Here is a 57671-nt window from a genome sequence, read left to right on the forward strand (position 1 = left end):
TGTCCTGAATGCGCCCAGAGCAGTGGCAGTCTGCAATCTGGTGGCACAGACTATCAGCCTGGCAGCAATGGTTTTGATGCCAGCGGTGGTAATTTTGTCGCTTATCTTGAGGGGGCAGAGGGGACTGACTTTGATATTTATTTAGAAAAGCTCACTGGGTTTTTGTTTCAGTCTTGGGGTGTGGTTGCCCGAGCAGAAACCGAGAGCAGTATTGAGAGCATTAGTTACAATGGCTCGGCGGGCCGTTATCGCTGGCGGGTAAAGTCTTTTAATGGTGCTGGTGAATACCTGCTTTACACCAATAGCCCAAATTAATGGCTATTCGCAAAGGCAGGACTTGATTTGTTGTTATTGATAGTCTGAAATCGACGCAGCAGAGGATTGATTATTTAGCGTTAGCCAACAAGGACCGGATTGTGAGTGAAGCAAAAGATGTGGAGGAAGCGAAGCCTTTAGTTAGGCACAGTCCACATCCGCTGCTTCGATACAGCATGCGGTGGTTGATTTTTTTGTTGCTTATGCCGATATTGGCGGCAGCTGGGTATTGGCTATCGGCCTGGCTGGGGTATTTGTTTGGGCTTTGGCAGCAAGCGGTGGCGGCGGTGGTGCTGCCACTATTACTTATGTCATCCAGCTATATGCTTGCGCCTCATATCAAACGCCTCACCTGCTTGGTCACCGCGCTGTTGGTGTTTTTTTTGGCTTTTCACTACGCATATCCGAGTTATTACCCCGAGTGGCACAGTCGGGCGTATCAAGTAAGCTATCTCCCCATGCGCCTGTTTTGTATTACTGAAATTGTTGTGCTGATGCCGATTATTTGGCCAAGTTTTATTGCTTTTACTCACTGGCTATCGAAGTCATTTCAGCAACTATCGAAGGCCGGCTTGGGTCGCCGGCTGTGGCTGTTATTCAAGCGCTGGACTGATCTCTGAGACGATTTCGTAACTTCTTAAGCGCGCCTCATGGTCGTAAATTTGCGATGCAATAATCAGCTCATCAACCTGAGTGCGGGCGATTAACTCACGCAGTGATTGGCTTACGGTGTCTGGGTTGCCTATAGCGGCACAAGACATGGCGTTGTCCAGCATAAAGCGATCTGGTGCGGCCAAATTTTCTAAATAATCTTTTATTGGCGGTTGCAGCGGGCCAGGATTGCCTCGGCGCAGAGAGACAAAGGTTTGCTGCATGGAGCTGGCTAGTAACTTACCTTCTTCATCACTGTCTGCCGCAAATACGCTCACCCCTGCCATCACATAGGGTTTATTTAAATAGTTGGAGGGGCGAAAACGTTCCCGATAAAGTTTGATGGCTTCTTCTAACTGCGCTGGTGCAAAGTGGGAGGCGAAGGCATAGGGCAGGCCCAATGCTGCGGCAAGCTGAGCACCAAATAAACTGGAACCGAGGATCCACACCGGTACATCCAGTCCGGCACCGGGAATGGCTTGCACCGTTTGCCCTTCAGGAGCACGAAAATAATCCAGTATTTCAACAACGTCGTTGGGAAACTGGTCGACATCGGCGTGCAGGTTTCGGCGCAGGGCGTGGGCAGTTGTCTGGTCGGTGCCGGGGGCCCGGCCCAAGCCCAAATCGATCCGTTCCGGGTAGAGGCTTTCTAGCGTGCCAAACTGTTCCGCGACAATAAGCGGGGCATGGTTAGGCAGCATTACCCCACCGGCGCCTACTCGAATTTTAGAGGTCGCTTCGGCGATATAGCCAATGGCAACGGCGGTGGCCGCGCTGGCGATACCGCGCATATTGTGGTGTTCGGCCAGCCAGTAGCGATGGTAGCCCCAGTTTTCACAGTGCTGAGCTAAATCTCTAGAGCGTTGTAGCGACTCTCGGGCATTGCTGCCTTCGGTGATAGGAGAAAGGTCGAGTACGGATAAAATCGTCATAAAAATAAGCCTGACCGAATAAATGTGAATGATTGTGCCGGGGGGAATGCAAAACAATCAAATGGTATTGGCACGGGTTGACTGCTTGCGTTGGTCTTGTTGCTTGTGAACTTGTGGTTATGAACGTGCTTAATCCGATCCGTTGAGCATGTGTAAAAGACGCTGGGATTGACTGCGGGTGTTTTCACGGTGGCTTTGAAACTGTACATGTTGTTCGGGCTTGGCTGGGTTTAATTCAATGCTCCACAATGCATCAATTTCATTGGGTAGCAAAGAGTAGCGGATATCAATGACTCGGTTCGGTCGTAGTGGGTCCAGTGCGACATAGCCGTTGGAAAACCACCGAAATCGCTCGACGTCCTCTGCTTGCACCGAAGTTGGCGGTAGCCAGGGCAGGTCCCGAGAAATATTGAGTGCTGCCAGGCTTTCGCCGGGGTAAATTTTGGTGCTGCTCCCCACTCTGACAGCATCGACATAGAATCGGTCCTTATAGCGGTAAATGGTTTTCCATAACAAAATATTGGCAAAAGAAGGTTTTGCCTCGATCTGCTCGACGTGGTGTCCTCGGCTCTGTGCTAATGCTAGCCCTGCCGATTCGGCCCGCTCCCGTTGTAGCCATCCCAAACCGGGGTAGGCCAGAGCCCAGCATAGCGCAAGCCTTGCCGCCCAGCTGCGTTTTGGTGACAGCGCAAGGGCACACAAAATACAAAGGGGCAGGGTGTAAAGAGGGTCGATGATGGAAAGAATGTTCCATGCCACCCGGGCATTGTTAAAGGGCCAAAGCAATTGAGTGCCATAAGTAGTGCAGGCGTCTAATAGGCCGTGAGTGGCGTAGCCTAGGGTGGCGAACAGCATGGATTGCCGCAAGGTGAGGGAACGTCGAGCAAATAGCCCGTAGAGAACCACCCCTAGGAGGATGCCCGCGAACGGGATGAAGATTAGCGAATGGGTGAACTGTCGATGGTATTCAAGAAATAGCAGTGGATCGTTGTTAGCACGAATAAACACATCAAGGTCGGCAGCCATACCGGCAAGCAGGCCAATGCCAGCAATGCTGGCTTTATATTGCGTTGATTTGCCGGTGTTTTGGGCGGCGGTGATGCCCAAAACACCTTGGGTTAATGGATCCATGCTTATCCGGCTAACTATTTATGTGGGCCGTTTTATACCACGTTTGCTTATTCAGGGTGCTCGGATAATTCATCGTCTATGGGTTTGGCGGCTTTGGGGTTAGGTTTGAGGGTGTTGTCGTCACTACCGGCCTCGTCGTCGCTTGTCCCAGTCTGATCATTTGAGGCACTGTTTTTTTCCGCAGCGTCAGCTTTATCTTCAACTATCTTCGGGGTACTTTGGGCTGCGGCTTTCACTGCTTTGCGAACGGCGGCATTAACCTCTTTAGGGTCATTGGTCTGTTTGGCGGCAGATTGGGCGGCTTCTCTGGCGGCTTCTTTAAGTTCTTCTGCTACTGGTTCTAGTGCTTCGGCGACGACGGAGTCCGCCACTTTTTCTGCTGCGATCTGACGCTCGTCGGTGTTGATACCAACATGGTATGCAGCAAAGCCGGGCATCACCATTTGGTTGAGGGCAATACCAATAATTTGACCATCCACATTGCTACGTATAACCGAGCTGCGGTTGGTAATGGGGTCGGTGACGTTGCCGAGAATGTCGCCTTTTTTGACTTTCTGGCCCAATTTAGCTTCGGTGAGAAAAACGCCGCTTTGGTCGGCCCGGAGCCAAGTGGATTTGTAATAAACATTTTGCTTGGGAGAGCGCTGGGGCTTGTCATTGATCATATTCATATGATGCATTACGGCCCGAATACCATTAACACTTTGGGTCACTTCCCGTAGTTGCAGCCGTAGTGGTTCGCCTGCTTCCAGGGTCACGGCAGGGATACCAGCGTCCACAGAGGCTTTACGCAATGTGCCGGTGGCGCCGGCACCGTCCAGTACCGTCACGTCATGAAACATTTTGCTGAATTCTTTTACGCTTTCTTTACCCAGATCAGAGCGGAGTTGGGTGAGGTTGGTGCGGTGGAATGAGCCGGTATGGATATCAATCAAGCGATCGCAGTGGGCGATAATTTCATTAAAAAAGCTATGGGCAATCCGCCCGGCAGAGCTGCCTTTTGGGTCGCCGGGAAAGTAGCGGTTGAGATCCCGGCGGTCTGGCAGGTATCGTGAGCTGCGACGAAAACCATGCATATTCACAATAGGAACACCAATGACGATGCCCTTTAGTTGATCGCTTTCCAAGCTGAACATGACCCGACGAATCGTTTCTACACCATTGAGTTCGTCACCGTGAACGGCGGCAGTAAGACAGAGAGTAGGACCGGCCTCAACCCCGGCCGCGACCAGGACGGGGGTCGGCATGGCCAGGCCAGCCACAGCTTGACCTGCTGTCCAGTAAAGCCGCTCAAAACGTCCCCGTAAAATGTCTTGCCCAAGTAAGGTAATGGCGATGTCGGGAGTGGTCTGGCTATCTTGTTCAAACTCGGTATGAAGCTGCGCCGATTTTTTTTGATTAGGCGTAAACAACTCGCTGTCTCTTTTATCGGCAGCCTTTTTTTCCTCGCCACCGGGTGATTCTTCGATGGATTTGGGCGTCTGTTCATCGGCCTGCGTCATAGGGCTTAGGATGCAAAATAGTAACGACGCGATTAATAATATGCCTCGCATAATGGGGGCGATCACTCCATATCGGTGGTGTCAAATTTTGAATATTTGGGGCCAGCAACCAAGCATTATCATAAACCCATTGTCCATGCTTGAAATCTGCACGCTAGTGGCAATTTTGCCAAGTACTACAAACTCGTGCTGCATTTGACGTATTTTCCTTGCCAAGTTCCCGTGGCATGGAGGTTAGGGTCTTTTACGGGATTGGTCGCGCTAAAGATGAGCAGTTCAGGCATAATGCGGTTTTCTGCGGGTTTAGCAAAGGTCAGTAAGGTGTCGGGCGATTTTGGAATACGAACATATGCATGAACAACGCCGCCAAGCCTATCTTCAGGCGATGGGCATAAATCACTATGTTCCTCGCTTTGTGTTGCCAAATGCTTTGGCGTCACCGCGTTGCGAAACATTTGTTGCTGACATGTCGGCAATGGTTGTTGAGTCGGTAGCAGCGCAAGAGCCTCAAACGGCTCCGCCATCACCGGCCAGTCCCGCTGCCCGTGCACCCAAAATTGAAGTGGAGTTTGCGGCTAAAAAGCCTGTTCCGCCTCGTCCTGTTAAGGACGAAGTCATTACAGAACCTCGTTTTACCGCAGAGTTGGTGCTCAGTGATCTTGGTATCCTGTTTATTGCCTCGGGCAATCTTTCTGGTGCCCAAAAGCGCTTGGTTGCGAATATTGCCCAAGCGTATTCTACATTTGCCTTAGAGGGACGGGACCCCGCATTACAAGCTGGACGTTTTCAATGGCCGGTGAGTCAGGGCCGCAGTTTACCCCGGGGGGAAGCGGCGGCAAAAGATGCATTGAGTGCCAATGTACTCGCGCGCTCAGAACGACAGAAACTGAATAAAATCGTCATTTTTGGCGATACCTTACAGCCCTATTTGGACGAGGCGATGCTCACAACAGAGGGGCTGAAAATAATAAAATCAGCAAGCCTTGAGGAACTGATGAGTGACGGCAATGCCAAAGCGGCCTTGTGGCAGGCGCTTCGGACTGCAGCCCAGTCATGACGCTGCTAGAGTTGAATCGGGCTCACTTGCAAGATTGCATTGCCATTGATGCCGACTCACCACATCCGTGGGGGGAATCTCATTGGGCACGCAGCTTGAGAGATGACCATTGTTTGGGACTGTGCTTAGATAGCCACTTGCTCGCCGTCAGTGCCTATAGCTTGGTTTTTGATGAGTTGAGTTTATTGAATATTGTTGTTGCCGATAATCAGAAAGGCCGTGGTTACGGACAGGCTTTGCTGGAGCAAGGCTTAGAATGGATGCAACAATTTGGCCCTGCGCGCTGTATCTTAGAAGTTAGGGTTTCAAATCTCGCGGCTCGGCGTTTATATAAGCGCTTGGGTTTTGGGGAAGACGGTCTTCGTAAAAATTATTATCCGCTGGGAACAGGTCGTGAAGACGCGATGCTAATGTCGGTAAATTTGCCCTTAGAATACTGAAATAAATGAGAGGTAGTTCACATTTTGCGTGAAATAGAAACAGATTGGTGGTTTCTCGTATTGCCCGATGAGTGGGGCAGTGAGCAAGATGACGACACGATCCTGGTGTTTGATCAAGATGAGCTGGGTTGTATCAGTTTATCGACCTTGGAATCGGAGTCTGGCACGGCTGCCGACGAGGGTGACCTTAAAGCTTTACTCAATGAGATCGCCTACCGGGAATCCGACGGAAAAGTTTGCCAAATAGCCGAGGATTGGCGGGGGTGGGTGTTTGATACCCTTGAAGATGGCGACTTTATTCGGGAATGGTTTTTGCTTGGCGGTGGTCATATTTTGCTAATTAGTTATTCCTGCGCGGAAGACGATAAAGATATGGATATCTCGGTGGTGGAGCAAATTTTGGATAGCTTGCGGCTTAAGGATGAGGACCAGTGATGGTAATGTGGCCATAGTTATATGGAGCCACGATCATAAACAGGCCAAATTTATACATGCGTGCAGCCGGACGTTGCCAATAACAGGTTTTATTATGAAAAAAATAATGTCTTTGGTTTTTTTGAGTTTTTCATTACTTGCTATCTCATTACAAACCAGTGCTGACAGTAAAAAAGCAGATTTCTCTAGCCTTAAATTGGCTTCGGTCAGTGCGATGGCAATCGATGCCAATACCGGCGAAGTATTGTTTCAACGTAATCCGTCTATCGTTATGCCTATTGCCTCACTGACAAAGGTCATGACCGCAATGGTAGTTTTGGACGGTAAGCAGTCGTTGCGGGAAAAAATTCGCTTTAACCAAGATGATCGCAAAGCTATTAATAACTATTTTTCACGGATTCGTATGGGGTCTGAGATCTCACGAGGGGAAACACTTCAACTGGCGTTAATGTCTTCTGAGAATTTGGCCGCAGCGGCACTTGCCAGAAGCTACCCCGGCGGCACCCCGGCATTTGTCAAAGCAATGAATGCTAAAGCAAAAGCATTGGGAATGCGTAATACTCGCTTTGTGGACAGCAGTGGCTTGTCTACCAATAACGTGTCTACCGCAGCTGATTTATCGCTGATGCTTGGCGCGGCATCAAAGTATTCTGAAATCCGCCGTTTCAGTACGACCTCTGTGCATACCGCTAATTTTTCCCGTCCTCGTTATCGACTGGCTTACGTCAATACCAATGTGCTTGTGCGTTATAACCGCTGGGATGTGGATGTGAGCAAGACCGGATACTTGAATGAGGCTGGACGTTGTTTGGTGATGAAAACCACGGCCAATAAACGCCCCGTGCTGATGGTAATGCTGGATTCGTACGGTAAACGCAGCCCGGTGGGTGATGCCGGTCGTATTAAGACGTGGCTTGAAACGGGTAAAAGCGGAAATGTGGCTGGTTCAGCAATGGCTTACCAAAAGCGTAAAACCAAGGAATACCTTTCTAAACAACTCGCTTCAAGCGCGCACTAGCGTGAGTTAAACCCACCAGTGGCATTCTCCAAAAGGCTTGCTTCCGCAAGCCTTTTTTAATTGCGCTCTCTCCTTGTGCATGCCCTCATAAGCCGTATGGATAAATCCATTTCAGGACGGAAGGGTATAAAAAAGGAGCCATAAGAGCCCCTTTGCAGATCTAGCTTGTTTTGATGGTTATCAGCAAGCTTCAAATAGCCCAGCCGCGCCCATGCCCTTGCCGATACACATGGAAACAATACCGTATTTTTTATTGCGGCGTTGCAGTTCCCGAATCACTACCCCCGTCATCCGTGAACCTGTCATGCCGTAGGGATGGCCAATGGCAATAGCGCCACCGTTGACGTTATAGATATCGTTGTCGATTTCCAAAGCATCACGGCAGTATAGACACTGGGAAGCGAAGGCTTCGTTCAGTTCTACCAGGTCAATGTCAGCCATGCTCAGGCCGTTCATTTTCAGAAGCTTGGGAATGGCAAAGACGGGGCCTATGCCCATTTCATCGGGCTCACAGCCTGCTACCGTAAAGCCGCGGAAATATGCCTTGGGTGTCAGGCCCAATTCAATGGCTTTTTTCTCGGTCATCAGCAGTGTCATCGACGCGCCGTCAGACAGTTGGGACGCATTACCGGCGGTGATCGTGCCTGTCTCTTCGTTAAATACTGGTTTCAAACCAGCCAATGCGTCTAGTGTGGTTTGAGGACGGTTGCATTCGTCTTTGTCTACAGTGCCCTGCAGGGTTTCTTTAGTGCCGGCCTTGCGGTCTTCTTTTAGCCAGTTTACGGTCATCGGCGCGATTTCATCTGCGACGAGGCCTGCTTCTACGGCGGCAGCGTAACGCTGTTGGCTTTGTAGGGCGTAGGCGTCTTGTTGTTCACGAGTGACGTTGTAACGTTCCGCGACAATCTCGGCAGTGAGGCCCATGGGCATTAGAAACTGGGGCAGATCGTTGACCAGACGGGGGTTTTCTTCAAATTCGGATGTGCCTCGTTCTAAGCCAGTAATGGATTCTACGCCACCGGCAATGCAAATATCACCTGCGCCGCTGGCAATGTGCTGGGCGGCAATGGCAATGGCATTTAGGCCAGATGAGCAGGCACGACTAATGGTTAGCCCCGAGGTTGCTACCGTTAGGTTTGATAACGCCACGGCGTAGCGAGCCAGGTTAGCTGATTGCTCACCCGTCTGACGGGCAGAGCCGACAACAACATCGTCGACCAATGCGGGGTCGAGCTTTGGGTTTCTTTCGAGCAGTGAATCAATACAGTGCGCCACCATGTCGTCGGCACGTGTCAGGTTAAAAGTGCCGCGAAAGGATTTGGCGAGACCTGTTCTAATATTGTCGACGATAACGACCTGGTTCATTGCAGATGCTCTCCGAATTGGGGGGAAATTGGTAACCTTGCGAATTATATGGTGGCGAACAGGATATGGCAAATTGGCTTTTGTTGCTTAGCCAACATTGCCGGTTACCCTTACCCGGCGACTTTCCTTGGGGTGATCGCTGAGTTTGGCCGCCTGACGTTTTTCTATTTGGGCGTCGATAATATTTTTTAAGGCGATGATTAAGCCGGTAAAAATAAAGGCCCCAGGTGGTAATACGGCAACGAGAACCGAGGTGTAGTCTTCAAACAATACGATCTTCCACTGTTTTGCACCCTCACCAAATAGCAGGTCCATATTGGCGAAAATAGCGCCAGTGCCAATAATTTCGCGCATGGCTCCCAGTGCAATCAAGACGGCGGCAAAGCCCAGGCCCATTAAAAAACCATCAGCAGCGGAGGGCAGTAGTTTGTTTTTGCAGGCAAAGGCATCGGCTCGGCCGAGAATGGCGCAGTTGGTGGTAATCAGCGGCAGAAAAATACCCAGAATAGTGAACAGCTCATAGGCAAAGGCCTGCATCAATAGCTCGATACAGGTAACCGCGGCGGCAATAATCATCACAAAGGCGGGAAGCCGAATGGCGTCGGTGGCAAAGTGACGGATCATTGATACGCAGCTATTGGAGATCACCAGGACCATCATGGTCGCGAGTCCCATGCCGATGGCATTGATCACTGAACCGGTGACGGCTAACAGCGGGCATAGTCCGAGCAGCTGGACAATGGCGGGGTTGTTTTTCCATAGTCCGTTGAGTGATATTTCGCGATAACTGATGTCACTCATGTGTTTGCTCCTGATGTCGGGGCTAAGTCGAGAAGCGTTTGCCGGTTAGCTTCAAAGTATTTCAACGCCCGGTAAACACTGTGGCTGACGGCTCTAGGGGTAATTGTGGCGCCGGTAAACTGATCAAACACACCGCCGTCTTTTTTTACTGTCCAGCGAGACTCAGTTGGATTGCCAAGGGATTTATTTGCAAAGCCGTCTACCCACTGGCTTTTTTGGTAATCGACCTGATCGCCCAAGCCTGGCGTTTCACGGTGGGATAATACCCGCACACCGGCAACGCTGCCGTCGCGGTTAATTCCCACAATCAGATCAATATCGCCGGTATAGCCATCTCTGGCGGTCGCGGGAAGAATCACCGCCACGACCTTGTTCTGCTGTTTGGCTTGGTAATATCGCTTGGCTTCTCTCAGCCCCAAAAACTCTTGATCTGAAATGAAGCGGGCATTGTCGAGCATGTCGTTGTCGTGACGGTCTTCGGGAATGATGGCCAACAAGGCTTTGGCTTCGGCATGGCGGATGTTGTCGCGGATTTTTTCTCGGGTGCCTAAGTAGGTGCTGGCGATGACGGCAGTGGTTACCACGGCGAACAGGGCCAGTAAAATGCTGTTTTTACTAATCGATTTCCCCAACATTATTGATCCCCTCCGGTGGCCTTTTTACTTTTGTGACCATAGGTTCTGGGTTGGGTGTAGTGATCAATAAACGGTGCGGCAAAATTCATTAGCAATACGGCGAAGGCTACCGCGTCGGGGTAATTTCCCCAATGGCGGATCAAATAAATCAGTACCCCGATCAGCGCGCCATAGATAATCCGGCCTTTGTTAGACACGGCGGAACTGACCGGATCGGTGACAATAAAGAAGGCCCCAAACATGGTGGCACCACTAAATAGATGAAACAGGGGGGAGCCACCCGAGGCGGAGCTGCCGCCATCAAAGAACAACAGGGACATCAGGCTAAGGGCAAGTAACATGCTAATGGGGGCATGCCACGTAAAGACCCGACGGTACATCAGGTATAAGCCGCCTGCCAGAAATGCGCCGTTAACCCACTCCCAGCCAATGCCCGCCCAACGACCAAATTGGGGTGTTTGAGCCCAAAGGTCGCTCAGTATCAAACTGTTGTTTTGTTTAAGAACATCTAGTGGTGTCGCTGCGGTAAGGCCATCAATATTGCCGTTGAACATGCCCAAGCTACGAAGTAAGGCGTCTAGGGGCCCTAGTAATTCGCCACTAATACCCTGCGGGGCAAGCCATGTGGTCATGGCCACCGGGAAAGAAATTAGCAAAAAGACATAGGCGGCCATGGCCGGGTTAAAGGGGTTATACCCCATGCCGCCATACAGCTGTTTGGCGATGAGAATGGCAAAGCCAGTGCCGACAATAATCATCCACAATGGCGAGGCGGGGGGCAGGGCAATGCCCAGCAAAAAAGCCGTGACCAAGGCACTGCCGTCATTGAGATAAAAGCCAATGGGTCGTTTACGTAGCTTTAATGCAAGGGCTTCAAAACCCAGTGCCGATAAGCTGGCCCACAGAACGTTGATTAATGTGCCAAAACCAAAAAACCAGGTCAGGGTGAACAAGCCGGGCACGGTCGCCAGCAAGACTAAGCGCATGACTTTGGGCGTGCTCATGGGGCCGTGGGCGTGGGGTGAGCTGACTTTCATTAACGGCATCTTATCGTCTCACCTCAGGCGTCCTGCTCGGCCAGTTGTTGTTTGGCGTCGGCTAGCTTAGTTTCCATTTTCTTTAAGGCATCTTCTAATATGGCGGCGTTGTCGTCGTTGTTTTGCTGGGCGGCATTGAGCTTTTCTCGACTCTTGGCTATACGCTTTTCTAATGACTCGACCGTTTGCTTAAGCTTATCTGCAGGACTGAGATTGGCTTGGGACTCGCGCGCGGCCATGGCGCGTTTAATGGCCGCTTGAGCCGGGTCGTCTGCTATTTCTTGAGGTTTTTCCGCAGTATCGGGCTTGGCTTGGGTGCTTTGGTGTTCGGCTAATTCTTGCCGTGCGGCTTCTAGTTTGGCAGCCGTTTTCTCGACTGCAGTCTGAAATGCAGCGGCGTTGTCATCGCCTTGTTGTTTGGCCTGCGCCAGTTTTGTTTCCGCTGCGGCGAGTTTTTTCTCGCTGCTGGCAATGAGTTTTTCCAAGCGTTGGGTTTTCTGCTCTGGACTTTCTTCTTCGGTGTTGCCGGCGCGCTTGGCTAAAGCCCGTTGAATAGCCGCTTGAGCTGGATCTTCATTTTCTTCAGGTGTTGCTGAGGCAGACTTGTCAGTTTGATGGGCCTGTAATTCTTGCTGGGCGTTTTGTAATTTCTTTTCGGTATTTGCCACCGCTTTGGCAAAGGCCTCGGCGTTATCGTCGCCTTGTTCCTGGGCTAAGGCGAGTTTTTCTTTTGCGGCTGCTAGACGTTTTTCTGCGCTGGCGATGTGTTTTTCGAGGCGAGCGGTTTTGTCTTCTGCTGATTCTGGTGATGACTCACCAGAACGGGCGGCCTGTGCTCTGGCAATAGCTGCTTTGGCGGGATCGGCATCCTGAGCCTGAGTTTGGCTTTGGGCTTTTTTGGCTTTGCTGCGCTCAATTGCAGCTTGAATCACATCGCCTTTACTATCAGACGTTGTTGCGCTCGCGGTTTTTTGTTTGGCGGCTTCTAAACGCGCTTTGCGCTTGGCTTCTTTTGCGGCGGCTTCCCGCTCGATACGAATTTGTCTGGCTTCAAAGCGTTCTTTGCTGCGCTCGGCTTTAATTTTATCTTGCTGGGCTTGGCGGATTTCACCCTTGGATGCCCGGTAGTATTGCACCAGTGGAATATTACTGGGGCAGACATAGGAACAGGCGCCGCATTCTATGCAGTCGAATAGATTGTGGGCTTCGAGCTTGTCGTGTTCTTGGGCCCGAGCAAACCAATACATTTGTTGGGGTAGCAATGATACCGGGCAGGCCTCGGAGCACATGCCACAACGAATACAGGCTTGAGCCGGTGGTGGTGGCGGCAATTCTTTAGCTGTGGGGGCCAATACACAGTTAGACGTTTTGACGATGGGTACAGAAGGGTCTAGCAGGGTGTAACCCATCATAGGGCCACCCATAATTAAGCGTATGCAGTGCTCTGCCTGAAAGCCGCTTTTGTCGAGCAGGTATTGTATGGGCGTACCGAGGAGGGTGTCATAATTGCACTGCTGCTCACAGGCTTCGCCGGTGACAGTGGTGATACGAGAGATCAGTGGCTCACCAAATTCAATGGCCCGGTGGATGGCCACCGCGGTGCCGATATTCTGGCAGACCACGCCGATATCCGCAGGAAGCCCGCTACTGGGCACTTCTTTGCCGGTGAGGATTTCAATCAGCTGTTTTTCGCCACCGGAAGGGTATTTCGTTGGAAACACGACGATTTCAATATCGGTGCCCTCTGCCGCTTTTTGCAGGGCGGCGATGCCATCGGGCTTATTGTCTTCTACCCCAATGAGGGTTTCTTTGGCGGGTTGTACCAAATGGCGCAGGATTTCTGCACCGGCAATAATTTGCTCGGCGCGCTCTTGCATTAAGGCATCATCGGCGGTGATGTAGGGTTCGCACTCGGTGCCATTTAAGATCAAGGTCTCAATGGGTTTTTCGTCCCGGGTGGTGAGTTTGACCGCAGAAGGAAAACCGGCGCCCCCCATGCCTGCAATGCCTGCATTACGAATTTTATTAAGCAACGCGGTTTTGTCGAGCTGTCGATAATCCTGAGTCGCCTCAAGTTTAAACCATTCATCATTACCGTCGGTGTCGATAACAATACAGGGGGCGGTCATGCCAGATGGATGGGGGATTACACGGTTTTCTATCGCCGCCACGATGCCAGAACTTGACGCGTGAACCGGCGCGCTGACAAAACCCTTTGCCTCGGCAATCAGCTGGCCTTTTAGCACCTTGTCGCCCACCTTGACCACTGGGCTTGCCGGCGCACCGATATGCTGGGCCAGTGGCAAAATCAATTGGGGTGGAATGCCCGCAGCGCGGATGGGCGCGGTTAAAGACTGATGTTTGTTTTCTGGTGGATGGATGCCGCCGTGAATATCCCAAATTTTTCTCATGCTGCCGCTCCACTCGAACGTTCATTGGATCGGTCTGAGGCAATCATATCCTTGCCGGGAACGGGTTTATCCCAGTGCCAGCTTTGCAAGGTGGTTTCGATGGGCAGCATATCGATACAGTCTACGGGACAAGGGTCGACGCACAGATCGCAGCCGGTGCATTCGCTGGCGATAACGGTGTGCATATGTTTTGCCGAACCAAGGATGGCGTCGACCGGACAAGCCTGAATGCATTTAGTGCAGCCTATGCATTCGTCTTCACGGATATATGCTACCGACGGCACCGATTCTTCTGCGGCATCCAGCGGTTTGGCTTCGACACCCAGTAAGTCGGCGAGGGAGCTAATGGTGGCTTCGCCGCCGGGAGGGCATTTATTGATATCGTCGCCATTGGCGATGGCTTCGGCGTAGGGGCGGCAACCGGGATAGCCACACTGACCGCACTGGGTTTGGGGCAGAAGTTCTTCTACCTGATCGGCGATCGGGTCGCCTTCGGTTTTGAATTTGACCGAGGCATAACCTAGCAGGGCGCCAAATACCAAGCCTAGACTGACCAGGGCCAATAGCGAGGCAAAGAGTGGGTTTTGGGAAATCATCTCAATCATGCTGTTCCCCTAAACCAGACCCGCAAAGCCCATAAAGGCCAGGGACATGAGGCCGGCGGTGATCATACCCAACGCGGCGCCTTTAAAGGGAGTGGGTACATCGGCAACCGCCAAGCGTTCGCGCATGGCGGCAAATAACACCAGTACCATCGAAAAACCTGCCGCGGCGCCAAAGCCATATAAGGCCGCTTCAGAAAAACTGTGGTCTTTATTTATGTTGAGCAAGGCGACACCCAGTACCGCACAGTTGGTGGTAATCAGCGGTAGGAACACGCCCAGCACTTTGTAGAGCAGCGGACTGGTTTTGCGTACCACCATTTCGGTGAATTGCACGACGACAGCGATCACCAAAATAAAGCTGATGGTGCGGAGGTATTCTAAACCTAACGGCACCAGCAACCATTGGTAGGTGAGCCAGCTGCAGATGGATGCCAGTGTAAGCACAAAAGTGGTGGCGCTGGACATGCCAATAGCAGTTTCCAATTTGTTGGAAACCCCCATAAACGGGCATAAGCCCAAAAACTGGACCAACACAAAGTTGTTTACCAGTATCGCGCTGACCAGCAATATTGAATAATCGGCTAACACCGTCTTGTCTCTCCCCGCTGCGCTAAAATGCCCTCTGGCGCAGCGAAATAGTATAAGTAATTTTTTGTTTGGCTACTGGATCTTCATGCCGGGTTTGGCGCCACTGTCGGGGCTGAGCAACCAAATATCGCCACCGCCGGGGCCTGCCGCTAAAACCATGCCTTCAGATACACCAAAGCGCATTTTACGGGGGGATAGGTTAGCGACCATCACGGTCATCTTACCCACTAGCTCCTCGGCTTGGTACGCACTTTTTATTCCGGCAAAAACATTGCGCTCACCGAGTTCGCCTAAGCTGAGGGTTAGCTGCAGCAGTTTGTCTGCGCCCTCTACGGCATTGGCGGCGATGATTTCGGCGACGCGTAAATCAACCTTGGCAAAATCCGGGAACTCAATGGTGTCGGCAATCCCGCTGTCTTCTTTTTTCTTGGTGGCGTTTTTTGCTGGCGCTTTTGCATTTTCAATTTGGGCATTCGGTGCCGGTGTGCTGGCAGCGCTGGCGTCAACCATGGCGGCCACTTTATCGGGATCCACCCGTGAAATCATGGCTTTAAATGGCGTGATAGGATGATTGAGCAGCGGTTTGAAACTGCCCGACCACGCGATATCGCAATTCAAAAAGGCCGCCGCTTGTTTGCTGAGTTCGGGCAGCACAGGTGTCAGGTAGGTGACCAATACGCGGAATATATTCAGACATTGTGAGGCTACGGCGGCAGCTTCTGCGGCGCCACCTTCCTGCTTGGCCAGTTTCCAGGGTTCGCGCTGATCAAAGTATTCGTTGCAGGCATCGGCCTGGGACATGATCTCCCGAACGGCTTTGCCGTATTCGCGGTTTTCAAAATAACCGGCAAGGGTGTCGCTGAGTGCAATGGTTTCTTCCCATAGCGCGGGGTTATCTAATGCCGAACTGGTTTTGCCATCATTGCCTTTGTGGACAAATTTGGCGCTACGACTGGCGATATTCACCAGCTTGCCCACCAGGTCGGAATTGACGCGCTTGGTGAAATCTTCAAGATTCAGGTCGATATCATCGACGGCGCCAGAGAGCTTGGCAGCAAAGTAGTAGCGCAGATATTCAGCGGGCAGGTGCTGGAGGTAGGTTTCTGCCTTAATAAAGGTGCCCCGTGATTTGGACATCTTCTTGCCGTTGACGGTGAGAAAGCCGTGGGCATAAATCGCGGTGGGTTGGCGGAAACCTGCGCTGTCGAGCATCGCGGGCCAAAACAGACCATGGAAATTGATGATGTCTTTACCGATAAAGTGATAGAGCTCGGCGCTGGAGTCTTTGCCCCAGTAATCGTCAAAGTTGCGGTCGGTTTTTGCGCACCAGTTGGCGCAGCTGGCCATGTAACCGATGGGCGCGTCTAGCCAAACATAAAAATATTTGCCGGGAGCGTTGGGAATTTCAAATCCAAAATAGGGGGCGTCTCGGGAAATATCCCAGCTGTGTAATCCGGCATCGAGCCATTCATTGAGTTTGTTGGCAATTTGCGGCTGCAGGCTGTCGCTGCGGGTCCAGCTGCGGAGCATCTCGGTGAATTCGGCCAGTTTGAAAAAGTAGTGGGTCGATTCTTTCTCGATGGGCGTAGCGCCGGAAATCGCCGACCGGGGGTTGATGAGTTCGGCGGGGGTGTAAGTGGCACCACAGGCTTCGCAGTTATCGCCGTACTGATCTTCGGCTTTACATTTTGGGCAGCTGCCTTTGATGTAGCGGTCGGCCAGAAACAATTCCCGTTCGGGATCAAACAGCTGGGTAATGTCCCGGCGCTCGATATGACCGTTGGCATCTAAGCGATTATAAATCAGCTCAGATAATTCCCGGTTTTCAGGGGAATGGGTGGAGTAATAATTATCGAACTGAACTAAAAAGCCCGCCAAGTCCCGCTCGTGTTCGGCTTTGACCCGGGCAATTTGTTCTTCTGGAGTGATGCCGAGTTTTTCTGCGGTGAGCATAATCGCGGTGCCGTGGGCATCATCAGCGCAGAGATAAGCGCAGTCGTTGCCACGCAATTTCTGGTAGCGAACCCAGATATCGGTTTGAATCGATTCCAGCAAGTGCCCCAAATGAAGGGGGCCGTTGGCATAGGGCAGGGCGCTGGTGACCAGAATCTTCCGCGACATGATAATCCTTGTTTGCTAAAAGCGAATTTCGATAGGGTTAAGGCAGCGCGCTATACGCGGGCTGGCTAAGTTTCGAGGCGCGATACTATAGCGTTTTTGGCGTGCTTCTGCACCTTCTGGCGCGTTGTTTGGCTGGCATCTGGCGCGTATACTCGCGGGTTCGTTTATTATCCAATTCCCAACGGAGTATTCATGTCTGCTGAGCTGGAAGGCGCAGTCCGCCAAAGTCTGCAAGGGTTTATATTGCCTGGTTTGAGTTTGCCTTTGTCGGCGGTGGCCGATATTGCTGACATTCAGTGTTCTGGCGGTGATGTGTCAGTCTCTGTTGTGTTGGGGTTTGCGGCTAAAAGCCGTCAACAGCTATTCCAGCAAGCCGTTGTTGATGCGGTGCAAGCTGTGCCGGGTGTTAATCATGCCGTGGCCAATGTTAGCTGGCAGATTATGGCGTATGCGCCCCAGCAAAATCTGCAAAATATGGAGAATGTCCGCAATATTATTGCGGTAGCATCAGGTAAGGGTGGGGTTGGCAAGTCAACCACGACGGTTAATCTGGCCCTGGCTTTGGCTGCAGAAGGCGCCAAAGTGGGTATTTTAGATGCCGATATTTACGGGCCGAGTTTGCAGATGCTGCTGGGAGTTGCTGAGGGCGTTCGACCAAAACAGTATGGCACCCACTATCTACTGCCAGTAGAAGCGCACGGGCTTCAAACCATGTCGATGGCTTACTTGGTAACGGATAAAACGCCGATGGTCTGGCGTGGGCCGATGGCCACCGGTGCGCTTCAGCAGCTGCTTTATCAGACGTATTGGCAAGATCTGGATTATCTGCTGATTGATATGCCGCCGGGTACGGGTGATATTCATTTAACTCTGTCTCAAAAGGTGCCGATATCAGGCTCGGTTGTCGTTACGACGCCGCAAGATATTGCGCTGCTGGATGCCCGTAAGGGTATTGAGATGTTTCAGAAAGTGTCGGTGCCGGTGCTGGGGGTGATTGAAAACATGGCTGTGCATATTTGCAGTCAGTGTGGGCATCACGAGCATATCTTTGGCGAGGGTGGCGGCCAGAGTATTGCGGCTGATTACGGTGTAAAGATGCTGGGTTCGCTGCCGCTGTCGATGCAAATTCGCGAGCAAGCGGATTGTGGTCAGCCCGTGATGGTGGCGGATGCTGCAGGTGAGGCGGCGGCAAGTTACCGGCAAGCGGCCCTGGCGATGGCGGCAACCTTAGCCGAGCGTCAGCGGTCCGCCAGTGCGGCGGCATTCCCCAATATTAATATTAGCGATGATTAAATTGGACTGATTGTTTTTGCAAAGGCAGCGGGTCAGTTAAAGAGTGGATTTAACAGGTATTGGTAGTGTCATTGGCGCGGCAAGTAGTGCAGGCCAATTGGCTATTTGAGGAAAATAAATGAGTATCAAAGCAGATAAATGGATTCGCCGAATGGCTGAGCAAGAGGGCATGATTGAGCCTTTTGAGCCCGGCCAGGTCCGAGAAAACGACAGTGGCAAAATTATTTCTTATGGCACCTCAAGTTATGGCTACGACGTGCGCTGTGCCAATGAGTTTCGGGTATTTACCAATACGTATTCGGCGACGGTTGATCCGAAGGCCTTTGATGATAAGAGCTTTGTCAGCATTACTGGTGATTATTGTATTATTCCGCCCAATTCCTTTGCCCTTGCCAGAACGGTCGAGTATTTCCGCATTCCTCGCAGTGTGCTGACGATATGTTTGGGTAAATCCACTTATGCTCGCTGCGGTATTATCGTCAACGTGACGCCGTTAGAACCCGAGTGGGAAGGACATGTAACACTGGAGTTTTCCAACACGACAACCTTACCAGCAAAAATTTACGCCAATGAAGGCGTGGCACAAATGCTGTTTTTTGAGTCAGATGAAATTTGCGAAGTGAGCTATAAAGATCGGGGTGGCAAGTATCAGGGCCAGCGCGGTGTGACCCTGCCTAAAACCTAATTGACTTTTATCGGGCAGCCCGCATTGGGCTGCCGTCAATCGTTGCCGAAATCAGTTCAAGAGAAAGACTGTCATCGTCTTCGGTCTGCACTAATTTCACAATCATGTAGTTCCACTCTTTTGCCAGCCAGATAAAGGTTTCTGCGCTGCTGCCTTCGCGTTTGCGACGAAGTTTTACGGTGTCTATCGGACCAAGCTCGGTGTCGATGGTTTCTTCTGTGAGCTTTTCAATTTGATAGGTTTTGATCTTACCGTTTTTAACAATGGTTTGTTGCCAGCGTCTGTCCTGGGCTTGACCGTTGAGTAACTGCTGTCGTAACTGAAGCTGGGCGCTAAGCTGGTCGGAGTAGTCTTCTTTTAATGGCAATGTATAAGGTTTGCGGTAGGTTTCATCGCTGGCTTTGTTCGCCTCCCAATCAAATACGATGCGCTGATCGCGTTTGCTACTCAGGCTGTTTTCATAGCGATATTGTAGAGGGCGAAGGTTTTGGTTCTCGGTCACTTCAATCAAACTTTCTTCGCCAATGGTGATAAACCATTTGCTGGCAGTTTGCGAAAGGCGCCAGTGGGGGCCGACTTTGGCAAGCTTGCGCGACGCATCTGCACTCAGGTTATTTTGAGTAATGCGATATTTGGCTTGGTAAGGCTTGAGCAGAGATTCGCTTGTCATCTCGGCTTGGGTGACCGTGCAGAACAATAGCGCACAAAGACTGAATGCGAGTAATTTAGTCTTCTTGGTAATGCAAGCCGTTTTCGGGAAGAGTTTTATCATCTAGCACCGCCTTTTTGCCTTCAAGTTTCAATCGTCCTTCGGCCAGCCAGCGGGCTGCCAATGGGTAGATTGTATGCTCTTTGGACAATACGTTATGCGCCAGTGTTGCGGCGGTATCGCCTTCATTTATTGGTATTTTTGCATGAATGATGGGTGGCCCGCCATCCAGCTCTTCGGTGACGAAGTGCACGGTGGCTCCGGCTTCTTTGTCACCGGCATCCAGTGCGCGCTGATGGGTGTGTAAGCCGGGGTATTTGGGGAGAAGCGAGGGGTGGATATTGAGCAGGCGCCCCTTAAAGTGCAATACAAAGTCTGGCGTTAATATACGCATAAAGCCCGCGAGGATAACGAGGTCTGCGTGATATTGATCAATTTTTGCCTGTAAAGCGCGATCAAAGGTTTCTCGGCTGGCAAAATCCCGATGATCAACACAGTCTGCAGTAATGCCAGCTGCTTGAGCGCGCTCTAGGCCGAATGCCTGAGGTTTGTTGCTGATGACGGCGGCAATTTCGCAGTTGGGCAAGCGGCCTTCTGCTATTGCGTCAATAAACGCTTGCAGGTTTGAGCCGCTGCCTGAAATCAGCACTACTAGCTTGCAGGACATTGCCTTTACAGGCCTTCTAGCTGAACTTTGTTGTCGTCTTCATTGGCGGCGGCAATATGGCCGATAATAAAGGCATCTTCGCCTTGAGAGTGGAGCATATCGACGATATCGTCGGCTTGGTTTTCGGCAACCGCCATGACCATGCCGACGCCGCAGTTAAAGGTGCGGAACATTTCGGTATCTTCGATGTTGCCTTGTTGCTGCAGCCAGTCAAAAATCGCGGGACGCTCCCACGTGCTCACGTCAATCACCGCTTTGGTGTTGCGGGGCAGCACGCGGGGAACATTCTCGATCAGGCCGCCGCCGGTGATGTGGGCGAGGGCATTGATTTGATATTGCTTGATCAGGCGCAGTACTTGTTTTACATAAATACGTGTCGGTGCCAGCAGTGTTTCGCCTAGGGTACTATCGGCAAAAGGCTCGTCGAGGCTGGCGCCACTGTGTTCTATCACTTTGCGAATCAGTGAATAGCCGTTGGAGTGGGGGCCGGAAGAGCCGATGCCAATCAGCTTATCGCCAATTCTTACGGAGTTGCCGTCGATAATTTCGGACTTCTCGACAACGCCTACGCAGAAGCCTGCCAGGTCGTAGTCTTCACCTTCATACATGCCCGGCATTTCAGCCGTTTCGCCACCCACTAAGGCGCAACCAGACTGTTCGCAGCCTTCGCCAATACCGGTGACAACTCTAGCGGCGATGTCAACGTTGAGAGTGCCGGTAGCGTAATAGTCCAGAAAGAACAGGGGCTCGGCGCCGGTTACCAGCAGGTCGTTGACGCACATGGCAACGAGGTCGATGCCAATGGTGTCATGCAAGCCGGTTTCCATGGCGAGCTTCAATTTGGTGCCGACGCCGTCGGTTCCAGAAACAAGCACGGGTTCTTTGTAACCTGTGGGTATTTGGCACAACGCGCCAAAACCGCCGAGGCCTGACATGACCTCGGGACGCCGGGTGCGCTTGGCCACATCTTTAATGCGATCTACCAAGGCTTCACCTGCGTCGATATCGACACCGGCGTCTTTATAATTAAGGCTGGGTTTACTGCTGTCGGTCATAATTTTTGGCTGTCCTTGTTGAGGACGACATTTTAGCTTGATTGGCGGGGGAATTCAGCAGCAATATGGTGACTTATTTCCAGCATTGGCGACGCAGCTTTGACAGCCTTGCTACAATGTCGGTCGATTTAGAGAGTGGGAGCAAAATCTTGAAGAGGCAATGGGTAAGCTGGGCGGTGTCCGTGGCCATGGTCTGCCTGGTTTCTGGTGTGGCCCAAGCGGCCATGATACAGAATCTTTATGAAGAGCGTTTGCTGGTAGATACTCAATCGGCTCAAACGTTACGTCGGGGTGCGGCTGAGGCGCTTGAACGTGTTTTGGTGCGGGTTTCTGGCCAAAGAAACGTACGTGATAATAGTGTTGTTGCCCAGGCACTCGCAAATGCTGAACCGTTGTTGACCCAGTATCGCTATATTAATGACAATTCTGCCGAGGATGAGGATCAGTTGGCTTTGCTGATGAGTTTTTCGCCTCGTCAGGTCAACGGTTTACTTCAATCTGCGGGTTTGCCGATTTGGTCAAGTAACCGTCCTAGTGTCTTGGTGTGGTTGGTAGAAGATACGGCATCGGGGCGACAGTTTGTCAGCGGTGACACGCCGGGCGCATTGTATGAGGCTTTGCAAACAGAAGCTCAACGCCGAGGCGTGTCGCTGCAGTTTCCTCTGCTGGACTTGGTTGATACCGGTAATTTGTCGGTTGCTGATGTTTGGCAAATGCAGATGGACTTGGTTAAGCAGGCGTCAAGCCGTTATGGTGCGCCTTATGTGCTGGTGGGCCGGGCCTCTGAGCTCTCTAATGGCCAATGGGTGGCGAGTTGGAATTTAGTACAGGGTCAGCAAGAACTTCGTCTGGATAGTGATGGCATGGGGGGGCAAGAGGCGGTCGCAGCGGTGGTGGATCGTATTGCCGATACTCAGGCCCGAAATTTTAGTGTGGTTGCCGGAACCAGCAATGAAAGTACATTAATTTATGTCGATGGTATTAGTGATTTTCACGGTTATGCTGGATTGGTCACCTATCTTGAAAACCTTTCGGTCATTGAACATGCCAATACAGTGTGGGTGTCCGAGAGTGCTCTGGTAGTGGAATTGGTGTTAAACGGCGATATGGAAAAAGTCGATCGCTTCCTGTCTTTAGATAAGCAACTCCAAAGCCTCGATCAATCTCCCCGAGTTGTGACTGAGGTTGCCAACATGCCCATCCGTAGTTTTTATCACTGGCGGGCGTATTAGTGAATCGTCAGCTCCAGGCATTCTGGTGTCTTTTAGCCCTTCTCTTTTTGGCGTTACTGTTCCATTTGTTGTCGCCAGTGCTCATGCCCTTTGTCGTGAGTGCGGTGTTGGCTTATTTGGGGGACCCGATTGCAGATCGCTTAGAAGAGCGGGGCATGGGGCGCAGTGCTGCAGTGGTATTGGTGTTTTTTGTTTTTACCCTGCTAGGGGCAATTTTGCTGTTGATAACGTTGCCACTGTTATTGGAGCAGACTCAGCTTTTGGTGCAGCGGCTTAATGATGCTTTTGTCTGGGTGCAGCATACAGGGTTGCCTGCTGCTCGAGCATATTTGGATCTTCCTGAGCAGAGCAACACGGTTGATTCTGCAAAAAAAGTCATCAGTGAAAACTGGGATGCTGCCGGTGGTGTTTTTGTCTATCTTTGGCAAAAAGTATCGGGTTCTAGCATGGCCGTGTTGACATGGCTTGCGAATATAACTCTTGTGCCAGTCGTCACATTTTATTTGTTGCGGGATTGGGATGTCTTGATTGAAAAACTGAGGGTGTTGCTTCCTCGTCGTATTGAACGCCGCACAGTGTCTATTGCCAAAGAGTGCGACGAAATCCTCGGGGCGTTTGCCCTTGGCCAGTTAATGGTGATGTGCTGTCTCGGAGCGGTTTACACCGTAGGCTTGTGGATGCTGGGTTTAGACTTGGCGTTGGTACTTGGTCTTGCCGCTGGCTTGGCCAGTATCGTGCCTTATTTAGGGTTTATTTTTGGCATAGTTGCAGCGGGATTGGCTGCATTTTTTCAGTTTGATAGCCTGCTTCCTTTGCTGGGTGTGGCCGCTGTTTTTGGTGTGGGCCAGTTGCTGGAGAGTCTGTTTCTGACGCCGACACTGGTCGGCGATAAAATTGGCTTACACCCGGTTATGGTTATTTTTGCGATTATGGCAGGTGGACAGTTATTTGGCTTTTTGGGGGTTTTGTTAGCCTTGCCCGTTGCCGCAGTTATTAAAGTCATGGTGTCTCATTTGCACGAGTATTACCGCGCTAGTGAGTGGTACGCAGAGTCGGAGCCTGAGCCGGTAGAATATCTTTCTGATAATGAATAAACAGCAAATCCCGTTTTCCTTTCGTCTCGATATTGACGCCAGCTTTGACAACTTTTACGGTGGTCAAAATCATCAGCTTGCCCTTAATTCTCTGCGTCTTCAGGCGGAAGGTGGTGGCGATAAATTCCTTTTTTTGTCGGGCTTTTCTGGTTTAAGCCATTTGCTGCAAGCCAGTTGCCTGTTGGCAGAGCAACAGCAAAAGATCAGCCGTTACCTTCCTATTAAAGAGCTGTTGGATTATGACCCCGAGACGGTTTTTGAAGCTTTAGAAGAGTCTGATCTGATTTGCTTGGATGACGTAGATAGTGTCGTGGGCAATGCTGATTGGGAACTAGCGCTATTTAATTTGTACAACCGTTTGCTGATGACTAAAACATCACTGCTGGTGTCTTCCCACACATCTTTGGCCGATATGCCCTTGGGCCTAGCTGATTTGCGATCACGATTGCAAAGCTTTGCCTTTTTTAGGCTGCCTGATTTAAGCGAGACTGAAAGAGTGAAAGCCTTTCAGCTGCGGTCAAAGCTTCGCGGCATGGATGTGTCAGATAGCTTGGCTGAGTATATTTATGCCCGCTGTCATCGGGAGTTTTCCAGCTTGCTGGCGGTGCTGGACCGTCTGGATCAAACCAGTTTGGTGGAAAAGCGCCGCTTGACGATTCCTTTTGTAAAAGAGGTTATGGGTTGGTAATGAGCCCATAGGCGCTATCGGCGCATCTGAAATCGATAGTTTTATCGTAAGGTAGATCTTTTCTTGAATGTATTTTTCACAGCTTAAATAAAAGGCTTGAATGTATTTTGACGACTAAAATGCGAAAATTTTGATATTTAGCAAGGTGTTAGACGACAAAATCACAAAAAAATCACGGCGAATGCAGTTGTCAACATGTTATTCTCGGTCTAGCTTTAGACGCGTAACGGCGACATTGCTTGCAAATTAAAGCGTAAAAACAATTAGGGGGAGTCCTATGAAGAACGTTCTACTTGGTGCCGCAGTGGCGGCAGCTATGCTGCCAGGTTTGGCTAATGCCGATGAAGGCAAGTGGTATATTAACCCGGCGGTTGGTTATCAAATCTTTGATGGCGATCGTGACCTGGATGAATCAGCAACGGCTTTATTGGGTGTTGAAAAAGAAATCAACAACAATTGGGGTGTTGAGGTTCGGGCTACATTTGCCGACGCGGACCATTACCGTGGTAATCAGAGACGAGATGCTGAAGCAGCTGGAATCAACCTGGATGTGTTGCGTTATTACAAACACGCGGATAGCAAATGGGTTCCTTATTCTGCTTTTGGTATTGGCCACGCTGAGATTAACCCCGAAACAGGCGCCAGCGATGTATACACTCAAATGAACTTGGGTGGCGGTGTTCGGTATTTACTAGATGATAACTGGTCTATTCGTGGTGATGCGCGTTATTTTTACGGTAACGACAATGAAACCAGCGATGGTATTTTCTCCATCGGTGTGAGCTATGCCTTTGGTGGCAGTCCTGCGCCAGCTCCCGCACCTGCAGCCCCAACTGATTCTGATGCCGATGGTGTTGCGGATGGTGTTGATCAGTGTCCAAATACGCCTGCTGGTGTGGCCGTAGACGCTCGTGGCTGTGCCTTGGATAAAGATGGTGACGGTGTACCTAACTATCGTGACAAGTGTCCAAACACGCCTGCTGGTCGCCAGGTTGATAAGTTCGGTTGTAAGTTTGTGTTGAAGCAAACTGAAAGCATTAAGCTGGAAATCAACTTCCCATTGGATTCGGATGCTATCCCTGCAGCTTACCGTGGCGAGCTTGAAAAAGTTGCCAGCTTTATGAAGAAGTTTGGCGGTGTAAAAGCAGTTGTTGAAGGTCATGCCGATAGCACTGGTGCTGCCGCGTATAACAAGCAGCTGTCTCAGCGTCGTGCAGATGCCGTGCGCAATGCACTGGTCCGTGATTATGGTATTGCTTCGGATCGTTTGGCGGCAGTGGGTTATGGTGAAGAGCGTCCAATCGCTAGTAACAGTACCTCTGAAGGCCGTCGTGCTAACCGTCGCGTAGTTGCCGTAATGGAAGCAGAAACCGTTAAGTAATTAATGATGGTTTTTAAGAAGAAAGCCGGGGCAGTTGCTCCGGCTTTCTTGTATGCGGATGCTATGTCGCATTGAGATATCGAGTGGGTTTTTGGCCGTCTGGGGACAATAAGTACGCGCCTTAGTGCTGTGATACAGTTGGTAAAAATACGGATTTCAATACGTGCAATCTAAAATTGACGTGATAGTGTAGAAAGCAGTAGTGCAACACTACATTGCAATATATTTCAAAGCTTGAACAACATTGGCCAAAGGGGAAGATTATGGAAAAGCGTTCAATTTGCGCCTTATTTTTAGGGGCTGCCTGTATGAGCTCGGCAGTACACGCTGAGAAAGTAGGTAAATGGTATTTGAACCCGGCAATTGGTTATCAAGTATTTGACCATAGCCAGGATTTAGACGAAGAAGCTACGGCACTCTTTGGTATTGAGAAAGAGCTTAATAGCGAGTGGGGTATCGAATTTCGAGCCATGTATTCTGATGCTGATAACTATCGCGGCAATGATAGACGCGATGCGGAAGTCGCTTCAGGTGGATTAGATGTTCTGCGGTACTTCAAAACACCTGGTAGCCGGGTAACGCCATACTTGGCTTTTGGTATAGCTCATGCTGAAGCTAATTATGAAGCACTTCATAATGACGTTTACACTCAGCTAAATGCGGGTGGTGGTATTCGTTATGCCCTTAGCGAACATTGGTCGCTACGTGGTGATGCCCGTTACCTGTATGGCACTGACAACGAAACACGCAATGGTGTTGTGTCGCTTGGTATTAGCTATGCCTTTGGTGGCACTGAGACTGCTGCGCCAATGCAAGAAGCTACACCTAGTGATAGCGATGGTGATGGCGTAGTCGATAGCGCTGATCGTTGCCCTAATACACCTGCGGGTGTGGTTGTTGGCACTGATGGTTGTGCTTTGGACAGCGATGGTGATGGCGTTGCGGATTACAAGGACAAATGTCCTGGTACTGAAGCGGGTGCCTCAGTGGATCGCAATGGCTGTGCGCTTAAGTTGACTACAACCGAAAGCTTGAAAGTTGAAGTGAACTTTGACTTTGATTCTGCGGTGCTGAAGCCACAGTACAAAGATGAGCTGAAACGTGTTGCTGACTTCCTCAACGAGCATGGCAATGTGAAAGCCGTTATTGAGGGGCATGCCGATAGTACGGGTGGTGAGTCTTACAACAAGAACTTATCCCAGCGTCGTGCTAGTGCGGTAAGAAATGCCTTAATCAATGATTTTGGTATTGCCGCTAGCCGCTTGAGTGCTGTTGGTTATGGTGAAAGCCGCCCTGTTGCGACTAACGCCACTGCGGAAGGCCGCGCTAAAAACCGCCGTGTAGTGACGGTGAAAGAAAGCAAATAATCGTTAATTTAACGGTGAACTAAGGGGCCTAATGGCCCCTTTTTTTATTGCCCTCGAATCACGTTGCTGGGGGTAGTGTTAAGCCCTTTCCCTGCCTGTCTGGACAAGTATTGAATTTTGGCTTGTCGAGGTACATCTGTCCACCGTACAAGATATATAATTTCAATTTAATCAATAAGATAGACTTTATTGGTGGCCTGAGCAACTCCTCTCCTTGTGCTTGGCACAGTTCTTGTAATTCCTAATCATAGCTAGCGAAAAAAGTGCCATAAATCACTATTTTGGTGCGATTTTGCTGTTGTTACGGTTTTTGGGGTGTTCTTTTTTGGTGCACCCTTTGGGAGAGGCATTGCATGATATTTGGCCGCAAAAAACGCAAACCAATTACTATCGTCGATAAAAAAGTCGTCGACTGGAAGTACGCTGTGTGCGGTTATTGCTCTACTGGCTGTTCAATTGAGGTTGGTCTGAATGAATCGGGGAAGCCGGTTGCCAGTAGAGGCAAGGGCAACGCCCCGGTGAACCAAGGTAAGCTTTGTATCAAGGGGATCTTTGAGCACGAGCTGAGCGCAACTCCCGGCCGGGGCGTTGCGCCAATGATGCGAAACAAGATTTATGAACCTTTGCAAAAAGTCGACTGGGATACAGCGATAGACCACAGTGCTGCGGAGTTTAAACGCATTCAGCAAAAGTACGGTCAAGACAGCGTCGCGGTAGTGTCTACTGGTCAGTTGCTAACTGAGGAGTTTTATACCCTCGGGAAGTTGGTCCGAGGGGTGATAGGTACCAATAACTATGATGGCAATACGACCTTGTGTATGGCCTCAGCGGTATCGGGTTACAAACGTAGTTTTGGCGCAGATGGCCCCCCAGGTTGCTACGACGATTTTGAAAATACCCATTGTTTAATGGCGTTTGGGTCCAATTTACCCGAGCAGCATCCCATCATTTATTGGCGCTTGAAAGAAGCCTTAGAGAAGCGCAAATTCCCGCTGATTGTGGTGGATCCCAGGGTAACGATGTTTGCCCAGTTCGCAGATATCCATCTGCCCATTACCCCGGGTACCGATCTGGTACTGCTTAATGCGTTGGCCCATGTAATTTTGAAAGAAGGCCTGCAGAAGCAAGAATATATTGACGCGCACTGCAATGGTTTTGATGAGCTGAAAGCGACGATCGAGAAGTATGATCCCGTAACGGCCTCAAAAATCTGCGGTATCGACCCAGATATGATCAAGCATGTTGCCCGTATCTACGCTAAAGCGCCTTCAGCCATGAGCATCTGGACGATGGGGATTAACCAAAGTACTCACGGCACGGATGGCGTTTGCGGCATCAATAACCTCAATTTGATTACCGGCAATATTGGTGTTCCTGGCGGCACCAGTATGTCGATTACTGGTCAGTGCAATGCCATGGGCACACGAGAATGGTCGTCTTGCTCGGGTCTTCCCGGTTATCGCATGTTGGAAAAGCCGGAGCATCGCAAAGAGGTGGCCGAGTTTTGGGGGATAGATGAGGGGTTCTTCCCGGCCAAGCGGGGCTTGCAGCAAACCGATATTTTTCCGGCGATAGAGTCAGGCGAGATTAAGGCATTGTGGATTGTCGCAACGAATCCCTTGACCTCTATGCCCAATCAGCCACGTATTAAAAAGGCCTTGGAAAAGCTGGAGTTTATGGTTGTTCAGGACGGCTATCAGGACTGCGAAACGGTTAACTATGCCCATGTCTATCTACCTGGTGCGGTATGGGGTGAAAAAGAAGGGGTTCAAACGAATACCGAACGCCGAGTGAACTTGGTTCGCAAGTTTGTGGAGCCGCCGGGAGAGGCCAAGCCAGATTACTGGATATTTAATGAAATGGCCAAACGGTTTGAGCAAGGACAGAAAATACATTTTCCGGAAAGTTCTTCTGAGATCTTTGACGAAATGAAACAGCTGTCAAAGGGGCAGGGGCGTAATTTGGATATTTCTGGCATGAGTCACGACTTAATTGAAGCACAGCGTGGTATTCAGTGGCCAATGCGAGAAGGAGACGAGACAGGCAACCCCCGGCTTTATAGCGATGGGGTTTATCCCACGCCAAATGGCAAAGCCAATCTACTGGCGATGGATTATATCGAAGACAATGAAGTGCCAGATAAGGCCTATCCGTTCTGGATGAACAGTGGCCGGGTTGTTGAGCATTTCCACACTCGTACCAAAACCGGAAAAATTGGCAATCTGAATAAATTCAGCCCTACACCTTATATGGAAATGAACCCCGATTCTGCCAAAGAGCAGGGGGTTAAGCATCAGCAATATGTGCGTTTAGTTTCGCGCAGGGGGGATGCTGTTGTCATGGTTCAGCTTACCCAGCGTGTCCCGAATAATATGTTGTTTATTCCCATGCATTATCACGATTGTGTTAATCGCTTGTCGCTGGGTTTACTCGATCCCTATTCTCGCCAGCCAGCATTTAAACAATGTGCGGTAAGAATAGAAAAAATTGACCAGGCTGAGGCAGCTCGACTCAATGTTGAGCGCCGGGCCTACTAATTATTGCCTTTGTGGGTAGTGATGAATTTTCGCGCTGGGTCCTCTGATTACAAGCTTCAGGATGATGAGCTTTGTGATTTGCAGGATCGGCGCCAGTCAAGGTAGTAACTATGTGGAAAGTTAGAGACGACGAACCTCAATACGCATTTTTGAAAGAGCCCGCTGCTCGTGAGGCCAACTTTTATGAGGCGCCAATTGATCTTATTGCCCGCAGTGGTGGCGCGGTGCCGGCTGGCCGGGAAATGTTTATCAACGAAGAGCCCGGCGTTGGTCAAAACCCGAATCGAAACAAGCAGCATGCGTTTCATTTTACCGCTGACAACTGCATTGGTTGTCATGCTTGCGAGGCGGCTTGCAGTGAGAAAAATGACAATCCCGCTCACATCAGCTTTCGTTCGGTAGGGTATGTTGAGGGTGGCACCTACCCAGACTTCCGCCGAATGAATATCTCCATGGCGTGTAACCATTGCGATGATCCGGTTTGTTTGAAAGGTTGTCCTACGCGGGCTTATACCAAGCATGTTGAATACGGCGCGGTTTTACAGGACCCTGAAACCTGTTTTGGCTGTGGTTACTGCACCTGGGTTTGCCCGTATAACGCCCCTCAGCTTGACCCTATTAAAGGCCAGGTATCCAAGTGCAATATGTGTGTAGACCGCTTGGAGGTTAATCTTAAACCGGCCTGCGTCTCGGCTTGTCTGGGTAATGCCTTGAACTTTGGGGTAGTCGATGATCTGCCGGAAAATCGCGAGCAGGGCAAAGTCAGCATTCCGGGCTTTCCTGATCCCGAAATTACCCACCCCAATATCCGCTTTCAGCAGATTAACAATATGCCTGACGAGGTGACGCGCCCCGACGGAATGCCGGTGAAGTATCACAAGTCGGAGGATGGTCAATATCGCCCCGTTGTGGATCAGAAACGCGGGATTGAGAAAAAATGGAGCCTGAAAAAACTCAGCTCCAGAGAGAACCCCCTGGTGATTTTCACCTTGGTCAGCCAGATTTCCCTGGGCGCATTTTTTCTGAGTTTTTTGGGGGCGCAACTGGGTATAGACAGTTTCGTCGCACTGCAAAATTCGGTTATGTATGTTCCTTTAATGGCGGTTGCGGTGGGTCTGTCTGCCTTGGGCATGCTGATGTCGGCCACCCATTTAGGCAAACCGTTACGGGCTTACCGGGGCTTTAATAACCTCCGTCATTCGCCAGTGTGCCGTGAAGGTCTGGGGATGGCACTGTATATGTTGTTTGGTGGCCTGCATGTATTGGCAATGTTGCCAGAGAATGCGATGTTCATTTCTATGTTCGGTGAATGGGGGCAATACCGGGGCTTCGCAGCGACTAGCGCCTATCTCGCGATGAGCTGCGGCTCAGTGGGCTTGTACTATATGTATCGCTGCTATCGTATTCCTGCTCGACCATTCTGGAATCATTGGCAGACGGGCACAGCATTTCTGGGTAATAGTCTGTCGCTGGGGAGCAGTCTAGTGGCAGCAGTCGCGATTCCAACTTTGATGTTGGCCGGTGTTGATGCCAGTGTCGTGTTTAAAGTGTGCCTTGCTTGTGTTGGTTTTGGCGCTAGCTTGGAACTTGTGGGGTTATGGCGCCATGGGGCTGATATGAATGTGGCCAATAATGAGGGCAGTGTCTCTCACTATATTCAAAGTACTGTTTTTGGCAAAAGCTATTGGTTGCGTAACCTGTTACTGGTCGGCAATTTAGCATTGGCGTTATTGCTGTTGATCTTTGCTGATGTCAACGCGGCATCGCTGGTTTTATATGTTGCGCTGGCGCTTTCTGCGGGACTTGCAGCATTGATTGGTCGAGCCTTGTTTTACGTGCTGGTGGTACCAACAACAATGCCCGGTGCTTTCTTTTGGAAGAACAAAGATTTTGAAGAGCACGCCCAAGAGATTGGTTTAGCGAATATGCCTCAAGTTGGTGTGGTTGCTCACAGTCATTAATGTATTTGTGATCTACCTTAAAAGAGTAGGTTGCGGATATATTTAATGCGGCGAAAGACTTCAATAGAGCGTGAGGTGATGTTTGTCACCTCATCACACCTTGGGCCCTCTGGACATGGCTAAAAGCTTGCTCAGCTGCGCGTGACTGCGGCCACTCTCGCTCCGCATTTGATTAAAGGCATCTTGAATTTTAATAAGATCCCGTTTTGCGGTGGGGGTGTCGGTATCAATAATGGCTTCGCTGCGCAGGGCAATACAGACATCTCGACTTAAAATAAAACTGTCTTTGCCCATAAAGCGGAGAAAGTAGGCGCCAGAATTGCCGCCCAGCCGACAGCCGTGTTTTTTAAGGTAAGCCCACAGACCAATGACATCTTCCTCGGGCCAGTCAGCGAGGAAGTTACCAAAACTGCCATGTGTTCTTGTCACATCGAGGACAAACAAGGCATTTTCTTGCACAGCTTTAACCTTGCTTAAGTTGCGGATAATTCGGGTGTCGCTGGCCATCTCCTCTATTTGTTCTGGTGAGCGGGAGGCGACCCAAATAGGTAGAAAACGATTGAAGACTTCTTCAAAGCCTGCCCATTTGTTCTCGACCACTCGCCAGACAAATCCCGCTCGAAAAATGCAGGCAGCCATTTCTGCCAGATAGCGGTCATCGTTGCGACTTGTCAGTAATGTGTTGCTCGTCTTCTCGGGGAGTTGCGATTCAATATATTCGATGTTGCCATGAGCTTTGATTGCGCGCTTTAGATAGTTTTTGTAGAGGCTTGGCATGTTTTCCCCGTTATGGCGGTTATACAAATGATGCGAGGGAGCGCTTGTTATGAGGAATGGTAACAGCCCGTTTGGCTCTTGTGGCAGCAAAATAAAAAAGGCCCGCCGAAGCGAGCCTTAAACGTTACTCTACAACCGTGGAGTATCAGTCAATTATTTCGATGTCATAAAAGGTGGTGGTGCCGCTGACTTCGTTACCCACTATTAACATGGGGCGAGTTGTCGGGCTGTCATCTTGGCTGACAAACTTGATGGACTCGGGGCCTAAATCGCCCACTAGTTCAAGATCGTCTTCTACATCGGCAAGGCTGAAATCCCGGGGATTGATGTACTGCACAAAGCGGGGAGCTTCTGGATTGCTGATGTTGTAGACCATGATGCCGCCAACCCGCTCGAGACCAATGAACGCGTAGGTTTTACCGTTGATGGTGCCAATCTCAATGGCTTCGGGTTCGGGGCCTTTGTCATCAGAGCGATCATCGCCCTCGTTGTCGTCATTGCTGGCGTTAAAGCCGAACAAGCCTAAACGGTTGGCGGTAATAACTTCAAAGTCGCTGCCAGAATCGAACACGGGCTGCATGGTTTCAGCGTCCCAGATCGTGAAGGATCTAGCGCCATATGCATAAAGTGCTTCGTAGCTACAATCGGCCTCCGGTAGCCCTGTGGTGGCCAGTGAGGCGCAAGCACCGTCGGTGCCCAGGTTGGCGATAACCTTGAGGCGGCCTAGCTGCTCGTCATCTTCAAAATTGGCTGGGAGTCGGCTCAGCAGGTCGCCGTCAAAGGTGGCGCCGTCGTCTTGAATGTCCTTAATACGAACTTCGTCAAGGTAATGAAAGCAGTCACCGTCGTCAAAATCGAAGCCGCCTTGAGCACTACAATCTGCCTCATCATTGGCGTCTGTCAGGTATTCGCGACCATCACCTTCGTTGGCTGTAATCAGATAGGTTTTGCCGTTAAAGCTGTAAATGTCGGCGCTGTCAGGCATGTAAACACCAAACACGGGCCAGTTGCGGATATTGACGACACCATCATCATTGCTGGCATCCAGTTCATTGCCGGGGATGGCGTGGTCTTTGTAGCCTAAGCCGACAATACGGCTAACACTGTTGTCGCTAAGGTCGATTTCGGCCACGGCATTGTTTTCTTGCAAAATGACATAAGCGGTCTGGCTGTCTGAAGAAACAACAATATATTCTGGTTCCAAATCGGCAGCCTGGGATGCTGACTTGGAGGAAATACGTACCGGGCCAGTAAGTGGCGCTGAACCGAGACTGACCTGAGTAACATTGCTGGCGCTAAGGCTGGCGAAACCACCTGAGACGTCTACCACGGTAACTGAACCTTCAGGGTCAACCGAGTAGTCGCCGTTAGGTTCGCCTTCATTGGCGGATAAAACTTTTGTGCCGTCAGGGCTAAAGGTCACCATGTCGGGTAGCGCGCCAGCTTCAACCGCGCTCACGAAGCTACCGTCGGTTTGATAGAAAGCAATGTAGCCGTTATTTTGTTTGGGGCTGGCTTCGATGGCGACAGCCATAAAGCCATTGTTAACCGAGACGCTGTTGGCTGCACCGAGGGCTGAAACGTCAAGTCCTTCTACTGCATTTGCTACATCTGCAGCAACATCCAGTGAACTGATTAAAGTGGGGGAGGCTGGTGTCATCGCATCAAGAATATCGACTTGGCCTGATTCAGCATTGATGACAAAGCTGCGCTTAGTACTTGGGTCAAAATCAACAATTTCGGCCGCGGATTCATCAAACTGGCCGGTTTCATAACGGCCGAGCAGCGATAAAAAGATATTCGAATCAGTGGCATTGGCACCGTCGACACCTGGCGTACCGTCTGCGCCTGGGGCGCCTGCCTGGCCCGGTGCGCCGTCTACTCCGGGGGCACCTGCTGGTCCCCGGTCACCATCGTCGCCACCGCAGGCGCTTAATAAAATAGTCGTTGCCAATATAGCAGCGAACTTAGTGGAGTGGTGGTGCATAGCAATCTCCCTCAATCTTGTAGGTAGGTACGCCTGGACATGACAAATACGCCACGTTAGGCAAAAGCAAGAGGGTGTTGCCTGAGCGTTACACTGGTAAGACTAAAATATGAATATTTGGTGACGCAATGTCGAGATCGTGACCGCATTGACGATGTGTTTGTCATATTAATCCCACGATTCTGACATTTTTTTGTAGGCGCTCTGTCGCACTTTCTCTCTAAGATTTCAGGCTACAAAAATAGTATTGCCTGGATTTAGGAGTGATTATGACATTTAAAAAAACAGCTTTAGCGTGGGGTATTGCTCTGGCTTGCCCATTTTTTCTGGCCGCCTGTGATGGTGATGATGGCCGCGATGGTGCCGATGGTATGGACGGCGCTGAAGGTGCACCCGGTACTAATGGGGCAGATGGAAGCAATGGTACAAACGGAAATAATGGCGACGAGGGCCTGAATGGTTTGCTGAAGCAAACGGTTTTATATTCTGGGAACGAGCACTGTTATAGCGGTGGTTTGCAAATTGACTCAGGCCCCGATACCGATGGCAATGGCGAACTCTCGGAGTCGGAAGTGACGGCAAGTAACTATCTGTGTACGCCGACGGTAGTGAACAGTGACAAGAATTTTAATCGTATTGCCGCTTATCCCGTCTGTAAGCAGATCGATGCAAGCTGTAATGACGATACTACCACCGCAGCAGAAATTGTTGCTGCCAGCGCTGATGGGATGACACTCATTTATACCGACAGCCCTGCTAAGCAGATTGGCTTTGTTGATATTGCTGATCCGAGTAAACCGACGGGGTTGGGCACTTTGGCGTTGACCGGTGAGCCCACCTCGGTGGCCGTGAAAGGGGCGTATGCTTTGGTGGGAGTTAATACCTCTGCCAGCTTTATTGAGGTATCTGGCGAGCTGGCGGTGGTGGATATTGCCAGTCGCGGTTTGGTGACCTCTATCGATTTAGGCGGTCAGCCAGATTCTGTTGCAGTGAGCCCAGACGGGCACTATGCCGTTGCGGTAATTGAAAATGAGCGTGATGAAGACTTAGGAGAGGGTGTTCCTCCCCAGTTGCCTGCAGGAAAACTGGTCATTGTTGACTTAAGTGGTGCGCCAGATACCTGGACCACGAGTAACGTGTCTTTAACGGGATTGGCTGATCTTTACCCCTCTGACCCCGAACCGGAATTTGTCGATATTAATAGCGACAATATTGCCCTTGTTTCTTTGCAAGAAAACAACCACATCGTGCTGGTCGACTTAAGTGATGGCAGTGTGATCAATCATTTCAGCGCCGGCAGTGTCGATCTGGTCAATATTGATACTGACAACGAGTCGATTATCAGCTTTACGGATTCCCAAGAAGGGGTACTACGCGAGCCCGATGGCGTTAGCTGGTTATCAACTGAGTATTTTGTTACCGCCAATGAAGGTGATCTGGATGGAGGTAGCCGCGGGTTTAGCGTATTTAATACTGACGGAGAGCTTGTATTTGAGGCAGGCAATACCTTGGATTTATTAACCGCTAAATTTGGTCATTACCCCGATGACCGTTCAGACAATAAAGGTAATGAACCCGAAAATGCTGAGTTTGGCGTATTTGGTAGCGAGCGGTATTTGTTTGTGAATTCTGAGCGCTCCAGCGTGGTGTTTGTTTATGATGTAGCGGATTTTCGTAACCCTGTTTTTAAACAGTTGCTACCCGCGGCAATGGGCCCCGAGGGCGCCTTGGCCATTCCATCACGTAATTTGTTAGTGGTTGCCAGTGAAGAAGACAGTCGTGACGATGTGTTTCGTTCGGCATTAAACATTTACCAATATGGTAGTGCCACTGCCAAGTATCCCACGATTCAATCTAATGACCGCATAGATGGTACACCTATCCCCTGGGCTGCCCTGTCAGGGTTGTCGGCCGACCCTGAAAACAGCAATCTGATCTATGCGGTAGACGACAGCTACTATCTTAAGAATCGTATTTTTACCCTTGATATCAGTCAGCAGCCCGCCATCTTAATCAAGGAAACCCCATTGCTGGACAGCAATAACGTGCTGGCGTCTCTACCTGCAGGGACGTTGGCCGCTGACGTGGTGAATGACGATAAAACCGTGAATGTTGATCCGGAAGGTATTGCCAAGTCCGTTGATGGTGGGTTTTGGATTGCCTCCGAAGGTTCTGGGCACGCTATTGATGGTCCTGTCGACAGTATGAATGTGTTGTTAAAAACTGATTCCAGTGGCGCAATCACTGCCGTGGTAGGCTTGCCAGCAGCGGTTAATGCCTTGCAGCGCAATAATGGTTTTGAAGGGGTTGCTGAATATGAAGGCAATCTTTACGTGGCCTTTCAGCGTGCTTGGCAGGGCGAGACGAACGTTCGGATTGGTATCTATAATATCGTCGGTGATAGTTGGCGCTTCCTGTTTTATCCCTTGGATGCGGTTGAATCTCAAAATGGCGGTTGGGTGGGTTTGTCGGAAATCAGCGCTATTGGTAACAATGAGTTTATGGTTATCGAGCGCGACAACCAAGGTGGGCCCGATGCCGCCATCAAACGGCTTTACCGCTTTGGTGTGTCGGGGTTGGTAGATGGCGATACCGTAAGCAAAACCTTGATTCGCGATGTATTGCCAGACATGCAAGGATTGGGTGGCTTGGTTACCGAGAAGATCGAAGGTACCGCGGTGCTGAAAAATGGTGAGGTGCTGTTAGTGAATGATAATGACGGTGTCGATGACAGTAATGGCGAAACGAACTTGATGAATTTAGGCGACATTTTGTAATACTTCTTGTTTTACTTTTTAAGGCCCGCGTTGCGGGCCTTTTTTTATAAAATTAATAAAAATCAAACATTTAAAACTTTAATATTATTTTGTGATCCATTTTAAAACCTCCGCGTAAGCTCCTTATAAACAAAATTATAACTGCTTGGCCAAGGTGATGGCTGGCTTTTACTAGGAGAGGGACGTGGCGGCAGTGGTGTTTGGATACCGCGCTGTGAAAGGGGGCTATTATTGCCTCCCTAATCATCTGTTTCTGTTATTTCTCCTCCGTTCCTATTCAATTTTTGATTCCTTCTTTCCCACGCTGTCGATTCAGACCTTCCTCTGGTGGGTCATGTTGTCGCGTGCCCAGTGTCGTGAGGTGATGGGCGTTTTTGTGCATTACCTATTCTTGTTGAGTATGACTAAAAGGCCTTGGAGGCTAGCATGAGAAAACGAGTAGGAAGACTAAGTACCTTGAGTAGCGCGATGCTTGCGGCAGGTTTGCTAATACCCGTATTGGGTAGTGTGCAGTCGGCCGCTGCGTTTGAATGTACTGATGCCAGTGGCACGTTGGTCACCGCGCCAGATGCGAGTGGTGATGCGTCTAATGTCGCTTGTGGCGATGGTGCGGTAGCGGCAGATACTGATCTACTTGCCCCTGATGGCGCAGTAGCGATTGGCGGTGATGGTGCTGAAGATGCGGATGCTCTCGGTGCTCAAGCCAGCGGTATTGATGCGCTAGCGATTGGTACAGACGCTAATGCCACAGGTAATTCGAGCTCTGCCGTTGGTGGCGAAGCTATTGCCAGCGGTCCGGGTACGACTGCTGTTGGTTGGCGGTCAGGTGCGAACTCCGAGCGAGCAACCGCGCTGGGTCATTTAGCTCAAGCGAATGACGTACGTTCTACCGCCGTGGGTGAAGCGGCTTCTGCATCTGGTGAGCAAGCGGTCGCAGTAGGTAATGAGTCCATTGCGAATGGCGCTGATGCCTTGGCTGTGGGCACCCAGTCTTCCGCTACAGGGCCCTCTACCAGTGCGGTAGGTGGCGAATCGCTTGCCTCAGGTCCGGGTGCATCCGCTTATGGTTGGCAATCTGGCGCCAACGCCGAACGAGCAACCGCGCTGGGGCATTTAGCACAAGCGAATGACGTACGTTCTACTGCGGTGGGTGAAGCGGCTTCTGCATCTGGTGAGCAAGCGGTTGCAGTAGGTAATGAGTCCGTTGCGAATGGTACTGATGCCTTGGCTGTGGGCACCCAGTCTTCCGCTACAGGCCCTTCTACCAGTGCGGTAGGGGGCGAATCGGTTGCCTCAGGTCCAGGTGCATCCGCTTATGGTTGGCAGTCCGGCGCTAACGCCGAACGAGCAACCGCGCTGGGGCATTTAGCACAAGCTGATGGTGTACGTTCTACCGCCGTGGGTGAAGCAGCTTCTGCATCTGGCGAGCAAGCGGTTGCCGTAGGTAATGAATCCGTTGCGAATGGCACTGATGCCTTGGCTGTGGGCACTCAGTCTTCCGCTACAGGCCCTTCTACCAGTGCTGTGGGTGGCGAATCGGTTGCTTCAGGTCCAGGTGCATCCGCTTATGGTTGGCAATCCGGCGCTAATGCCGAACGAGCAACCGCGCTGGGGCATTTAGCACAAGCTGATGGTGTACGTTCTACCGCCGTGGGTGAAGCGGCGTCTGCATCTGGCGAGCAAGCCGTTGCGGTTGGTAATGAGTCCGTTGCGAATGGCGCTGATGCCTTGGCTGTGGGCACTCAGTCTTCCGCTACAGGGCCCTCTACCAGTGCGGTGGGTGGCGAATCGGTTGCGACGGGTCCGGGTGCATCGGCGTTTGGTTGGCAGTCGGGTGCTAACGCTGAGCGGGCTACTGCGTTGGGGCATTTAGCTCAAGCGAATGACGTACGTTCTACTGCAGTGGGTGAAGCGGCTTCTGCATCTGGTGAGCAAGCCGTTGCGGTTGGTAATGAGTCCGTTGCGAATGGTACAGATGCTTTGGCCGTGGGTACGCAATCTTCGTCTAATGGTCCATCTACTAGTGCTGTAGGCGGTGAATCGGTCGCGACTGGGCCCGGTGCATCAGCATTCGGTTGGCGTTCTGGTGCGAACTCCGAGCGAGCTACCGCGTTGGGGCATTTAGCACAAGCTGATGGTGTGCGCTCTACAGCAGTGGGTGAGGCCGCGAATGCGGTTGGCGAACAATCGATTGCTATTGGTAATGAATCTTCCGCTACTGGCGTAGATGCGATGGCCATTGGCACGGAGGCCGTGGCCAATGGAAACTCAACCACAACGGTAGGTGGTGAATCTGTGGCGACGGGCCCGGGTGCAACGGCTTATGGTTGGCGTTCAGGTGCTAATGCTGAACGAGCCACGGCGCTGGGTCATCTTGCTCAGGCAAATGGCGTCCGCTCAACCGCGGTTGGTGAGGGTGCAACAGCCGATGGCGACCGCGCAGTGGCTGTTGGTGATGGGGCCAATGCTGGGCATACTAATTCGGTGGCCTTAGGTGCAGGAGCAACTACTACCCGCGCAAATCAAGTGGTACTGGGAACAACAAGCAGTACCTACTCCACTCCGGGCATTACCTCTGATGCTAGTCGGCAGGCACAAAGTGGCGCTACAGAAATTGTCACTTCAGATGCGAACGGTAATTTGGCTACCGATGGTGGTCGCACTTTCCGGGCGATCAATGATTTGGGATCTGATGTCCGTGATAACCGCGATGAAATTGAACGCAACCGCGCAGGCATCGCATTGGCAATGGCCATGAAGGCGCCCTATGTTCCCGCTGACAAAACCTTTGCGTTAAGCGTGGGGGGCGGTTACTTTGAAAGTGAGGAGGCTGCTTCTATCGCCGGTGCGGTTCGCGCCAGCGAGACGGTGCAGTTTGAATTTGGTCTTGGTAGCGGCACTCGCAAGAAAAGCGTGGGTGGTCGTGTAGGAATGACGGCAACATGGTAAAAACACAGGCGGCCAGCATTGCTGGCCATCTTCCATTGCTGGGGCGCCGCATTGCGGCTGCCCTTGTTGTCTTTTTTAGCTTGTCCGGCGCAGTTGGCGCCGCGCAAGAGATTGATGAGCAACAAGCGCTTTTAGTGCTGTGGTCAACCATGCTCGCCCTCGATCATGCCAACGACAGTGTGAATTACAGTGTTTTCCGTGAAATTGCTTCGCCGGATTTTCAAGAAAAGAATTCGCCTCAGCAATTAAATAAACTGTTTTCACAGTTAAGAGCATCGCGTATTGATATTGGGTCAGTGCTAACAATGATGCCTGAGTATGAAATTCCACCGCAGATTGGCGACTCAGGATTGTTGCGAATGCGAGGGCGTTTTAACTTACAACCAGCCTCATTAAACTTCGATTTACTTTATAAAGAGCTATACGGAGAGTGGCGTTTAGTTGGAATCGCTGTGGTGACCGGTGAATCGCAAGTCAGTATCAAGAAAAAATCTAAGGTACGAATGCCTTGGTTTAAGCGTTAGTTTTTGCCCGTTGGCTATTACGATTGGACTTAATATATTTTTGGCTAATCGTAGGCAATGAAACCTTATGCCCAAGCGCTTAATGGCTGGGCATAGCGGCGAGTCCAGTCTTCAATATAAATGAAGTGATTACTTGAAACCGCGAGATTATTGCTGGCGAATTTCGGCAAAAACTTCGCTGCTGCCATCCTTGTTTAATAACAACACATTATAGTCTTGATGACGATCACCCATCTCCATGCCAGGGCTGCCAATGGGCATACCTGGAACAGCCAAGCCTATAGCCCCTGCTGGCGGTGAAGCAAGAAAGCGTTTGATTTCGGCTGCGGGTACATGCCCTTCAATAACATATTTACCGCTGCGAGCAACATGGCAAGATTGATATTGCGGGGCAATGCCTAGTTGGGATTTGAGTTCTCCCAGGTTTTGCTGCTCAGTAACCTGGCTTTTAAAACCTGCCTCATTCATGTGCTCCACCCATTTACCACAGCAACCGCAGTTGGGGTTTTTAAACACCTGCAATTCCGGCGTGTGTTGGGCGAAAAGCAATGAGGATGAAAACAAAAACAAAAAACAGCACATGAGCTGCTGGCAAATAACCCGCATAGATGGACTCCGTATAGTCTAAGGGTGACGAGTGGGTAGATTTTGACATAACTGGTGTTCGTTTGAGGAGTTTATCTGTTCTGGCGTCGTGTTTCTTCTGTCGACGACGCGATACAATCTTTGGCCTTTGCCGTCCCGAAAGCTGTTATGACTGAGTTAGAACTATACCAATACGTGTTGATTGCCATTATTTTTGTCTGGAGTGGCTTTGTGCGCTCTGGTTTGGGTTTTGGTGGCTCGGTATTGTCGTTACCGTTTTTGCTATTGGTATACAACGAGCCGCTGGTTTATTTGCCCATCATCTCCGTACATTTATTGTTTTTTTCGACCTTAACGATCGTCTTGAATAATAGAGGAAAGGCGGAAACTAAAAAAAGTACTGTAGATTGGGCGTATTTGCGGCGAATTTTGCCGATTATGATTGTTCCTAAACTGATCGGTGTGTTCGGTTTGATTACGTTGCCGGGCAATATTCTATCGATTATTATTTTTGCGATCATCTCAGTATATTCACTGACGTATTTGTTTAATCGGCCTTTTCGAAGTAATAGCAAGACGGTTGATACGATATTTTTGATGTTGGGCGGTTATATCAGTGGCACGTCTCTGATTGGGGCGCCATTGATTATTGCTGTAGCCGCGCAATATGTTGCCAAAGAACGGTTGCGGGATACCTTGTTGGCGCTGTGGTTTATTTTAGTCTCAATAAAAATGGCAGCATTTATCTATGCCGAAATTGATTTACAGCTAATTCATAATATCTGGTTGCTGCCTTGTGCGGGGGTAGGTCATGTACTGGGACTGCGTTTTCATAATTACTTACTGCAAGCAGAAACGCCACGCTTTTTTAGGGTAATGGGCGCGGCGTTACTCAGTATCAGTGTAATTGGTTTATGGTCGGCATTGGCGTAGCCCCTATTTGCTTTCCCGGTGTTGCGCGTTTTTTAGTGCCGGCCTCTCACTGATACGGCTAAGATAATCGGTCAGGTTCTGTTGGGGCAGAGGCTGCTTAAAGGATTGTCCCCACATTAGCGTATGTCCCAATAAAATGTCTGCACCGCTAAAGTGATCTCCCAAAATAAACGGTTTATCAGCGAGACCCTGAGCAAATAATTGTAATGCTTTTTGGTACTCCCATGCAGCGGTATCAAAAATAGTGGCTATTCTCTGCGCGGCTGGCAAGGCGAACTTGTGTTTGCCGATTCCATAATGGTTGCTCTAACTCGGCAAGGGCAAAGAAGCACCAGCGGTCGTAGTGGGCGCGTAGAGCGGGGGAATCTGGTGCGAGTTCTGGTGCGTATTGGTTGATAACGTAGTTAAGGCACCTCTGCTTAATTCGGTAATGTCTCAGCGGAGCCTCTGGCGTACGCTGGCAAGGCGCGGCAGGAACGACTGCATGGATGCAGGAGGTAGCGCAACGCAGGAGCAGTTGCCGAGATTAAGGCTGGCTCTGTCCTTAATGAGGCTCGCAACGCTGTCCAGTGTGCGCCAGAGGCCCGCCCTTCGGGGCATAGCCAAGAAGGACTCCGCTGTGTTGCCGCCATTTGAAAGGCAGCCAGCCTTCCTGCATGACGGCGCCTTGCTGAGCCCTTCTTGGCTAAGCCTGAGGCATCACCGAATTATCAGAGGTGCCTTAACAATAGCCGCAGATTCCGTGAGTATTAAATCACCCTCGACCAGAGTCGGCACTTTGGCGCCTGGGTTGAGTACAAGGTAGGCGTCAGCTTGTTGCTCACCTTTGGCAAAGTTGAGGGCGATAAATTCGTACGCTTGGCCAGCTTCTTCCAGAGCCCAAAGTGCGCGAGTTGAGCGAGAACGTGGCAGGCCATAAACGGTTATCATAAAGCTCTTCCATTGGTGTTTACTATTTTATGTTAATAAAAAGCATCTTCTCCCAGTTTTATCGAGTGGTCAAAAGTCTTGTTTTCGTAGGCTTGGCGGGAGCGTGTTTTGCGGTGATAAGTTTGGCAATGATGGGCTCGTGGATAATAGCTTTACGCATGCGGCACTTTTCTGTGGTGATGTTGCTGCTAAGCAATGTTGTTATCGCTGAGCCAGAAGTGGAGGTCATTAACCATTACTACACGGTGGCGGTTGATTCAATTGGCGAGATAGAGACTGCCGTTGAAGCGGCATCGCCGCTTCGCGGCCCAAACAAAACCTACCACGGCTATACCGATAGTCAGGTTAATTGGAGCTGGTGGTGGCGGAAAGAAGCTAATTTATGTCGGATTAGCCGGGTGGAGTCTAAGGTCACTATCGAATATACCTTACCAAGGTTAGAAACCGATCCGCGTAATTTTCGAGTGAGAGGTGTCTGGAGCGAGTGGTTTTGGGCCTTAAAATCCCATGAGAATAATCATGGTCGCAATGCCATTGCGATTGCCCGTCAGGGTGAAAAGGCAATATTGGCTGTTGAGCCCCACACTGATTGTACTGTGATAGACCAGCGGGCAAGCGCAATTGCAGCGGGCCTGATAGAAGCGCTTAAATTACGCGATGCTGAATACGATAAGCGAACAAATCATGGCGAGCTCGAGGCCGGGGAACTCAACGATTATTTTTGAATATGGGATCCTGGCCCTAATGAAATAGAACGTTGACCAAAGTTAGGTATTGCTTATTATATCGCGCGCGATATAATCGCTTTAGATTTAAATTATGAGGATTAAAGATCATGGCGACAGTTTACGATTTCAAATTAAATACTTTGCAGGGCAATGAATTAGATTTTTCTGCCTACCAAGGCAAGGTTGTTTTAGTTGTTAATACGGCGAGCAAGTGCGGCTTTACCCCCCAGTACGAAGGGCTGCAAGCTTTGCATGAAAAGTTTAAAGATCAGGGTTTAGTGGTTGTGGGTGCTCCTTGTAATCAGTTTGCGAATCAAGAGCCGGGGGATGCTTCGACGATTGAGGGAAGCTGCTTAATTAACTATGGCGTTAGTTTTCCTATTACCGAAAAGGTGGACGTAAACGGAAAAAATACGCACCCGCTATTCGCTTATTTGAAAGAGAGCGCACCGGGCACCTTGGGTAATCGCGTTAAATGGAATTTCACTAAGTTTTTGATTGGTAAAGATGGCAAGCCCATTAAACGTTATGCGCCGACGACGAAGCCTCAACAGATGGCTGGCGATATTGAGGCTGCGTTAAATGCCTGAATCTGTACTCGCGAAGCCTGACAATCCGCTGAGCTTGGATAATCAGCTTTGTTTTCCGCTCTATGCGGCCTCCAGGCTGGTGACCCGGATGTATCACGACAAGCTTGCGCCCCTGGGCATTACTTATCCGCAATATGTGGTGTTAATGATTCTTTGGGAGCATGCGCCTTGTTCGGTGGGTGTGGTGGGAGAAAAGGCAATGTTGAATAGTAATACCCTGACGCCCCTGTTAAAGCGCATGGAGCAGCAAGGTTTATTGATCCGGCAGCGGGATAACCGTGATGAGCGCCAAGTTAATGTCACTTTGACAAAGGCAGGGCTGCAGCTACAAACGGAGTGCAGCTGCATTCCCGCTGAGTTAATGGCGCGCTTCTCGGATGGCGCTGAAGAAGAGCTTGTGCAGCTTAAACATCTTTTAACGCGTGTTCTTCCAAAAATGCAAAGGGCATTGGAAGCAGGGCAGGCATAATTTAAAAAACGCTATTTTAGAAACAACAAACCCCAGTAAACCTACTGGGGTTTGTTGTTCCGGCCTGACATAGCTTGTCAGGCTAGTCTTAGTAAGACTTAGGCAGTCCCAGTACGCGCTCACCAATAAAGGACAGAATCATCTGCTCTGTAACAGGCGCAATGCGTGGCAGGATAGACTCGCGGAACAAACGTTCTACGTGGTATTCACGGGCATAGCCCATACCACCATGGGTCAGCACCGCTTTGGTACACGCGTCAAATGCTGCGCGGGCGCTGAGGAACTTGGCCGCATTGGCTTCGGCACCACAGGGCAATTTTTTGTCGTATAGATCCGCTGCGCGTAAGCACATCCAGTAAGCAGACTCGAGATAAGTCCACGCTTCTGCCAATGGGTGTTGAATACCTTGGTTTTGACCGATTGGGCGACCAAATACCACGCGCTCATTGGCGTATTGGGCGGCTTTGTCCAGAGCAGCGCGGCCAATACCGATGGCTTCAATGCCGACCAAAACCCGCTCTGGGTTTAGGCTGTCTAGCAAGTAATAAAAACCTTTGCCGACTTCACCGATAACATCTGAATCAGGAATGAAATAGTCATCGATATAGGTCGCGTTGGAATCTACCGCGTTGCGGCCCAGCTTCTTGATGCGACGCACTTCAATTTTGGTTCGGTCCAAATCAGCGTAGAACAAGGTCATGCCGTCAGTGGGGCGCTTACATTCTTCTTTTGGTGTGGTGCGGGTTAGCAGCACAATTTTATGCGCTTCTTGACCGGTAGACGTCCACATTTTGCGGCCGTTAACGATATAGCCGCCGTCAACTTTCTTGGCGAAAGTTTTGATGCTGGTGGTGTCCAGGCCAGCGTCTGGCTCGGTCACGCCGAAGCAGGCTTTTTCTTTGCCCGCGATCAGTGGCTCTAACCAGCGTTTTTTCTGCTCATCAGTACCGTGCACGACAATCGCGTGGGGACCAAATAAGTTGATGTGGATGGCTGATGCTGCTGATTGGCCACCGCCACTGGCGGCAACAGCGTGCATCATAATGGCAGCTTCGGTTACGCCAAGGCCAGCGCCTCCGAGCTCTTCTGGCATGGTAATGCCCAGCCAGCCTGATTTGGCCATGGCGTCGTAAAATTCTTCTGGAAAGCGTGCTTCTTCGTCGCACTCCATCCAGTAGTCGTCGCTGAACTCGGCACAGACTTTCCGCACGCTCTCATCGATTTCTTTGTGCAGCTCATTGAAAGTAAAGTCCATCGCGGCTCTCCTCGGTCAGATGGTATGAATGCAGTCACTATCGCAGTAACTATCATCGTAGTAATGCCGTAATGGTACGAAATAGTACGCTACAGCACAATAAGAAAGCGAAATATGCTCTCTGCTCAGCTAAAGAACGCCTGTTCAAGTCGCTCTCTGTGGTTGGGGTGAGCGATATCAATCATTCGCTTCGCCCGGGTTTTTCGATCAACCCCGCGAAGCATTGCAATGCCGTACTCTGTTACCACTGCATCCACATTGTACTGCGGAATGGTAATAGAGGTGCCTGTGGCAAGTGATGCAACTAGTCGTGAGTGCTCGCCAGAGGGGTCGGCCGCAGGCAGGGCAATGATAGAGAGGCCGTCTGCTTGGGCTCGGGCGGCGGCGGCAAAATCGGGTAGACCACCGGGGCCACTCATGGATTTGCCGTTGAGCATCTCGGCATTGACCTGGCCGCAAAGATCGACCTCGATGGCAGAGTTAACGGCGTGTAGTTTGGGAGCGGCAGCTAATAGCGCTGCATTGTGGCTGCGCTCTACGCCGCAAATTTCAAGCTGGGGGATATCCAGCAATTGTTTGTAAAATTCTTCGCTACCCAGTGCGACGGTGCTGATAATTGGGCTGCCTGGTTCTAATACGTCGTTATCGATAAGACGTAACAAACTGTCGCTGACCATGCCGCTATGAATACGAAGCTGCTGGTGTTGAGATAACGCACCCATCAACTGGTTTGGTACTTTGCCAAGGCCACATTGCAGGGTTGCGCCATTGGGGATCAGTGAGGCGATATTGTCAGCAATGGCTTGAGAAACGGCATTTTCGCTACCTGCGTCGTAGACCGGCAGCGGGGTATCGCTCTCGGTATAGGCGCTAATTTTATCGAAAGCAATGCTGGGCGAGTTCGGCAAGCTCGGCACATTGGGGTTAATCACCGCCAAAATCTTACTGCAGTTTGTCAGCACGCTGGGTAAAAATTCGCCCTGAGGGCCCAGGCTGCATTGGCCGTGTTCATCGGGTGGCGCAACTTGCAGCAGCACGGTATCAATGGCTTCTGGCATGGTCAGCGACTGCTGGATTTGGCTGTAGGTCATTGGCGCAAAATGGACGTTGCCGGTGTCGTGCTTGGCAAAACTCGGTTGCATGAAATAAACGGACATTTGACGGCCAGCAGTGGTCGACAGGTTGCGTTTGTTGACGCCGGGGATAAAACTGCAAAAGAAGTGGCAGTTTGCTGTGCTGTCGGCAGCAGTCACAATGGCTTCTGTCAGGGCGATTGGCTCGCCAGCACTGCCGGAAACGAATACCCGCTCATTTTGCTTGAGGTAGCCAAGGAGTTTTTCAGGAGAAATCGCGGTCATTTTTATGTAGCCTCAAAAGACGGGGGCGGGATTGCCGCTGCTAATACTGACTTAATTTGCACACAATAAAAGCTTTAGCTTGTTTATAGTATGCTAGCAATCTAATGTTATTTTTTCAATCTTGATGTTGCTGCGCGACGGTTTCAGTACAGCTATTTCAATACCAGCGAGGTGTATCGTGGCCAGAGTGGCTCATCCACGTCTTTTTGTCCAAAACAATCCCCAGCGGCCGGCACTTATTATGGCTGACACGGGGCAAATCCTCAGTTATGGCCAGCTGGTGGAGCGCAGTGATCGTGGTGCTCAGCTGCTTACCACGCTGGGTTTGCAAGAAGGCGATACCATTGCGATCTTCCTGGAAAATCATATTTGCTATCCGGAGCTTTGTTGGGCGGCTAAAAACGCCGGTATTACCTATGCCTGTATTCCCAGCCGGTCGACAGTAGAGGAAGTGGCGTACATTGTTGACAATTGCGATGCTAAATTACTGATCAGTTCCATTGCTTTGCGGGATACTGCTGTGAAGGTGGCGCAGCATCTTGCTCAGCAGTGCCAGTATTTGATGGTAGATGGGGAGGTTGGCGCTTTCGCTAACTACGAGGTGCTGCTGCAGGCTTGTGAGCCAAGGCCATTAAAGGGGCGTCGTCGAGGGCCCTCCATGCTTTACTCCTCGGGCACCACCGGTAAACCCAAAGGCATACGCTCACCGCTGCCAGATGCCCCACCGGAGGAGCCACCACCGCGCTTGGCTATGTTGGAGAAAATGTACCAGCTTAGTGACCAAACGGTGTTTATTAATCCGGGCCCGTTTTATCACGCTGCGCCGGGACGATTTATGATTTGTCTGCACCGTTTGGGTGGTACGGTGATTAGTTTTAAACGCTTTGATCCTGAGGCGTGCTTGGCGGCGATTGATGAGTATCAAGCGACCCACGGGCTTTTTGTTCCCACCATGTTTACTCGAATATTGTGCCTTGATAGCAAGGTGAAGGAGAAGTATCGCCACGACTCTTTACGCTGTGTGGCACATTTGGGCGCGCCTTGTCCTATACCCATTAAAGAGCAGATGATCCAGTGGTGGGGGCCGATATTGGGTGAAACTTATGCCGGCACCGAGGCGGTGGGACACACCTATATCAGCTCGCCGGAGTGGCTTGAGCATAAAGGTTCGGTGGGGCGTCCCGCGGGAAATTGTGAGTTGCGAATAGTCGATGACAGCTCGGGTGAAGAGATGCCTGCAGGTGAGCCGGGGCTAATTTATATGCGCAATGGCAAGCGTTTTGAATATCACAAAGATAGCGATAAAACCAAAGACGCTTTTATTGAAGGTGGCTGGGCAACACTGGGTGATATTGGGTATTTGGACGAGGATGGCTATCTTTATCTCACCGACCGTAAAGCCGATATGATCGTTTCCGGTGGCGTTAATGTGTATCCCCGAGAGGCTGAAAATGTATTGCACAGACACCCGCTAATAGCTGATGTTGCTGTCGTTGGTGTGCCCGATGAAGAGTTAGGCGAGGTGGTGAAGGCGGTAGTTGAAATTGAGGGTGACAATACGCTCCCCAACGATTTTGAAGCAGACGTTATCGCATTTTGCCGGCAGTATCTGGCGCCGCAAAAGTGCCCGCGATCGGTGGATATCGTCGAGGAATTACCTCGCAATGAAGCGGGTAAGTTATTAAAGCGATTGGTTCGAGACCGTTACTGGCAAGATCGAGCATCGCGTTTGGTATAAAAGTGGAAGTCAGTGCCCGCGCCGCCTCAGTCTTCACCCAGTGCTTGGTTTTTCATGTTGCTGGCCAGCTCTTCGCCCAGATACGCATCGATAAAATGGTGGGCCACATACAGCAACGGCGTCATGGCAATGGCGATAAAGACCTTATAAATATAGTTCATTACGCCAATTGCCAGTACCAATGACAGGCTCCAGCCCGCGCCAATATAAAAGGCGACAAACAACACCACAAAGCTGTCTATCAGCTGGCTGACAAGAGTTGAACCGGTTGCCCGAAGCCAAATGTAGCGCTCGCCAGTCAGCTTTTTCACTCGATGAAACACCACAACGTCAATTAGTTGGCCGATCAGAAAGGCGATCAGGGAACCGATGATGATCCACAGGCCCTGGCCAAAAATAAGTTGAAAGGCGGTATTGAGGTTGCCGACATCTCGCTTCAGTGCGAGTTGCTCGCTGGAAGATACGTTGGCAGCTAAATGCGACTGGGGCCAAAAATCGGCGGGCACTAGTTGGATGCCAACATACACTAGCGCAAAGGCATATAGCACTAAACCTGCAGTAAGGTAGGAAAGCAGTTTCACGCCCCGCTTGCCGTAGTATTCGTTAATGATATCGGTCATTACAAATACCACTGGCCATAACAGCACTCCGGTAGTGAGATTAAACGAGAGATTGTCGACGCCAAAGATCTGGAAATCTGCGTTTTGCAGGCCTAGCGTTTGCTCCAAGGAAAATATTTTTACGCCGATAAGTTCTGCCAACAGGGCATTGGCGACAAAGAAACCACCCAACACAATAAATAGTCGCAGCGCTTTGTTATCTAAATTATGGGCAGTCATATTTTTGCCATTGGAGGTTTGGGGAATGGGGAGCCAAAGTAGGCAGAATTGGTTAGCATGCCCAAATCGATTTTGTATTAACAGGATATTTTGACATGAGTGTATCTACCGCGCCGCTGGTTTTGATTAGTGGTGCTTCCCAGGGGATTGGTGCTGCGGTTGCAGAATGCTTTGCCAATGCAGCACAGCCATTTCGATTGGCATTGCTTGCCCGTAATGCGCAGGGTTTAAAAGCGGTTGCAGAGCGTTGTGGTGGCGCAGAAGCGGTGCAGGTTTTGACGGTTGATGCCAGCGATGAAAAAGCCGTGGCGGAGTTGGCTGAAACCTTGGGAAAGGTGGATGTGCTAATCAACAATGCCGGGCGTTGGCTGGGGAAAAGCGTGATGGATATGAGTCCAGCGGAGTTTGACGACATTATCAACGCCAACTTACGCAGCACGTTTTTGTTGAGCAAAATGGTGTTGCCCAAGATGCTGGCAGCGGGGCAGGGGGATATTTTTAATATGGCCTCGACAGCGGGCGTTGAAGGTTATGCTGGGGTGTCGGCGTATTGCGCCGCTAAACACGGGGTTATGGGGTTTAGCAAAGCACTGCGAGAAGAAGTGAGGGGCAAAAATATTCGGGTGTGCACCGTTTCTCCCGGCCCGACGTATTCGCCGTCATGGCAGGAGAGCGGCATTGATCCAGGCCAGCTGATGCCTACAGCTGATGTCGCCAAGGTTTTTTTGCAAATGTACCAAATGGATCGCAATGTGGTGGTAGAGGATTTGTTACTGCGGCCTCAGTCGGGCCATATTGTGAGTCATGATTAAGCTTATGACGCGGTGAGGTTTAGAGCGGCTCACAAGTCATCCTTACTTGCGAGCCGCTAAGTGCTATCGCATTGCCTTAAAGCAACTGCGAACCTCATTTACAAAAGTTTCTGGTTGTTCAAAGGCGGCAAAGTGACCGCCTTTCTCTAACTCGTTCCAGTAACGTAGATTGGGGTATTTGCGGTCTGCCCAGGGTTTTACCGAGCGGAAAATTTCTTTGGGGAAAATAGAAATTCCCACCGGAATATCGCTTTCGAAGCCAGAGCCAAAAGCGCTATTAAAACTCTCCCAGTACAGCCGTGCCGACGAAGCTGCGGTATTCGTGAGCCAGTATAAGCTGATGTCGTCCAGGATTTTGCTCGTGCTTAAGGCGTCTTCCGGTTCGCCGTTATTATCGGTCCAGGCATAAAACTTTTCGTAGATCCAGGCTGCTTGCCCCACTGGGGAGTCTGCCAAGGCGTAGCCCACGGTTTGGGGGCGAGTGCTTTGTTGTTTGGAATAGCCCGAATCCCAGTCTTGATAAAACTGAAAAGAGGCGAGGGCGGCTTTTTCTTTATCGTTGAGATTTGCCCTTTCTGCCTCGTTAGGTAAAGCGATGGCCATATTCAGGTGAATCCCTAAGCACTCAGGGGGGTGGATATTGCCCAGAGCCCCAGTCACTGCAGAGCCCCAGTCACCACCTTGAGCGACAAAGTTGGCGTAGCCCAGGCGGCGCATTAATGTTATCCACGCATTAGCGGTGCGCTCAATGCTCCAGCCAGTTTGCTCGGGTTTGCCCGAGAAGCCGTAGCCGGGCAGTGCGGGTATAACCAAGTGAAAGGCGTCGTTGGCATCGCCACCATATTCAGTGGGGTTGGTGAGGGGGCCAATCACATCCATAAACTCCAATACTGAGCCGGGCCAGCCGTGGGTCATCACCATTGGCAGGGCATTGTCATGGGGTGAACGGATATGCAGAAAGTGAATGTCTAGACCATCGATAGGAGTAATGAATTGAGGGTGCGCATTGAGCCTGGCTTCGCAGCTACGCCAGTCGTACTCGTTTTGCCAGTACTCACATAGAGCTTTGAGTTTGTGCAGCGGCACACCCTGAGACCAATCGTTGACGGTTTCTTGTTCTGGCCAGCGCGTTATGGCAAGGCGGGTTTTTAAATCGTCCAATGCCGTTTGGGGAATGTCGATTTTAAAGGGCGTTATTGTCTCAGACATGTGGGGTCCTTGTTGTCGTTGTATTGGCGTTACTTAGCCAAAAATGTTTCGTCGGTCAGTGTGTATGCTGGGCTGGAGTATGGTTGGCCTCAGCTTAGGTGAGCAGCATCGCCGATTTAGGCTCGGCTGTGACCTTGGTAACTCACTCAATATTTATGGTCAATTTCGCCTTGAATTCTTGTTCGTATTCGAACGGGAGTTTTGGTGGAGGTTTAGTCAATCCGTAGATTTGTTATGGCGCAACTTTCCCTCAAGCTCTTCGCTGCCAGCATAGCGGTCAATGAATACGACGTCTATGACGCCATTTTTATGCTGAATTTTGAATATTGATGTGGTGTAATTCCTGAACAAGTTTCGCTGCCTAACGAACAAGTCTGGGCAGTAGCATCAATAGCATGAATTTAAAAATAACAGTGCAGGAGTTTGCTTGAAACCTACAAATATCCGAGACCCGGAGTATTTCCACAAGGTCGTCGATTGTCAGTACGCGTGCCCAGCTCATACGCCAGTGCCTGAGTATATTCGGCTTATTGCCGCCCAACGGTATACCGATGCCTACATGATTAACTGGGAGTCTAATGTCTTTCCCGGCGTATTGGGGCGCACCTGTGACCGTCCCTGCGAACCCGCGTGTCGGCGGGGTCGGGTAGAAGAAGAACCCGTGGCGATTTGCCGTCTCAAACGTGTGGCGGCCGATAACAAATCCGATATACAAGACCGCCTTCCCGTCATCCCCAAAACCAAAAATGGCAAGCGCATTGCTTTAATTGGCGGCGGACCGGCGTCGTTAACGGTGGCCCGGGATTTAATGCCGCTGGGTTACAACATCGACCTTTACGATGACCAGCCCGCGGGTGGCGGTTTTATGCGCAGCCAGATTCCTGCCTTCCGGTTACCTGAAAGCGTTCTCAATGAAGAGGTCGATTTAATCCTCAATATGGGGGTGTTAACTCACTTCAATACTTACGTCGATAGCCTTAAGTCAGTGTTGGATAAGGGCTACGATGCGGTATTTGTGGGCAGTGGCGCGCCTCGGGGACGGGACTTGAACATCCCTAACCGGGAAGAAGCCGATGCCAATGTGCATATTGGCATTGATTGGCTCTCCAGCGTTGCCTTTGGCCATATTGAGAAAGTGGGCAAAAAGGTGATTGTACTGGGCGGCGGCAACACCGCGATGGATTGTTGCAGAACGGCCCGTCGCCTGGGTGGCGAAGAGGTCGTGGTTGCCGTGCGCAGTCCCTTTGCAGAGATGAAAGCGTCGCCCTGGGAAAAAGAAGATGCCCAGCATGAAGGTATTCCCATTCATGATAATCACGTACCGAAAGAATTTGTGGTTGAAGAGGGGCGCTTAAGCGGTGTGATTTTTGAAAAGGTCGAAGCGGTTTACGATAATAACGGCAAACGCTCACTCGTACCCACTGGCGAAGAGCCGGTGTTAATCTCCTGCGATGATGTTCTGGTTGCGATTGGTCAGGAGAACTCTTTCCCCTGGATTGAACGGGATATCGGTATCAATTTTGGCGAGTGGGATATGCCGGTGGTAGACAAAGTGAGCTTCCAGTCTAGTAATCCCAGCGTTTTCTTTGGTGGTGACGCCGCCTTTGGTCCCGAGAATGTGATTACGGCAGTGGCGCATGGCCATCAAGCGGCCATTTCCATCGATATGTTTTGTCAGGGCGAGGATGTAACAAAGCGGCCGCCACCGGGGGTGACCTTGGTCAGCCAGAAAATGGGTATTCATGAGTGGAGTTACGACAGTCAGATAGAAGACGATGTCCGCTATGTGGTGCCTCAGGCTGAACTTAAGCAAACCCTGAATGACCGTAAGCTGGAAGTGGAACTGGGGTTTGATGCCGCCACGGCATTTAAAGAAGCCGAGCGCTGCTTAAACTGTGATGTGCAAACCGTATTTGCCGAAGATCGCTGTATTGAGTGCGATGCCTGTGTGGATATCTGCCCAACGGATTGCCTGACATTTACGGTTAATGACGAAGAAGAAACTCTGCGCTCGAAGCTGAAAATGCCAGCCAAAAATACCGAGCAAGATCTGTTTGTATCAGAAGATTTACCCACGGGTAGAGCGCTGATTAAGGACGAAGATGTGTGTTTGCATTGTGGTTTATGCGCTGAACGTTGTCCCACTTCGGCTTGGGATATGCAGAAGTTTTATTACTCGGTGACCAAAGCTGGGCAACAAGGCGGTGCCGCATGAAACAGATTACCGCAGTGAATGACTTTGTTATTAAATTTGCCAACGTCAACGGCACGGGTTCTGCCAGTGCTAACAATATGTTCGCCAAGTCGTTATTCCGTATGGGCTTGCCGGTGAGTCCTAAGAATATCTTCCCGTCTAATATCCAGGGTTTGCCGACCTGGTATGAAGTGAGGGTGAGTGACAAGGGCTATTTGGGTCGCAGGGGTGGGGTCGACATGATGGTCTGTGTTAATCCCCAGAGCATGGCCAAGGATGTTAAAGAGGTCGAACCGGGTGGCTACTTCCTTTATGACTCCAGTAAGCCGCTGGATCTTCGCTTAGTGCGCAATGACATAAACTATATTGGCATTCCTTTAAAAGATATTTGCCAGCGAGAATATAAAGATCCCCGTCAACAGCAGCTGTTCCGAAATGTAATCTATGTGGGCGCTTTATCTGCACTGTTGGATATTGAGTTTGAGGTGTTGACCAACTTGGTTGCGGACTTGTTTCGCGGTAAAGAAAAACTGATTACGCCAAATGTCCACGCTTTAGAATTGGGTTACCACTACGCCAAAGAGCATTTTCAATGTCCGCTGGGTATTCGAGTGGAGCGCCGTGATGCCGTCGGTGATCAAATATTGATAGATGGCAATACAGCCGCCTCACTCGGTGCCATCTACGGTGGCGCCACCGTTGCAGCCTGGTACCCCATTACGCCATCCACTTCGGTAGTGGATGGCTTTGAAAAATACTGCAAACGTTTGCGTATTGATCCCGGTAGCGGCCATAAAAATTACGCAATCGTACAGGCTGAAGATGAGCTGGCGGCCATTGGTATGGTGATTGGCGCGTCTTGGAATGGCGCTAGAGCGTTTACGGCCACTAGCGGCCCCGGCATCTCGCTGATGAGTGAGTTTTTGGGGTTGGCGTATTTTGCTGAAATACCCACAGTATTGATTGATGTGCAGCGCGCGGGCCCCTCCACAGGTATGCCGACCCGCACCCAGCAGTCTGATATTTTGGCCTGTGCTTACGCCTCCCACGGCGATACCAAGCACGTGTTGCTGTTTCCGGCTACGCCAAAAGAATGCTTCGATATGACCGCCGAAGCCTTTGACTTGGCTGAGACACTCCAGACGCCAGTGATTATGCTCACCGATCTGGACCTGGGCATGAACGACAATATGTCTGAGCCCCTGCGGTGGGACGACAAGCGTCACTATCGTCGTGGCAAAGTGCTCAACGAAGAACAGCTAGAGAATATGAACGAGCGCTTCGGCCGTTATTTAGATGTAGACGGCGATGGCATTCCTTATCGTACTTATCCGGGCACCCATCCCACCAAGGGCAGTTTCTTTACCCGCGGCACCTCTCGCGATGAATATGCGGTGTATACCGAAGACAGCGAGGCTTACGAGCAGAATATGCAACGGTTGCTGCTTAAATGGGAAACCGCCAAGATCGAAGTTCCGGCACCGGAGCTGATTCAAGCTGGTAAGGACGGGAGTGCGGTTGGCGTGATTCACTTTGGCACCAGCCGAGATTCGACCTTAGAGGCCATCGATATGTTGGCAGCCGAAGGGGTGGCGGTAGATAGCTTACGGATTCGGGCTTTTCCTTTTTGCAAAGACGTTGATGATTTTATCGACAGTCATGACACCGTTTTCGTAATTGAACAAAACCGGGATGGTCAATTGCGTACTTTGCTTGTGAATGAGTGCGAAGTCTCGCCCAAGCAACTGCTGCCGATTTTAAATTACGGCGGTATGCCGATTACAGCGCGGTTTATTCGCGACAAAATAGCCGCGGTAGCAAAGGGGGATAACGTTACCCCAATGCGTAAAAAATCTGCTGGCAAGGAGAAATAGCGATGACTTATATCCGACCTAATTTTCGTCATCCCGAACTGCCGGTGAACGAACTTGGTTATACCCGCAAAAATTATGAAGGCGCGCTTTCTACATTATGTGCTGGCTGTGGACATGATTCGATTAGTGCCGCGATTGTGCAAGCCTGTTTTGAAATGTCCATTGAGCCCCACAATGTCGCTAAACTATCCGGCATTGGCTGTTCATCTAAAACCCCGACGTATTTCCTCGGTAACTCCCACGGATTTAACTCTGTACACGGACGTATGCCGTCGGTGGCAACCGGTGCCAATCTGGCAAATCGGGATATGATTTATGTGGGTGTTTCAGGTGATGGTGACACGGCCTCAATTGGCATGGGCCAATTTACCCACGCGGTGCGTCGTAATTTAAATATGATGTATGTGGTAGAAAATAATGGCTGCTATGGCTTAACCAAGGGTCAGGACTCGGCGACTGCGGATGTAGGCTCTATCAGCAAAAAAGGTGAGCCTAACCCCTTTGAGCCCATTGATCTTGTCAGTGTGGCCCTGCAGCTGGGTGCGACCTTTGTTGCCAGAAGCTTTTCTGGTGACCGAGAGCAACTGGTGCCTTTAATCAAAGCCGCAATCAGTCATCGCGGTTTTGCCTTTATTGATGTGATATCGCCCTGTGTTACCTTTAACAATAATCCCGGTTCTACCAAAGGCTACAGTCACGTACGCGAGCATCTGGCGGCAACCGGCACCGTAGATTATGTCCCTTTTAAAAATGAAATCACCACCAGTTATCGAGACGGTGAGTCTAAAGAAGTGACGCTTCACGATGGCTCGGTAGTGCATTTGCACAAAGCCGATCCGGAGTTGAATATCAGTAGCCGCCGCTCGGCGCTACGTTTGATTAAGGACTATAAAGCCAAGGACCAAATTCTGACGGGCTTGCTGTTTATGGATGAAAATTCGCAAGATCTGCATGAGGTGGTCGGTACCAGTAAAACTCCATTGCGGTCACTGGGGGAGTCTGAACTTTGCCCCGGTCAGAAGGTGCTGGACAAGCTCAATGAGAGCTTGCGTTAACATATTGCTGTTAAAAGAAGAGAAGAGTTGCTCCTCTCTTCACCATCATGACAAGTCTAGATTGCTAAAGCTTTCTAAACATTGATGAGGCGGCTTTTGGATGAGGCTTTGGTCGCGTTGAATCCACGCGGTTTGAAATCCTGCCGCGCTGGCGGCGTCCAGTTCTTCGACAATATCTGAAAGAAATAAGATGTCTGTTGCCGGTATATTCAGGGCTTGTTGAATTGCCTGGTAGGAGGCGGCTTCTTTTTTCGGACCGGTGGTGGTGTCAAAGTGGCCACTGAAGAGTGGCAGTAAATTGCCTGCTTCACTGAATTCAAAGAATAATTTTTGAGCGTGAATGGAGCCGGATGAATAAACGTAAAGAGGAATGCC

At 50.6% G+C, this 57671-nt stretch carries 51 protein-coding genes (2 of these 51 running past the window's edge); 27 read left to right on the plus strand and 24 right to left on the minus strand.

The genetic code is table 11. The features are described from left to right. Positions 1-315, plus strand: the 3' end of a protein-coding gene (locus tag IMCC21906_RS17060) for a S8 family serine peptidase (RefSeq protein WP_082117390.1). Its footprint begins 954 nt before the window's first position; only the last 315 of its 1269 coding nucleotides appear in the window; its start codon lies off the left edge, out of view; its stop codon occupies positions 313-315. Positions 316-416: 101 nt separating this feature from the next. Next, a complete protein-coding gene (locus IMCC21906_RS06950) occupies positions 417-935 on the plus strand; it encodes a hypothetical protein (RefSeq protein WP_156166011.1) in 519 nt (172 codons plus the stop codon). On the opposite strand, the gene IMCC21906_RS06955 is transcribed toward IMCC21906_RS06950, so the two are convergent. From IMCC21906_RS06955 to IMCC21906_RS06965, 3 genes are all read right to left on the minus strand, one after another. Beyond that, complete coding sequence (locus IMCC21906_RS06955; RefSeq protein ID WP_047011560.1) at positions 909-1898, minus strand: LLM class flavin-dependent oxidoreductase; 990 nt, start codon at positions 1896-1898, stop codon at positions 909-911. The genes IMCC21906_RS06950 and IMCC21906_RS06955 overlap by 27 nt on opposite strands. Positions 1899-2027: 129 nt before the next feature. Further along, positions 2028-3029, minus strand: a complete 1002-nt coding sequence (locus IMCC21906_RS06960; RefSeq protein WP_047011561.1) for a metal-dependent hydrolase — start codon at positions 3027-3029, stop codon at positions 2028-2030. A 47-nt stretch (positions 3030-3076) separates the two neighbouring features. Further along, positions 3077-4531, minus strand: a complete 1455-nt coding sequence (locus IMCC21906_RS06965; protein ID WP_156166012.1) for a succinylglutamate desuccinylase/aspartoacylase family protein — start codon at positions 4529-4531, stop codon at positions 3077-3079. 349 nt (positions 4532-4880) lie between these two features. Between IMCC21906_RS06965 and IMCC21906_RS06970 the strand changes: the two genes are divergently transcribed. From IMCC21906_RS06970 to pbpG, 4 genes are all read left to right on the plus strand, one after another. Then, positions 4881-5588 (plus strand): hypothetical protein, encoded by a 708-nt coding sequence (locus tag IMCC21906_RS06970; protein ID WP_047011562.1) that lies wholly within the window; start codon positions 4881-4883, stop codon positions 5586-5588. Next, positions 5585-6028, plus strand: a complete 444-nt coding sequence (gene rimI / locus IMCC21906_RS06975; RefSeq protein WP_047011563.1) for a ribosomal protein S18-alanine N-acetyltransferase — start codon at positions 5585-5587, stop codon at positions 6026-6028. Before IMCC21906_RS06970 ends, rimI begins: the two co-directional genes overlap by 4 nt. A gap of 24 nt (positions 6029-6052) precedes the next feature. Beyond that, entirely contained in the window at positions 6053-6463 is a 411-nt protein-coding gene (locus IMCC21906_RS06980) for a hypothetical protein (protein WP_047011564.1), read from the plus strand. Positions 6464-6569: 106 nt separating this feature from the next. Then, positions 6570-7481, plus strand: a complete 912-nt coding sequence (pbpG, locus tag IMCC21906_RS06985; protein ID WP_197085969.1) for a D-alanyl-D-alanine endopeptidase — start codon at positions 6570-6572, stop codon at positions 7479-7481. 180 nt (positions 7482-7661) lie between these two features. Here pbpG and IMCC21906_RS06990 read toward each other — a convergent pair whose 3' ends face one another. The 8 genes from IMCC21906_RS06990 to metG all read right to left on the minus strand — a co-directional run bounded on the left by IMCC21906_RS06990 (position 7662) and on the right by metG (position 17044). Further along, positions 7662-8846: a thiolase family protein gene (locus IMCC21906_RS06990; protein WP_047011565.1), complete on the minus strand. Its 1185-nt coding sequence runs from the start codon at positions 8844-8846 to the stop codon at positions 7662-7664. A gap of 87 nt (positions 8847-8933) precedes the next feature. Further along, entirely contained in the window at positions 8934-9647 is a 714-nt protein-coding gene (locus IMCC21906_RS06995; RefSeq protein WP_047011566.1) for an electron transport complex subunit E, read from the minus strand. Further along, positions 9644-10282 carry an electron transport complex subunit RsxG gene (gene rsxG / locus IMCC21906_RS07000; protein WP_047011567.1) on the minus strand — a complete coding sequence of 213 codons (639 nt, stop codon included), beginning with the start codon at positions 10280-10282 and terminating at the stop codon, positions 9644-9646. The genes IMCC21906_RS06995 and rsxG overlap by 4 nt, the downstream gene beginning before the upstream one ends. Then, positions 10282-11328 carry an electron transport complex subunit RsxD gene (rsxD, locus tag IMCC21906_RS07005; protein WP_047011568.1) on the minus strand — a complete coding sequence of 349 codons (1047 nt, stop codon included), beginning with the start codon at positions 11326-11328 and terminating at the stop codon, positions 10282-10284. The genes rsxG and rsxD overlap by 1 nt, the downstream gene beginning before the upstream one ends. A gap of 14 nt (positions 11329-11342) precedes the next feature. Next, the gene (rsxC, locus tag IMCC21906_RS07010; protein ID WP_047011569.1) at positions 11343-13730 is read right to left on the minus strand and encodes an electron transport complex subunit RsxC; all 2388 of its coding nucleotides are present in this window, start codon (positions 13728-13730) and stop codon (positions 11343-11345) included. Continuing rightward, positions 13727-14335 (minus strand): electron transport complex subunit RsxB, encoded by a 609-nt coding sequence (gene rsxB / locus IMCC21906_RS07015; RefSeq protein WP_047011570.1) that lies wholly within the window; start codon positions 14333-14335, stop codon positions 13727-13729. The genes rsxC and rsxB overlap by 4 nt, the downstream gene beginning before the upstream one ends. 9 nt (positions 14336-14344) lie before the next feature. Next, positions 14345-14923 carry an electron transport complex subunit RsxA gene (gene rsxA / locus IMCC21906_RS07020; RefSeq protein ID WP_047011571.1) on the minus strand — a complete coding sequence of 193 codons (579 nt, stop codon included), beginning with the start codon at positions 14921-14923 and terminating at the stop codon, positions 14345-14347. A gap of 72 nt (positions 14924-14995) precedes the next feature. After that, the gene (metG, locus tag IMCC21906_RS07025; RefSeq protein ID WP_047011572.1) at positions 14996-17044 is read right to left on the minus strand and encodes a methionine--tRNA ligase; all 2049 of its coding nucleotides are present in this window, start codon (positions 17042-17044) and stop codon (positions 14996-14998) included. Positions 17045-17236: 192 nt separating this feature from the next. Between metG and apbC the strand changes: the two genes are divergently transcribed. Beyond that, positions 17237-18337: an iron-sulfur cluster carrier protein ApbC gene (gene apbC / locus IMCC21906_RS07030; protein WP_047011573.1), complete on the plus strand. Its 1101-nt coding sequence runs from the start codon at positions 17237-17239 to the stop codon at positions 18335-18337. A 118-nt stretch (positions 18338-18455) separates the two neighbouring features. After that, positions 18456-19022 (plus strand): dCTP deaminase, encoded by a 567-nt coding sequence (dcd, locus tag IMCC21906_RS07035; RefSeq protein ID WP_047011574.1) that lies wholly within the window; start codon positions 18456-18458, stop codon positions 19020-19022. Positions 19023-19029: 7 nt separating this feature from the next. Here dcd and IMCC21906_RS07040 read toward each other — a convergent pair whose 3' ends face one another. From IMCC21906_RS07040 to purM, 3 genes are read right to left on the minus strand one after another with little or no spacing between them, the layout of a single operon-like run. Next, positions 19030-19794, minus strand: a complete 765-nt coding sequence (locus tag IMCC21906_RS07040; RefSeq protein ID WP_082117392.1) for a DUF3108 domain-containing protein — start codon at positions 19792-19794, stop codon at positions 19030-19032. Then, on the minus strand, positions 19748-20398 hold the full coding sequence (gene purN / locus IMCC21906_RS07045) for a phosphoribosylglycinamide formyltransferase (RefSeq protein ID WP_047011576.1): 651 nt from the start codon (positions 20396-20398) through the stop codon (positions 19748-19750). Before purN ends, IMCC21906_RS07040 begins: the two co-directional genes overlap by 47 nt. A gap of 5 nt (positions 20399-20403) precedes the next feature. After that, positions 20404-21453 (minus strand): phosphoribosylformylglycinamidine cyclo-ligase, encoded by a 1050-nt coding sequence (gene purM / locus IMCC21906_RS07050; protein ID WP_047011577.1) that lies wholly within the window; start codon positions 21451-21453, stop codon positions 20404-20406. A 149-nt stretch (positions 21454-21602) separates the two neighbouring features. Between purM and IMCC21906_RS07055 the strand changes: the two genes are divergently transcribed. The 7 genes from IMCC21906_RS07055 (at position 21603) to IMCC21906_RS07085 (ending at position 31713) form a co-directional block, all read left to right on the plus strand. Further along, positions 21603-22685: a DUF2066 domain-containing protein gene (locus IMCC21906_RS07055; RefSeq protein ID WP_197085970.1), complete on the plus strand. Its 1083-nt coding sequence runs from the start codon at positions 21603-21605 to the stop codon at positions 22683-22685. Further along, on the plus strand, positions 22685-23779 hold the full coding sequence (locus IMCC21906_RS07060; protein WP_047011579.1) for an AI-2E family transporter: 1095 nt from the start codon (positions 22685-22687) through the stop codon (positions 23777-23779). The genes IMCC21906_RS07055 and IMCC21906_RS07060 overlap by 1 nt, the downstream gene beginning before the upstream one ends. Then, the gene (gene hda / locus IMCC21906_RS07065; protein WP_047011580.1) at positions 23772-24467 is read left to right on the plus strand and encodes a DnaA regulatory inactivator Hda; all 696 of its coding nucleotides are present in this window, start codon (positions 23772-23774) and stop codon (positions 24465-24467) included. The genes IMCC21906_RS07060 and hda overlap by 8 nt, the downstream gene beginning before the upstream one ends. Positions 24468-24744: 277 nt before the next feature. Further along, complete coding sequence (locus tag IMCC21906_RS07070; protein ID WP_047011581.1) at positions 24745-25848, plus strand: OmpA family protein; 1104 nt, start codon at positions 24745-24747, stop codon at positions 25846-25848. Positions 25849-26111: 263 nt separating this feature from the next. Further along, complete coding sequence (locus tag IMCC21906_RS07075) at positions 26112-27215, plus strand: OmpA family protein (RefSeq protein WP_052763420.1); 1104 nt, start codon at positions 26112-26114, stop codon at positions 27213-27215. A 353-nt stretch (positions 27216-27568) separates the two neighbouring features. After that, positions 27569-29752, plus strand: a complete 2184-nt coding sequence (locus IMCC21906_RS07080; protein ID WP_047011582.1) for a molybdopterin oxidoreductase family protein — start codon at positions 27569-27571, stop codon at positions 29750-29752. 110 nt (positions 29753-29862) lie between these two features. Then, positions 29863-31713 carry a DmsC/YnfH family molybdoenzyme membrane anchor subunit gene (locus tag IMCC21906_RS07085; protein WP_047011583.1) on the plus strand — a complete coding sequence of 617 codons (1851 nt, stop codon included), beginning with the start codon at positions 29863-29865 and terminating at the stop codon, positions 31711-31713. 93 nt (positions 31714-31806) lie between these two features. Here IMCC21906_RS07085 and IMCC21906_RS07090 read toward each other — a convergent pair whose 3' ends face one another. Together IMCC21906_RS07090 and IMCC21906_RS07095 are read right to left on the minus strand one after the other, a co-directional pair. Next, complete coding sequence (locus tag IMCC21906_RS07090) at positions 31807-32490, minus strand: DNA-3-methyladenine glycosylase I (RefSeq protein WP_047011584.1); 684 nt, start codon at positions 32488-32490, stop codon at positions 31807-31809. Between the two features lie 145 nt (positions 32491-32635). Then, complete coding sequence (locus IMCC21906_RS07095) at positions 32636-34477, minus strand: choice-of-anchor I family protein (RefSeq protein ID WP_047011585.1); 1842 nt, start codon at positions 34475-34477, stop codon at positions 32636-32638. Positions 34478-34746: 269 nt separating this feature from the next. Here IMCC21906_RS07095 and IMCC21906_RS07100 point away from each other — a divergent pair, with 269 nt between their 5' ends. From IMCC21906_RS07100 to IMCC21906_RS07110, 3 genes are all read left to right on the plus strand, one after another. Then, the gene (locus tag IMCC21906_RS07100) at positions 34747-37254 is read left to right on the plus strand and encodes an esterase-like activity of phytase family protein (RefSeq protein ID WP_047011586.1); all 2508 of its coding nucleotides are present in this window, start codon (positions 34747-34749) and stop codon (positions 37252-37254) included. A gap of 426 nt (positions 37255-37680) precedes the next feature. Further along, positions 37681-40203 carry a YadA-like family protein gene (locus IMCC21906_RS16290; protein ID WP_082117394.1) on the plus strand — a complete coding sequence of 841 codons (2523 nt, stop codon included), beginning with the start codon at positions 37681-37683 and terminating at the stop codon, positions 40201-40203. Next, positions 40197-40727 carry a hypothetical protein gene (locus IMCC21906_RS07110; protein ID WP_052763422.1) on the plus strand — a complete coding sequence of 177 codons (531 nt, stop codon included), beginning with the start codon at positions 40197-40199 and terminating at the stop codon, positions 40725-40727. Before IMCC21906_RS16290 ends, IMCC21906_RS07110 begins: the two co-directional genes overlap by 7 nt. Positions 40728-40874: 147 nt before the next feature. Here IMCC21906_RS07110 and IMCC21906_RS07115 read toward each other — a convergent pair whose 3' ends face one another. After that, positions 40875-41333, minus strand: coding sequence for a DUF411 domain-containing protein (locus IMCC21906_RS07115; protein ID WP_047011587.1), 459 nt, complete (start codon positions 41331-41333; stop codon positions 40875-40877). A 147-nt stretch (positions 41334-41480) separates the two neighbouring features. Here IMCC21906_RS07115 and IMCC21906_RS07120 point away from each other — a divergent pair, with 147 nt between their 5' ends. Next, complete coding sequence (locus tag IMCC21906_RS07120; protein WP_047013226.1) at positions 41481-42245, plus strand: TSUP family transporter; 765 nt, start codon at positions 41481-41483, stop codon at positions 42243-42245. A 3-nt stretch (positions 42246-42248) separates the two neighbouring features. Here the strand turns inward: IMCC21906_RS07120 and IMCC21906_RS17225 are convergent, their stop codons facing one another. Both IMCC21906_RS17225 and IMCC21906_RS07130 read right to left on the minus strand, forming a co-directional pair. Then, positions 42249-42515 carry a glutathione binding-like protein gene (locus tag IMCC21906_RS17225; protein WP_052763423.1) on the minus strand — a complete coding sequence of 89 codons (267 nt, stop codon included), beginning with the start codon at positions 42513-42515 and terminating at the stop codon, positions 42249-42251. A gap of 429 nt (positions 42516-42944) precedes the next feature. Beyond that, complete coding sequence (locus IMCC21906_RS07130) at positions 42945-43175, minus strand: glutathione S-transferase N-terminal domain-containing protein (RefSeq protein WP_047011588.1); 231 nt, start codon at positions 43173-43175, stop codon at positions 42945-42947. Positions 43176-43204: 29 nt separating this feature from the next. On the opposite strand from IMCC21906_RS07130, the gene IMCC21906_RS07135 reads away from it, so the two are divergent. The 3 genes from IMCC21906_RS07135 to IMCC21906_RS07145 all read left to right on the plus strand — a co-directional run bounded on the left by IMCC21906_RS07135 (position 43205) and on the right by IMCC21906_RS07145 (position 44962). Continuing rightward, positions 43205-43900: a DUF922 domain-containing Zn-dependent protease gene (locus IMCC21906_RS07135; protein WP_047011589.1), complete on the plus strand. Its 696-nt coding sequence runs from the start codon at positions 43205-43207 to the stop codon at positions 43898-43900. 110 nt (positions 43901-44010) lie between these two features. After that, positions 44011-44493: a glutathione peroxidase gene (locus IMCC21906_RS07140; RefSeq protein WP_047011590.1), complete on the plus strand. Its 483-nt coding sequence runs from the start codon at positions 44011-44013 to the stop codon at positions 44491-44493. After that, on the plus strand, positions 44486-44962 hold the full coding sequence (locus IMCC21906_RS07145) for a MarR family winged helix-turn-helix transcriptional regulator (protein ID WP_047011591.1): 477 nt from the start codon (positions 44486-44488) through the stop codon (positions 44960-44962). Before IMCC21906_RS07140 ends, IMCC21906_RS07145 begins: the two co-directional genes overlap by 8 nt. Positions 44963-45050: 88 nt before the next feature. Here IMCC21906_RS07145 and IMCC21906_RS07150 read toward each other — a convergent pair whose 3' ends face one another. Together IMCC21906_RS07150 and IMCC21906_RS07155 are read right to left on the minus strand one after the other, a co-directional pair. Further along, positions 45051-46217, minus strand: a complete 1167-nt coding sequence (locus IMCC21906_RS07150) for an acyl-CoA dehydrogenase family protein (protein ID WP_047011592.1) — start codon at positions 46215-46217, stop codon at positions 45051-45053. A 125-nt stretch (positions 46218-46342) separates the two neighbouring features. Further along, positions 46343-47575 carry an acetyl-CoA hydrolase/transferase family protein gene (locus tag IMCC21906_RS07155; protein WP_047011593.1) on the minus strand — a complete coding sequence of 411 codons (1233 nt, stop codon included), beginning with the start codon at positions 47573-47575 and terminating at the stop codon, positions 46343-46345. Between the two features lie 124 nt (positions 47576-47699). Here IMCC21906_RS07155 and IMCC21906_RS07160 point away from each other — a divergent pair, with 124 nt between their 5' ends. Continuing rightward, complete coding sequence (locus IMCC21906_RS07160; RefSeq protein ID WP_082117396.1) at positions 47700-49313, plus strand: AMP-binding protein; 1614 nt, start codon at positions 47700-47702, stop codon at positions 49311-49313. Positions 49314-49339: 26 nt separating this feature from the next. Here IMCC21906_RS07160 and IMCC21906_RS07165 read toward each other — a convergent pair whose 3' ends face one another. After that, positions 49340-50152, minus strand: a complete 813-nt coding sequence (locus tag IMCC21906_RS07165) for a queuosine precursor transporter (protein ID WP_047011594.1) — start codon at positions 50150-50152, stop codon at positions 49340-49342. 95 nt (positions 50153-50247) lie between these two features. On the opposite strand from IMCC21906_RS07165, the gene IMCC21906_RS07170 reads away from it, so the two are divergent. Next, complete coding sequence (locus IMCC21906_RS07170) at positions 50248-50964, plus strand: SDR family oxidoreductase (RefSeq protein WP_047011595.1); 717 nt, start codon at positions 50248-50250, stop codon at positions 50962-50964. A 63-nt stretch (positions 50965-51027) separates the two neighbouring features. Here IMCC21906_RS07170 and IMCC21906_RS07175 read toward each other — a convergent pair whose 3' ends face one another. Beyond that, positions 51028-52173, minus strand: a complete 1146-nt coding sequence (locus IMCC21906_RS07175) for an epoxide hydrolase family protein (protein WP_047011596.1) — start codon at positions 52171-52173, stop codon at positions 51028-51030. A gap of 427 nt (positions 52174-52600) precedes the next feature. Between IMCC21906_RS07175 and IMCC21906_RS07180 the strand changes: the two genes are divergently transcribed. From IMCC21906_RS07180 to IMCC21906_RS07190, 3 genes are read left to right on the plus strand one after another with little or no spacing between them, the layout of a single operon-like run. Then, positions 52601-54388, plus strand: coding sequence for an FAD-dependent oxidoreductase (locus IMCC21906_RS07180; protein WP_047011597.1), 1788 nt, complete (start codon positions 52601-52603; stop codon positions 54386-54388). Then, the gene (locus IMCC21906_RS07185) at positions 54385-56241 is read left to right on the plus strand and encodes a 2-oxoacid:acceptor oxidoreductase subunit alpha (RefSeq protein ID WP_047011598.1); all 1857 of its coding nucleotides are present in this window, start codon (positions 54385-54387) and stop codon (positions 56239-56241) included. The genes IMCC21906_RS07180 and IMCC21906_RS07185 overlap by 4 nt, the downstream gene beginning before the upstream one ends. A 2-nt stretch (positions 56242-56243) precedes the next feature. Beyond that, entirely contained in the window at positions 56244-57296 is a 1053-nt protein-coding gene (locus IMCC21906_RS07190; RefSeq protein ID WP_047011599.1) for a 2-oxoacid:ferredoxin oxidoreductase subunit beta, read from the plus strand. 45 nt (positions 57297-57341) lie between these two features. On the opposite strand, the gene mtnC is transcribed toward IMCC21906_RS07190, so the two are convergent. After that, positions 57342-57671, minus strand: partial view of an acireductone synthase gene (gene mtnC, locus IMCC21906_RS07195; RefSeq protein ID WP_047011600.1) — the end only. Its footprint extends 351 nt past the window's final position; 330 of the gene's 681 nt are visible here — the last part of the coding sequence; its start codon lies off the right edge, out of view — the gene reads right to left on this strand; the stop codon is at positions 57342-57344.

It is taken from the genome of Spongiibacter sp. IMCC21906, assembly GCF_001010805.1.
GTDB lineage: Bacteria > Pseudomonadota > Gammaproteobacteria > Pseudomonadales > Spongiibacteraceae > Spongiibacter.

Bases quoted from the DNA above. Each gene is read 5' to 3' on its own strand.
- IMCC21906_RS07090 (WP_047011584.1), bottom strand. From the start codon at position 32,490: ATGCCAAGCCTCTACAAAAACTATCTAAAGCGCGCAATCAAAGCTCAT.
- IMCC21906_RS07170 (WP_047011595.1), top strand. From the start codon at position 50,248: ATGAGTGTATCTACCGCGCCGCTGGTTTTGATTAGTGGTGCTTCCCAG.
- purM (WP_047011577.1), bottom strand. From the start codon at position 21,453: ATGACCGACAGCAGTAAACCCAGCCTTAATTATAAAGACGCCGGTGTC.
- hda (WP_047011580.1), top strand. From the start codon at position 23,772: ATGAATAAACAGCAAATCCCGTTTTCCTTTCGTCTCGATATTGACGCC.
- rsxC (WP_047011569.1), bottom strand. From the start codon at position 13,730: ATGAGAAAAATTTGGGATATTCACGGCGGCATCCATCCACCAGAAAAC.
- IMCC21906_RS06965 (WP_156166012.1), bottom strand. From the start codon at position 4,531: ATGACGCAGGCCGATGAACAGACGCCCAAATCCATCGAAGAATCACCC.
- apbC (WP_047011573.1), top strand. From the start codon at position 17,237: ATGTCTGCTGAGCTGGAAGGCGCAGTCCGCCAAAGTCTGCAAGGGTTT.
- IMCC21906_RS07095 (WP_047011585.1), bottom strand. From the start codon at position 34,477: ATGCACCACCACTCCACTAAGTTCGCTGCTATATTGGCAACGACTATT.
- IMCC21906_RS07165 (WP_047011594.1), bottom strand. From the start codon at position 50,152: ATGACTGCCCATAATTTAGATAACAAAGCGCTGCGACTATTTATTGTG.
- IMCC21906_RS07145 (WP_047011591.1), top strand. From the start codon at position 44,486: ATGCCTGAATCTGTACTCGCGAAGCCTGACAATCCGCTGAGCTTGGAT.
- IMCC21906_RS07160 (WP_082117396.1), top strand. From the start codon at position 47,700: ATGTTGCTGCGCGACGGTTTCAGTACAGCTATTTCAATACCAGCGAGG.
- IMCC21906_RS07155 (WP_047011593.1), bottom strand. From the start codon at position 47,575: ATGACCGCGATTTCTCCTGAAAAACTCCTTGGCTACCTCAAGCAAAAT.
- IMCC21906_RS07110 (WP_052763422.1), top strand. From the start codon at position 40,197: ATGGTAAAAACACAGGCGGCCAGCATTGCTGGCCATCTTCCATTGCTG.
- dcd (WP_047011574.1), top strand. From the start codon at position 18,456: ATGAGTATCAAAGCAGATAAATGGATTCGCCGAATGGCTGAGCAAGAG.
- IMCC21906_RS07175 (WP_047011596.1), bottom strand. From the start codon at position 52,173: ATGTCTGAGACAATAACGCCCTTTAAAATCGACATTCCCCAAACGGCA.
- IMCC21906_RS06960 (WP_047011561.1), bottom strand. From the start codon at position 3,029: ATGGATCCATTAACCCAAGGTGTTTTGGGCATCACCGCCGCCCAAAAC.
- IMCC21906_RS06995 (WP_047011566.1), bottom strand. From the start codon at position 9,647: ATGAGTGACATCAGTTATCGCGAAATATCACTCAACGGACTATGGAAA.
- IMCC21906_RS07150 (WP_047011592.1), bottom strand. From the start codon at position 46,217: ATGGACTTTACTTTCAATGAGCTGCACAAAGAAATCGATGAGAGCGTG.
- IMCC21906_RS07040 (WP_082117392.1), bottom strand. From the start codon at position 19,794: ATGATAAAACTCTTCCCGAAAACGGCTTGCATTACCAAGAAGACTAAA.
- IMCC21906_RS06970 (WP_047011562.1), top strand. From the start codon at position 4,881: ATGCATGAACAACGCCGCCAAGCCTATCTTCAGGCGATGGGCATAAAT.
- rsxB (WP_047011570.1), bottom strand. From the start codon at position 14,335: ATGATTGAGATGATTTCCCAAAACCCACTCTTTGCCTCGCTATTGGCC.
- IMCC21906_RS07135 (WP_047011589.1), top strand. From the start codon at position 43,205: ATGTTAATAAAAAGCATCTTCTCCCAGTTTTATCGAGTGGTCAAAAGT.
- IMCC21906_RS07085 (WP_047011583.1), top strand. From the start codon at position 29,863: ATGTGGAAAGTTAGAGACGACGAACCTCAATACGCATTTTTGAAAGAG.
- rsxD (WP_047011568.1), bottom strand. From the start codon at position 11,328: ATGCCGTTAATGAAAGTCAGCTCACCCCACGCCCACGGCCCCATGAGC.
- IMCC21906_RS07070 (WP_047011581.1), top strand. From the start codon at position 24,745: ATGAAGAACGTTCTACTTGGTGCCGCAGTGGCGGCAGCTATGCTGCCA.
- IMCC21906_RS16290 (WP_082117394.1), top strand. From the start codon at position 37,681: ATGAGAAAACGAGTAGGAAGACTAAGTACCTTGAGTAGCGCGATGCTT.
- IMCC21906_RS06955 (WP_047011560.1), bottom strand. From the start codon at position 1,898: ATGACGATTTTATCCGTACTCGACCTTTCTCCTATCACCGAAGGCAGC.
- IMCC21906_RS06990 (WP_047011565.1), bottom strand. From the start codon at position 8,846: ATGAACCAGGTCGTTATCGTCGACAATATTAGAACAGGTCTCGCCAAA.
- rimI (WP_047011563.1), top strand. From the start codon at position 5,585: ATGACGCTGCTAGAGTTGAATCGGGCTCACTTGCAAGATTGCATTGCC.
- IMCC21906_RS07115 (WP_047011587.1), bottom strand. From the start codon at position 41,333: ATGCGGGTTATTTGCCAGCAGCTCATGTGCTGTTTTTTGTTTTTGTTT.
- IMCC21906_RS07190 (WP_047011599.1), top strand. From the start codon at position 56,244: ATGACTTATATCCGACCTAATTTTCGTCATCCCGAACTGCCGGTGAAC.
- IMCC21906_RS07185 (WP_047011598.1), top strand. From the start codon at position 54,385: ATGAAACAGATTACCGCAGTGAATGACTTTGTTATTAAATTTGCCAAC.
- metG (WP_047011572.1), bottom strand. From the start codon at position 17,044: ATGTCGCGGAAGATTCTGGTCACCAGCGCCCTGCCCTATGCCAACGGC.
- IMCC21906_RS07075 (WP_052763420.1), top strand. From the start codon at position 26,112: ATGGAAAAGCGTTCAATTTGCGCCTTATTTTTAGGGGCTGCCTGTATG.
- purN (WP_047011576.1), bottom strand. From the start codon at position 20,398: ATGTCCTGCAAGCTAGTAGTGCTGATTTCAGGCAGCGGCTCAAACCTG.
- IMCC21906_RS07140 (WP_047011590.1), top strand. From the start codon at position 44,011: ATGGCGACAGTTTACGATTTCAAATTAAATACTTTGCAGGGCAATGAA.
- rsxG (WP_047011567.1), bottom strand. From the start codon at position 10,282: ATGTTGGGGAAATCGATTAGTAAAAACAGCATTTTACTGGCCCTGTTC.
- IMCC21906_RS07130 (WP_047011588.1), bottom strand. From the start codon at position 43,175: ATGATAACCGTTTATGGCCTGCCACGTTCTCGCTCAACTCGCGCACTT.
- IMCC21906_RS07080 (WP_047011582.1), top strand. From the start codon at position 27,569: ATGATATTTGGCCGCAAAAAACGCAAACCAATTACTATCGTCGATAAA.
- IMCC21906_RS07120 (WP_047013226.1), top strand. From the start codon at position 41,481: ATGACTGAGTTAGAACTATACCAATACGTGTTGATTGCCATTATTTTT.
- pbpG (WP_197085969.1), top strand. From the start codon at position 6,570: ATGTCTTTGGTTTTTTTGAGTTTTTCATTACTTGCTATCTCATTACAA.
- IMCC21906_RS07100 (WP_047011586.1), top strand. From the start codon at position 34,747: ATGACATTTAAAAAAACAGCTTTAGCGTGGGGTATTGCTCTGGCTTGC.